General features: G+C 62.5%; 46 protein-coding genes and 4 tRNA genes (1 of these 50 cut by a window edge). 44 read left to right on the top strand and 6 right to left on the bottom strand.

Going from position 1 to position 57,671, the window contains the following annotated elements; translation table 11 throughout:
- From ACTQX9_RS05130 to ACTQX9_RS05200, 15 genes are all read left to right on the top strand, one after another.
- Positions 1-661, top strand: partial view of a molybdopterin molybdotransferase MoeA gene (locus tag ACTQX9_RS05130; RefSeq protein WP_441540658.1) — the 3' portion only. The gene continues 602 nt to the left of window position 1, outside the view; the window shows 661 of its 1,263 coding nt (coding positions 603-1,263); the start codon falls outside the window, past its left edge; the stop codon is at positions 659-661.
- A 10-nt stretch (positions 662-671) separates the two neighbouring features.
- Positions 672-1,151, top strand: a complete 480-nt coding sequence (locus tag ACTQX9_RS05135; RefSeq protein WP_427794485.1) for a MogA/MoaB family molybdenum cofactor biosynthesis protein — start codon at positions 672-674, stop codon at positions 1,149-1,151.
- 205 nt (positions 1,152-1,356) lie between these two features.
- A complete protein-coding gene (modA, locus tag ACTQX9_RS05140) occupies positions 1,357-2,229 on the top strand; it encodes a molybdate ABC transporter substrate-binding protein (RefSeq protein ID WP_441540659.1) in 873 nt (290 codons plus the stop codon).
- A gap of 68 nt (positions 2,230-2,297) precedes the next feature.
- Positions 2,298-3,740, top strand: a complete 1,443-nt coding sequence (gene modB, locus ACTQX9_RS05145; RefSeq protein WP_441540660.1) for a molybdate ABC transporter permease subunit — start codon at positions 2,298-2,300, stop codon at positions 3,738-3,740.
- Between the two features lie 3 nt (positions 3,741-3,743).
- The gene (locus tag ACTQX9_RS05150) at positions 3,744-4,814 is read left to right on the top strand and encodes a sulfate/molybdate ABC transporter ATP-binding protein (RefSeq protein ID WP_441540661.1); all 1,071 of its coding nucleotides are present in this window, start codon (positions 3,744-3,746) and stop codon (positions 4,812-4,814) included.
- 429 nt (positions 4,815-5,243) lie between these two features.
- Positions 5,244-6,527, top strand: coding sequence for a double-cubane-cluster-containing anaerobic reductase (locus ACTQX9_RS05155; protein WP_441540662.1), 1,284 nt, complete (start codon positions 5,244-5,246; stop codon positions 6,525-6,527).
- 148 nt (positions 6,528-6,675) lie between these two features.
- On the top strand, positions 6,676-7,839 hold the full coding sequence (locus ACTQX9_RS05160) for a double-cubane-cluster-containing anaerobic reductase (RefSeq protein WP_441540663.1): 1,164 nt from the start codon (positions 6,676-6,678) through the stop codon (positions 7,837-7,839).
- 155 nt (positions 7,840-7,994) lie between these two features.
- Positions 7,995-8,759 carry an acyl-CoA dehydratase activase gene (locus tag ACTQX9_RS05165; protein ID WP_441540664.1) on the top strand — a complete coding sequence of 255 codons (765 nt, stop codon included), beginning with the start codon at positions 7,995-7,997 and terminating at the stop codon, positions 8,757-8,759.
- 84 nt (positions 8,760-8,843) lie between these two features.
- Positions 8,844-9,893 (top strand): selenide, water dikinase SelD, encoded by a 1,050-nt coding sequence (selD, locus tag ACTQX9_RS05170; protein ID WP_441540665.1) that lies wholly within the window; start codon positions 8,844-8,846, stop codon positions 9,891-9,893.
- 60 nt (positions 9,894-9,953) lie between these two features.
- Positions 9,954-10,580 (top strand): sulfurtransferase-like selenium metabolism protein YedF, encoded by a 627-nt coding sequence (gene yedF, locus ACTQX9_RS05175; protein WP_441540666.1) that lies wholly within the window; start codon positions 9,954-9,956, stop codon positions 10,578-10,580.
- A 19-nt stretch (positions 10,581-10,599) separates the two neighbouring features.
- Complete coding sequence (locus ACTQX9_RS05180) at positions 10,600-10,851, top strand: DUF3343 domain-containing protein (RefSeq protein ID WP_427795782.1); 252 nt, start codon at positions 10,600-10,602, stop codon at positions 10,849-10,851.
- A complete protein-coding gene (locus ACTQX9_RS05185) occupies positions 10,848-11,987 on the top strand; it encodes an aminotransferase class V-fold PLP-dependent enzyme (RefSeq protein ID WP_441540667.1) in 1,140 nt (379 codons plus the stop codon). The genes ACTQX9_RS05180 and ACTQX9_RS05185 overlap by 4 nt, the downstream gene beginning before the upstream one ends.
- A 67-nt stretch (positions 11,988-12,054) precedes the next feature.
- Positions 12,055-13,413 carry a branched-chain amino acid transport system II carrier protein gene (gene brnQ / locus ACTQX9_RS05190; protein ID WP_441540668.1) on the top strand — a complete coding sequence of 453 codons (1,359 nt, stop codon included), beginning with the start codon at positions 12,055-12,057 and terminating at the stop codon, positions 13,411-13,413.
- 91 nt (positions 13,414-13,504) lie between these two features.
- Positions 13,505-13,581 (top strand) — tRNA-Pro (locus tag ACTQX9_RS05195).
- Positions 13,582-13,587: 6 nt separating this feature from the next.
- Positions 13,588-13,661: transfer RNA gene (locus tag ACTQX9_RS05200), tRNA-Gly, on the top strand.
- A gap of 726 nt (positions 13,662-14,387) precedes the next feature.
- On the opposite strand, the gene ACTQX9_RS05205 is transcribed toward ACTQX9_RS05200, so the two are convergent.
- A complete protein-coding gene (locus ACTQX9_RS05205) occupies positions 14,388-14,843 on the bottom strand; it encodes a PIN domain-containing protein (protein WP_441540669.1) in 456 nt (151 codons plus the stop codon).
- Positions 14,836-15,159, bottom strand: a complete 324-nt coding sequence (locus ACTQX9_RS05210; RefSeq protein ID WP_441540670.1) for a type II toxin-antitoxin system RelB/DinJ family antitoxin — start codon at positions 15,157-15,159, stop codon at positions 14,836-14,838. The genes ACTQX9_RS05205 and ACTQX9_RS05210 overlap by 8 nt, the downstream gene beginning before the upstream one ends.
- Before the next feature lie 426 nt (positions 15,160-15,585).
- Here ACTQX9_RS05210 and ACTQX9_RS05215 point away from each other — a divergent pair, with 426 nt between their 5' ends.
- The 29 genes from ACTQX9_RS05215 to ACTQX9_RS05355 all read left to right on the top strand — a co-directional run bounded on the left by ACTQX9_RS05215 (position 15,586) and on the right by ACTQX9_RS05355 (position 52,114).
- Positions 15,586-16,104, top strand: a complete 519-nt coding sequence (locus tag ACTQX9_RS05215) for a 4Fe-4S dicluster domain-containing protein (RefSeq protein ID WP_441540671.1) — start codon at positions 15,586-15,588, stop codon at positions 16,102-16,104.
- Positions 16,105-16,179: 75 nt separating this feature from the next.
- Positions 16,180-18,402 (top strand): formate dehydrogenase subunit alpha, encoded by a 2,223-nt coding sequence (gene fdhF / locus ACTQX9_RS05220; protein ID WP_195239652.1) that lies wholly within the window; start codon positions 16,180-16,182, stop codon positions 18,400-18,402.
- A gap of 78 nt (positions 18,403-18,480) precedes the next feature.
- On the top strand, positions 18,481-19,098 hold the full coding sequence (locus ACTQX9_RS05225) for a 4Fe-4S dicluster domain-containing protein (RefSeq protein ID WP_441540672.1): 618 nt from the start codon (positions 18,481-18,483) through the stop codon (positions 19,096-19,098).
- Positions 19,091-21,109: a hydrogenase 4 subunit B gene (gene hyfB / locus ACTQX9_RS05230; protein ID WP_441540673.1), complete on the top strand. Its 2,019-nt coding sequence runs from the start codon at positions 19,091-19,093 to the stop codon at positions 21,107-21,109. The genes ACTQX9_RS05225 and hyfB overlap by 8 nt, the downstream gene beginning before the upstream one ends.
- 12 nt (positions 21,110-21,121) lie before the next feature.
- On the top strand, positions 21,122-22,048 hold the full coding sequence (locus tag ACTQX9_RS05235) for a respiratory chain complex I subunit 1 family protein (protein WP_022095201.1): 927 nt from the start codon (positions 21,122-21,124) through the stop codon (positions 22,046-22,048).
- 15 nt (positions 22,049-22,063) lie between these two features.
- Positions 22,064-23,521, top strand: coding sequence for a hydrogenase 4 subunit D (locus ACTQX9_RS05240; RefSeq protein ID WP_441540674.1), 1,458 nt, complete (start codon positions 22,064-22,066; stop codon positions 23,519-23,521).
- A gap of 10 nt (positions 23,522-23,531) precedes the next feature.
- Positions 23,532-24,185 (top strand): hydrogenase 4 membrane subunit, encoded by a 654-nt coding sequence (gene hyfE, locus ACTQX9_RS05245; RefSeq protein WP_441540675.1) that lies wholly within the window; start codon positions 23,532-23,534, stop codon positions 24,183-24,185.
- A gap of 4 nt (positions 24,186-24,189) precedes the next feature.
- On the top strand, positions 24,190-25,767 hold the full coding sequence (locus ACTQX9_RS05250; protein ID WP_441540676.1) for a hydrogenase 4 subunit F: 1,578 nt from the start codon (positions 24,190-24,192) through the stop codon (positions 25,765-25,767).
- Positions 25,768-25,770: 3 nt separating this feature from the next.
- Positions 25,771-27,543: a hydrogenase large subunit gene (locus tag ACTQX9_RS05255; RefSeq protein ID WP_441540677.1), complete on the top strand. Its 1,773-nt coding sequence runs from the start codon at positions 25,771-25,773 to the stop codon at positions 27,541-27,543.
- A 1-nt stretch (position 27,544) separates the two neighbouring features.
- Positions 27,545-28,261, top strand: a complete 717-nt coding sequence (locus ACTQX9_RS05260; RefSeq protein WP_441540678.1) for a formate hydrogenlyase complex iron-sulfur subunit — start codon at positions 27,545-27,547, stop codon at positions 28,259-28,261.
- A 2-nt stretch (positions 28,262-28,263) separates the two neighbouring features.
- Positions 28,264-29,046, top strand: a complete 783-nt coding sequence (locus ACTQX9_RS05265) for an NADH-quinone oxidoreductase subunit B family protein (protein ID WP_006234107.1) — start codon at positions 28,264-28,266, stop codon at positions 29,044-29,046.
- On the top strand, positions 29,047-29,628 hold the full coding sequence (locus ACTQX9_RS05270) for a formate hydrogenlyase maturation HycH family protein (protein WP_099431578.1): 582 nt from the start codon (positions 29,047-29,049) through the stop codon (positions 29,626-29,628).
- A complete protein-coding gene (gene hycI / locus ACTQX9_RS05275) occupies positions 29,628-30,131 on the top strand; it encodes a hydrogenase maturation peptidase HycI (protein WP_117820333.1) in 504 nt (167 codons plus the stop codon). The genes ACTQX9_RS05270 and hycI overlap by 1 nt, the downstream gene beginning before the upstream one ends.
- A 39-nt stretch (positions 30,132-30,170) precedes the next feature.
- Entirely contained in the window at positions 30,171-31,010 is an 840-nt protein-coding gene (locus ACTQX9_RS05280) for a formate/nitrite transporter family protein (protein WP_441540679.1), read from the top strand.
- Between the two features lie 160 nt (positions 31,011-31,170).
- Entirely contained in the window at positions 31,171-33,288 is a 2,118-nt protein-coding gene (locus tag ACTQX9_RS05285) for a molybdopterin-containing oxidoreductase family protein (protein WP_441540680.1), read from the top strand.
- A gap of 52 nt (positions 33,289-33,340) precedes the next feature.
- Positions 33,341-34,798, top strand: a complete 1,458-nt coding sequence (gene selA / locus ACTQX9_RS05290; protein ID WP_441540681.1) for an L-seryl-tRNA(Sec) selenium transferase — start codon at positions 33,341-33,343, stop codon at positions 34,796-34,798.
- Positions 34,795-36,762 carry a selenocysteine-specific translation elongation factor gene (gene selB, locus ACTQX9_RS05295; protein WP_441540682.1) on the top strand — a complete coding sequence of 656 codons (1,968 nt, stop codon included), beginning with the start codon at positions 34,795-34,797 and terminating at the stop codon, positions 36,760-36,762. The genes selA and selB overlap by 4 nt, the downstream gene beginning before the upstream one ends.
- Positions 36,763-36,798: 36 nt before the next feature.
- Positions 36,799-36,895: transfer RNA gene (locus tag ACTQX9_RS05300), tRNA-Sec, on the top strand.
- A 155-nt stretch (positions 36,896-37,050) separates the two neighbouring features.
- The gene (gene mobA, locus ACTQX9_RS05305) at positions 37,051-37,683 is read left to right on the top strand and encodes a molybdenum cofactor guanylyltransferase (protein WP_441540683.1); all 633 of its coding nucleotides are present in this window, start codon (positions 37,051-37,053) and stop codon (positions 37,681-37,683) included.
- Between the two features lie 15 nt (positions 37,684-37,698).
- Positions 37,699-38,094 (top strand): DUF3343 domain-containing protein, encoded by a 396-nt coding sequence (locus ACTQX9_RS05310; RefSeq protein ID WP_441540684.1) that lies wholly within the window; start codon positions 37,699-37,701, stop codon positions 38,092-38,094.
- A 256-nt stretch (positions 38,095-38,350) separates the two neighbouring features.
- Entirely contained in the window at positions 38,351-39,706 is a 1,356-nt protein-coding gene (gdhA, locus tag ACTQX9_RS05315) for an NADP-specific glutamate dehydrogenase (RefSeq protein ID WP_154515369.1), read from the top strand.
- Positions 39,707-39,839: 133 nt separating this feature from the next.
- On the top strand, positions 39,840-40,742 hold the full coding sequence (locus tag ACTQX9_RS05320; protein WP_441540685.1) for an FAD binding domain-containing protein: 903 nt from the start codon (positions 39,840-39,842) through the stop codon (positions 40,740-40,742).
- A complete protein-coding gene (locus ACTQX9_RS05325) occupies positions 40,742-43,573 on the top strand; it encodes a molybdopterin-dependent oxidoreductase (protein ID WP_441540686.1) in 2,832 nt (943 codons plus the stop codon). Before ACTQX9_RS05320 ends, ACTQX9_RS05325 begins: the two co-directional genes overlap by 1 nt.
- Positions 43,574-43,844: 271 nt before the next feature.
- Positions 43,845-43,928, top strand: a tRNA-Leu gene (locus tag ACTQX9_RS05330).
- Positions 43,929-44,016: 88 nt separating this feature from the next.
- On the top strand, positions 44,017-45,318 hold the full coding sequence (tig, locus tag ACTQX9_RS05335; RefSeq protein WP_441068066.1) for a trigger factor: 1,302 nt from the start codon (positions 44,017-44,019) through the stop codon (positions 45,316-45,318).
- Positions 45,319-45,481: 163 nt separating this feature from the next.
- On the top strand, positions 45,482-46,102 hold the full coding sequence (locus ACTQX9_RS05340; protein WP_022095182.1) for an ATP-dependent Clp protease proteolytic subunit: 621 nt from the start codon (positions 45,482-45,484) through the stop codon (positions 46,100-46,102).
- A gap of 1 nt (position 46,103) precedes the next feature.
- On the top strand, positions 46,104-47,519 hold the full coding sequence (gene clpX, locus ACTQX9_RS05345; protein WP_427794736.1) for an ATP-dependent Clp protease ATP-binding subunit ClpX: 1,416 nt from the start codon (positions 46,104-46,106) through the stop codon (positions 47,517-47,519).
- A gap of 308 nt (positions 47,520-47,827) precedes the next feature.
- A complete protein-coding gene (locus tag ACTQX9_RS05350; RefSeq protein ID WP_441540687.1) occupies positions 47,828-50,524 on the top strand; it encodes a valine--tRNA ligase in 2,697 nt (898 codons plus the stop codon).
- 246 nt (positions 50,525-50,770) lie between these two features.
- Positions 50,771-52,114 (top strand): bifunctional folylpolyglutamate synthase/dihydrofolate synthase, encoded by a 1,344-nt coding sequence (locus tag ACTQX9_RS05355; RefSeq protein ID WP_441540688.1) that lies wholly within the window; start codon positions 50,771-50,773, stop codon positions 52,112-52,114.
- Positions 52,115-52,353: 239 nt separating this feature from the next.
- Here the strand turns inward: ACTQX9_RS05355 and ACTQX9_RS05360 are convergent, their stop codons facing one another.
- From ACTQX9_RS05360 to ACTQX9_RS05375, 4 genes are all read right to left on the bottom strand, one after another.
- Positions 52,354-53,442 (bottom strand): M24 family metallopeptidase, encoded by a 1,089-nt coding sequence (locus ACTQX9_RS05360; protein ID WP_441540689.1) that lies wholly within the window; start codon positions 53,440-53,442, stop codon positions 52,354-52,356.
- 466 nt (positions 53,443-53,908) lie between these two features.
- On the bottom strand, positions 53,909-54,307 hold the full coding sequence (locus tag ACTQX9_RS05365; protein ID WP_441540690.1) for a DUF1667 domain-containing protein: 399 nt from the start codon (positions 54,305-54,307) through the stop codon (positions 53,909-53,911).
- Between the two features lie 2 nt (positions 54,308-54,309).
- Entirely contained in the window at positions 54,310-55,731 is a 1,422-nt protein-coding gene (locus tag ACTQX9_RS05370; RefSeq protein WP_441540691.1) for an NAD(P)/FAD-dependent oxidoreductase, read from the bottom strand.
- Position 55,732: 1 nt separating this feature from the next.
- Positions 55,733-57,205, bottom strand: a complete 1,473-nt coding sequence (locus ACTQX9_RS05375) for an NAD(P)/FAD-dependent oxidoreductase (protein WP_441540692.1) — start codon at positions 57,203-57,205, stop codon at positions 55,733-55,735.
- Positions 57,206-57,671 lie beyond the last annotated feature (466 nt).

A 57,671-nucleotide genomic window follows, 5' to 3' on the forward strand; every position in this document is an offset into this window, starting at 1 on the left:
TAAGGTACCGGCGCGCGGTCAGATTCGCGATTCCAACTCCTCGGCGCTGATGGCCGAGGCACTCGATGCCGGCGCCGAGCCCGTGTTCTACGGCATTGCGCCCGATGATGAGCGGGCGATTGCCGAGTTGGTGCATCGTGCCGTGCAGGAGTGCGATTTTGTCATTACGAGTGGTGGCGCCTCGGCGGGCGATTACGATTTCGTGACGGCGCTCGTCCGGCGCGAGGGCGAGGTGCTGTTTGACCGCATCTCGATGCGTCCGGGCAAGGCCATTACGTTTGGCTTGCTCGCAGGTAAGCCCTACCTGGGACTTTCGGGCAATCCGGCCGCGGCGTATGTAGGCTTTGAGATGCTTGCCCGTCCGGCGATTCGCAAGATGCGCGGCTTTGCCGAGGGCGTGCGTCCCGTGCAGCGGGCGACGCTCACGCACGGCGTGAAAAAGCGACAGGATCGTCGCTTCTTCGATCGCGCTACGGTTTTGCGTGACCCCGAGACCGGTGAGTTGTTGGTGACCGAGGCCAAGACGCAGAATTCGGCGCTGCTCGGAACGATGCAGCGGGCCAACTGCCTGCTGCGTATTGACGAAGGCCCGTGTGACCTCAAGGCGGGCGACGTCGTTGATGTCGTGCGTGTCGACTTGCCTGAGGGCGCGGTGCTATAGGAGGAATGCTATGGAGCTGAAGATATCGATTGTGACGTGCTCGGATACGCGCGATCTTGCCCAGGACGAGGCGGGTGCTGCGCTCGAGGAACTCATCGCGGCGCAGGGCTGGACGGTCGCCTCGCATGTGGTCGTGCGCGACGATGTCAGCGAGATCGGTGATGCCATTGTGGAAGCGGCCGATGAGTGCCACGCCAATGTCGTGCTCACCTGCGGCGGCACGGGCCTTTCGATGCGCGACGTGACGCCCGAGGCGACGCGTGCCGTCTGCGACCGCGATGTACCGGGTATTGCAGAGGCAATCCGTGCGTACTCCATGACCAAGACGCGCCGCGCTATGCTTTCGCGCGCCGTGTGCATGCAGCGTGGGCATACGCTTGTCATCAACTTTCCGGGATCAACGAAAGCGGCCCGTGAAAGCTGGGAGGCTGTGAGCGACCAGCTGGAGCACGCAGCTCAAATGACGGCGGGCGGCGGGCACGCCAAATAAGCGCATTACCTGCGGCGGAGTGACCTTACGGGCTGCTCCGCCTTTTTTATGCAGCGACAGTGCGGGCTGTCTCGTGGTTATCGGTAAAGGAAAATTATTAGACGAGAAATATTTATCACAAACACTATTCGCGCAAAAGTATAATCTAGTAACAGAATAAAGCTTGCGGCGGGGTGCCCGGGCGTAGCGTTCGAAAGGGTTGAACATGTTCGATATGGTTTCTCGCCGCGGGTTCGTTTCACTTTCCGCTGTCGCCGCTGCCGGCCTTGGCCTTGCCGGCTGTTCCGGCAGCAAGACGTCTGGGCCGACTGGCTCCGATGCCGGTTCTGCTAAGGCATCTTCCAAGAAGGCTGTCGAGCTGCAAGTCTTTGCTGCCAACTCGCTCGAGAAGGCCCTGCCCGAGGTTCAGGTGCTCTACACAGAGCAGGCCGGCACCACGTTTGCCGACACGCAGTTTAAGGCGTCTGGCGACCTTGTCGAGCAGATGCGCGCCGGTGCCGCCGTCGACGTGCTCATCACGGCCTCCAAGGGCACCATGGACGACGCCGAGGCCGCCGAGCTCGTCGACGCCGACACGCGTGAGGACATGTTCGTCAACGACCTCGTGGTCATTCGTGCCGAGGGCTCCGACACCAAGGTCGAGGCCATCGCCGACGTCGCGAACCTGGACGGCAAGATCGCCATCGGCGATGCCAAGACCGTTCCGGCCGGCAAGTACGCCAACCAGGCGCTGGCTTCTGTGGGCCTTTATACCGGCACCGAGGGCGACGACGGCGAGTATGCGCCCGAGATCGCCGACAAGGTGGCCCTGGCCGACAAAGTTGGTACCGCCGCCGCCTATGTGTCCACGGGCGACTGCGTGGCTGGCTTTGTCTACAGCTCCGATATCTTCCGCTACGACGGCATCGAGGAGGCCTTCGTGTGCCCCAAGGATTCGCACAAGCCCATCGTGTATCCGGGCGCCGTTGCCGAGAGCTCCGAGCACGCCGACGAGGCCAAGGCGTTCATCGACTTCTGTCTGACCAACAAGAAGGCTCAGAAGATTTGGGCTAAGTACGGCTTTGAGCTTTCCGAGTAGCGCGGCTTGGCGCGATAATTCCATCGTTTTGTGTTTCACTCCGTCCTTGTATTCGCTTGGAGCTTTTTGTGCTTAATAGATTCCGCATGCTTGTCGCCTGTGCTTTGACCTTCGCGCTTTGCTGGGTGCCGGGATTTGCGTTTGCTGGGGACGCTGAGGACGGGGCCCAGGTTGCTGCGACCGCTCATGGGCTTTCCTATGGGATCGAGGGTTTTGAGCGGCTGGCCAAGGGGACCGCTCGTGCCATGGAGGGCCAGCCTGAGGGCTACCGGTTTCCCGTTGACGAGGACGTGGACCTTGTAGTGGTGCCTGCTGCCGATCGTGTTGTGGTGTGGATGTCGCCCAAGGCGGTCGAGAAGTATGGATTGGATCCGCAGGACAACGAGTGCGTATCGGGTCTCAAGGCCCTCGTCTGTGAGCTCGACAGCGCAAACTGCATGGGAGGTGCGCAGCTAGAGGACGTGGATCTTCCTTGGTATGTTACGGCGGAAACAACGTTTGAATCCGGCGGGTATACCTATGGCTTTGACGAGCGCGGTGCGGATGGGGACCGCTATGTGGTGATTGCATCAGCCTCGGGTGATGCCAAGGGCGGCGCGCGTTGGCTTGATAGCGCTCAAATGGTAGAAGCGTCGTCTGTCGTGTTGCGGGATGAGCGGGGGCCCTTGACCTCTCTGGCCTCCTTTTTGGGCGACATCGACTATCGCCCGTTTTGGGTGTCCATAAAAACGAGCGGCCTTGCCCTGCTGATCTCCTTTGCGCTGGGGCTGTTCGCCGCGTGGAAGACTATGGGTACCTCGAGTCGCATCAAGGGCCTGCTCGATTCGGTTTTTACGATTCCTATGGTGCTGCCGCCCACGGTCTGCGGCTTTCTGCTCCTCATGCTGTTTGGCCGCTCGACCGGGGTGGGCCAGTGGCTTATCGCGCACGGCATCTCGATCGTCTTTACGTGGCCGGCGGCGGTGATATCTGCCGTGGTGGTGTCGTTTCCCCTGGTCTACCGTACGGCACTCGGTGCCTTCGAGAGCCTCGACACGCAGATGCTCGACGCCGCGCGAACCTTGGGATGGTCCGAACGTCGCATCTTTGCCAAGCTCATGATGCCGCTTGGCTGGCCCTCCATCGCCGCCGGTACGGTCCTCGCCTTTGCCCGCGCAATGGGCGAGTTTGGCTGCACCCTGTTCTTTGCGGGCAACTACGCCGGTATTACGCAGACCATTCCCATCGCCATTTACTTTGAATGGATGGGCGGCAACACGTCGGTGGCCCTCTTTTGGGTCGTGGTCGTAATCATGTTCAGTTTCCTGGTCATTCTGTTTATCAACATGTACACCGCGCATTCGCAAAAGTATCGCGAGCGCGGCCTTTCCCGTGCGGAGCGCAAGCAGGCCAAAGATCTCGCCGGACGGGGCGATTCGCTCGACCCGGCGGGCGGCGATGCCTTGCGTATCGATCGCGAGGCGCTGGCCGAGCTCATGCGCGATGATGCCGCTTTGCAGGGAGGTCGATAGGCCATGTCGCTCGTTCTGGATATCAAAAAGCGCTATCCCGGGTTTACGCTCGACATGCAGCTTGAGGCCGGCGAGGAGCGCGTGGCGCTGCTGGGCGCCTCGGGTTGCGGCAAGAGCTGTACGTTGCGCTGCATTGCCGGCGTGGAGACGCCCGACGAGGGCAAGATCGTCGTCAACGGCGTGACCTTTTTTGACTCGGCGGCGGGCATCAACCTGTCGCCCCAGGAGCGCAAATGCGCCCTGCTGTTCCAAAACTATCAGCTGTTTCCCAACATGACGGTGGCCGATAACGTATGTGCTGGTGTAAAGGACGCGGGCGACGCCGCGGCGCGCAAAAGGTTGGCGGAGCGCTATCTGGGCATTTTCGGCCTGGCCGATTTTGCCGACCGCTATCCCGCGCGCCTTTCGGGCGGACAGCAGCAACGCGTGGCGCTCGCCCGCATGGTGGCGGCGCATCCGGGCATCTTTATGTTCGACGAGCCCATGAGCGCGCTCGATTCCTATCTTAAGAGCGCCCTCGAGCAGAACATGCTCGACCTGTTCGATGTGTGCAACCGCACCGTGCTCTACGTGAGCCACGACATCGACGAAGCGTGCCGCCTCTGCCAGTGCATCTGCGTGATGCATAACGGGCGCGTCGAGGAGATCGGTTCTGTCGAGGACGTGGTTCGCCGTCCGCAGACGCTGGCGGCGCTGCGCCTGACGGGCTGCAAGAACACAAGCCGCGCACGAAAGATCGGGCCCGAGGAAGTTGAGGCGCTCGACTGGGGCATGACCTTTAACGTGGGTCGCGAGGTTCCCGATAATGTGGTGTACCTGGGCATTCGCGCAAGTTACTTCCATGTTGACAACCGTGCCGAGCGGGGTCGCAACAGCTACGACCTGCATGTGGCCCGCGTGAGCGATTCGCGCTTTGAGCGGCTGGTGCTGCTGGACGTACCGCGCGTCGATGCGCCCACGCGCCTGCAGTGGAAGGTCAACAAGGTGGGCGTGCCTGTCGACGGGCTGCCGCAAGCGGGCGAGACGCTGCGCATGCATTTTGATGCCAGTAGGATCCATTTGGTCTGTCGATAGCGCCGGGTAATGCCGTCGGGGATATAAGCCTCGGCGGCTTTGCCTTGCCGTTCGCCGAATAAGGGATGACAAACTCTTATCAATCAAGATAATTATTTATTAAACGACGGCACACGATGCTGTCGTACGAATGTCAACGGTGTTCGCATGGTCGATGACCGTTGATATAGTTGACCTCAACTGGTTAAGGAGGGTGCGCACATGCCGCAGACGACATATATTCGCCGCGTTGCCGCGCGTGCCCTATATATGGCTCGGAGCCGCATATGAGCAGGTATGTTCACGGCTCCGGGAGAGACGACGCACAACTAAATAATCAGCTGCAAAGCAGGTTCCCCAAAATTCCGGGTTTGAGCACGGCCGGGCAATCGCCGTCCGTCGTGCATCGATACCGCTGTTATCCGTTTTTGGTTCGAGAGGGGAACCGTTATGGCTGAAGAATTCGATTTCCATCCGATGTGGGAGAGCCTCGGCATGAATCTTGCCGACCACGACATGCTGCTGGGCGCCGTGGGCCAGATGTACGGCGACATGTTCCTGACGCAGAACAACCGTCCCAAGTCCACGTCCTACCTGGACTTTGTCGCCACCAACATCCACAGCGGCCGCATTAAGGAGATGCTCGACAAGAAGGAGGCCGGCGAGGCCACCAAGATCGTCGGTTCGTTCTGCGTCTACGTGCCCGAGGAGATCGTACTTGCCTGCGACGGTATCCCCGTGGGTCTGTGCTCTGGTGCCGATTGGGCAACCGATAAGGTCGAGGAGCACCTGCCCCGCAACACCTGTCCGCTTATCAAGAGCTTTGCCGGCTTTAAGCTGGGCGAGGTCTGCCCCTATATTGAGTCGAGCGACCTGGTGGTGGGCGAGAACACCTGCGATGGCAAGAAGAAGGCCTACGAGTTTTTTGCCACGCAAAAGAACATGTACGTCATGGATATTCCCAACGTACACAACGAGTCGACGCTCGTGACCTGGAAGGCCGAGGTCAAGAAGCTCGCCGCCAAGATTGAGGAAGAGTGCGGCGTCAAGATTACGCCCGAGCGTCTGAAGGCCGCCATCCACGCCGTCAATGAGAAGCGTCGCGCCCTGCAGCGCCTCGCCGCCACACGCGCTGCCGACCCGGCGCCCATCAGCGGTCTCGACAGCCTGCTAACCGTCCAGGCCGCCTTTATGGACGACACGCCGCGTCTGACCGGAGCCATTAACGATATGGCGGATGAGTGCGAGCAGCGTGTCGAGGCCGGCGAGGGCGTGGCGCCCAAGGGGACCAAGCGCATCCTGTACACCGGTACGCCCATGGCCGTGCCCAACTGGAAGCTGTTCAACCTCATCGAGAAGGCCGGCGGCGTCGTGGTGGGCGAGGAGTCCTGCACGGGTTCGCGCTATTACAAGGACTTGGTCGACGAGTCCGGTGAGACGGTCGACGAGATGCTCGACGCCATCGCCGAGCGCTACTTTAAGATCAACTGTGCTGTCTTTACGCCCAACGACCAGCGTATGAAGGACATTGTCCAGATGGCCAAGGACCTGCATGCCGACGGTATCGTCGACGTGGCCCTGCAGTTCTGCACGCTCTACGAGATGGAGTCGTTTGCCGTGGAGAAGGCCGCCGAGGAGGCCGGCATTCCGTTTATGCACATCACGACCGACTACGCCGGCGAGGATGCAGGCCAACTGCAAACCAGGATTGAGGCTTTCTTGGAAACCATTTAGGGCTATCCGTCTCGGCGGTTTCCCCAGGCACCCGATCTTGCCGTTCAAACCGTCGCTTGCTACCAAAGTATGCGGCGCTCCTCTTTCACGGCAACCTCGGGCACCTGGGAAAGCCGTTTCCTTGGTTGGTAAAAAGTTTAGGAGTTATATGTCGGAAAAAATTGAGCAGCCGTTGCCGTCCACGTTTGAGGAGTTCAACGAGCAGCGCAAGGCGGCGTTTATTCGCGTCAAGGATTATAAGCAGGCGGGTAATCGCCTGGTCGGCTTTTTGTGCAGCTATACGCCGCTCGAGATTATCGATGCCGCGGGGGCTGCAAGCGTGGCTCTGTGCGGTACGTCCGACGAGGTGATTCCCGAGGCCGAGAAGGTGCTGCCGGCAAATCTATGTCCGCTCATCAAGTCGACGTACGGCTTTGCCTACTCGCAAAAGTGCCCGTTTACGTACTTTAGCGACATGATCATCGGCGAGACCACCTGCGACGGCAAGAAGAAGATGTACGAGCTGCTGGGGGAGCTCAAGCGCACGCACATTCTGCATCTTCCTCAGGGTCGCGACCGCGCCTACGAGCGTGAAGGCTGGTACGAGGAGTGCCGCCTGCTCAAGGAGGAGCTCGAGGGCTTCTACGGCATCACGATTACCGACGATGACCTGCGCGCTGCCGTCCGTCGTCGCAACCGCTTGCGTGCGGCCCAGCTCGACATGTTTGCGCTGCAGGCCAATCAGCCGGCGGCCATGAGCGGCGTCGACCTGATGAGCACCATGTTTGCCGGTACGTTCAGCTTTGATATCGAGGCCTATACGCAGCAGCTAGAGCAAAAGGTTGCCAAGCTGCGCGAGGCCTACAACGCGGGCGAGCGTCCGGTTGCGGCGGATGCCAAGCGCATTCTGATCACCGGCTGCCCGGTGGGCGGCGTGATCAACAAGATCGGTCGCACCATCGAGTCCAACGGCGGCGTGGTCGTGTGCATGGACGACTGCTCGGGTGAGCGCACGGCGGCCATGATGATCGACCCGGATGCACCCGACATTCTGCGCGCCATCGCCGACCGCTACCTGGACATCAACTGCTCGGTCATGACGCCCAACGACGGTCGTATGCAGAACACGCTGGCCATGTGCGAGAAGTACCACGTCGATGGCGTAGTGGAGAACGTGCTGCAGGCTTGTCACACCTTTAACGTGGAGAGTGCACGCATGCAGGAGGCCGTTGAGGGCGCAGGCATTCCGTATATGAAGATTGAGACCGATTACAGCAATGGCGACATGGGCCAGATTGAGACGCGCATCGCCGCCTTCATCGAAACCCTCTAGTTTCCTCAGGCACCGGATCTTGCCCCTCAAACCGTCGCTTGCGTACCCAAAGTACGCTGCGCTCCTCTTTCGGGGCAATCTCCGGCACCTGAGAAACCTAGAGCTAAGGCGCCTGAACGCGCCGCTACCTTTGATGTTTAGATTGGGAGAGAGCCATGATAGGGATCGGGATCGATATTGGGTCTACGGCGGCTAAGGCCGCTGTGGTCGATGGGGAGGGTTTGGTGGCGTGGACGTGCGTGCAGCCAACCGGGTTCTCCTCGGTCGATGCTTCCGAGCGTCTGCGTGGCGAGCTTGCCGCGGCTGGCTATGACGTGGCTGCCGATGATGTGCGCGTGGTCGCGACCGGATATGGTCGTGTCGCCGTGCCCTATGCACACAAGGTTGTGACCGAGATTACCTGCCACGGTACCGGTGCCGTGCGTCTGTTTGGCGACCATGGCACGGTGATTGACGTGGGCGGCCAGGATACCAAGGTCATTACGATCAAGGGCGGCCGCGTGGCAAAGTTCGCCATGAACGACAAGTGCGCCGCCGGTACGGGGCGCTTTTTGGAGATCATGGCCGACCGCCTGGGCATTACCCAGCAGCAGATGGCCGACCTGGCGCGTTCCGGCGAGCCCACCAAGATCAGCAGCATGTGCACGGTGTTTGCCGAGAGCGAGGTCATTAGTCTGATCGGCCGCGGCGAGCCGCGCGAGAACATTGCCCGCGGTGTGATCGAGAGCGTCGTGTCGCGTGTGGCGACCATGGCCTCGCAAGCCGCGGGCGCCCCGTACTATCTGACCGGTGGTCTGTGCGAAAACGCCTATGTCGTCGAGCGTCTTGGCGCATTGGTGGGCTCGCCGGTCACCACCTCGCCCCAGGCCCGCTTTGCCGGTGCCATCGGTGCGGCCATTCGCGCCCAGGCGCTCGCGTAGGGGGCCGGTGCGATAAATTGTCCGCTCTCGGCGCCGCCATGCGTATACTGGGAGGAACTGATTGACCGATGAGAGGAGGAATCGATGGCTGACGATCTCATGAAGCTCACGCAGATGACTGCCGCGAGCGGTTGAGCCGCTAAGTTGGCTCCTGGAGCCCTCGCCCAGGTCCTGGGCGACTTACCCAATGTACATAACGACAACCTGCTCGTGGGGTTCGATACCTCCGACGATGCGAGCGTCTTCCGCGTTGGCGATAACTTGGGCCTCGTGCAGTCCATCGACTTCTTCCCACCGATGGTCGACGACCCGTTCCTGTTTGGCCAGATCGCCGCGGCAAACTCGCTGTCGGACATATACGCCATGGGTGGGCGGCCGAGCCATGCCATGAACCTGCTTTGCATACCCAGTTGCCTGGGCGTTGAGGTTGCCGGCCAGATTCTGGCGGGCGGCGCCGACAAGTGCGTCGAGGCCTGCTGTGCCATCGCGGGCGGCCACACCATCAACGACGACGAGCCCAAGTACGGCCTGTCCGTGAGTGGCTTTGTCGCGCTTGACCGTATGCTCGCCAACAGCGGCGCACGCGTAGGCGATGTTCTGCTGCTGACCAAGGCGATCGGCTCGGGCATCATCACTACGGCCATTAAGGGCGAGCTCATCGAACAGGACGAGGCCGCAGCCATGTTTGACTCGATGCGGACCCTCAACGAGGCTCCGATTCGTCTGGCCGAGGACCTCGAGCTTCATGGCTGCACCGACATCACGGGCTTTGGCCTGATCGGACATGCGTGCGAGATGGCCGAGAGCTCGGGCGTGCAGATTGAGCTTGTGTCGGGGGCGGTGCCGCTCTTTGACCAGGTGCTCGACATGGCACGTCTGGGCATTATCCCTGCCGGCGCCTACCGCAACCAGGACTTCTTTGGCTCGCGCGTGGCGGTCGACGATGGTCTGGAGCCGGGGATGCTGGATGCGCTGTACGATCCGCAGACCTCGGGCGGCCTGCTTATCGCGGCACCTGCTGCCGATGTGGATGAGCTTGCGCGCCGTCTGCATGCCGAAGGACGTATCGCCTCCGTCGTCGGCCTCGTGTGCGAGCCGGTGCCGGGCGGTTCTGCCGTCCACGTTGTCCGCTAGCCCGCACGTTTATGTAACTGTTTACCGTTCTCTAGAACGGTTCTTTCGAAAGGAAATGCTATGTCTACCAAGATTGAAGTCAATGCCATGGGCGATGCCTGCCCGCTGCCCGTCGTCAAGACGCTTAAGGCGCTCAAGCAGCTCGATGGCGAGGGCGTTGTCGTGACCTCGGTCGATAACGAGACCGCCGTCAAGAACATCTCCAAGATGGCGCAGGAGAAGGGCTGCACGGCCTCGGTCGAGAAGGTTTCTGACGCCGAGTGGCACGTGACCGTGGCGACCGCCAGTGCCGTGGCCGTTGCGGACCCCGAGCAGGACGGTGCTGCCTTCTGTGATGCCAGCGCCGGCAAGGGCAAGCTCGTCATTTCCGTCTACACCGACTGCATGGGCCGCGGCGACGACGAGTTGGGCCACAAGCTCATGAAGGCGTTCATCTTTGCCGTGACTCAGCAGGAGGAGCTGCCCGCGACCATGCTGTTCTACAACGGCGGCGCTAAACTTACCGTCGAGGGCTCGCCGGTGCTCGATGACCTGAAGGGTCTGGCCGAGCAGGGCGTCGAGATTCTCACCTGCGGTACCTGCCTGGACCACTTTGGCATTAAAGACCAGCTTGCGGTGGGCGAGGTCACCAACATGTACGTGATCGTGGAGAAGATGGAGCAGGCCGTGCGCGTCGTGCGCCCGTAGCGTATTGGTTGGAGTTGCCATGAGGGAGAAGCGCCCGGCGCTTGTCATCACGTTTCCCACCACGGCGGCCGCCATGGGCTGCGAGACCCTATGCATCGAGCGCGGCCTTCCCGGGCGCACGATTCCCGTGCCCGGGGAGGTCGCTGCCGGCTGCGGCTTGGCGTGGAAGGCGTTGCCTGCCGATGAGGAGCTGCTGCGCGCCGAGCTTGCCGCAGCTGGTGTTCCCACCGAGGGCTTTACGGTGATTGACATGTGGGAGGTCGTGCGATGATCTATCTGGATAACGCGGCGACGACCATGCATAAGCCGCAGACGGTCATCGATGCCGTGACGCAGGCGATGTGCTCGCTCGGCAATGCCGGGCGCGGCGCCACGTCGGGTGCTCTCGATGCGGCTCGTACGATTCACGGTTGCCGTGCTAAGCTCGCGCGCCTTTTGGGTTGCCCGAGAGCGGACCATGTGTGCTTTACGCCCAACTCCACGGCTGCGCTCAACACCGCCATCTGTGGCGTGGTGCGCCCCGGCGACCGTGTGGTTGCGACGGTGCTCGAGCACAACTCGGTGCTGCGTCCGCTCAACCGCCTGGCGGCGGAACAGGGTGTGGCGGTTGAGCATGCGGGCTGCGACGCGAACGGCGTGCTCGACTACGACGAGCTCGAGCGGTTGGTCACGCCGGACACGCGCGCTGTGGTGGTGACGCACGCCTCCAACGTAACCGGCAACGCAGTCGACATTGCGCGCGTGGCGGCTATGGCCCATGCGGCAGGTGCGCTGGTGATCGTCGATGCCTCGCAGTCTGCCGGCACGGCGCATATCGATATGCACGCCATGGGGCTCGACGTGGTGTGTTTTACCGGCCACAAGGGGCTTATGGGTCCGCAGGGGACCGGCGGCCTAGCCGTGGCGGAAGGCATTGACGTGGCACCGTGGGCCATGGGCGGCACCGGTGTACACAGCTTCGATGCGCTGCAGCCGCTTGAGTGGCCCACGCGCCTTGAGGCGGGCACGCTCAACGGTCACGGTATCGCGGGCCTTTCTGCCAGCCTCGACTTTATCGAGGCCCAGGGCGGGATCGAGGCGATTGCGGCGCATGAGCGCTCGCTTGCAGAGCGCTTCCTTGCCGGCGTGCGCGAGATTCCGGGGATTAAGCTCTACGGTGCCTTTGACCAGCCCGTGCGCTCGGCGATCGTCTCACTCAACGTGGGCGATATCGACTCTGCCCAGATTTCGGACGCGCTCATGCAGGGGTGGGGGATTGCGACGCGCCCCGGCGCCCATTGTGCCCCGCTCATGCACCGCGCGCTCGGGACCGAGCGTCAGGGTGTCGTTCGTTTCTCGTTTGGGTATTTCAACACGGACGGGGAAGTCGACACCGCGATTGACGCGCTCCGCGATTTAGCCTGCTAGAGCGTATATACTTGCGGGACGGGTCTTTTGCCCGTCCCGTTTTTGTTTCGACCCGAAAGGTGGTCCCATGGCCTCATCCGCCCCGCGCGGCCTGCGCTCCGACCATGTCGTTACCGTCGGCATCGCCCTGTTCTCGATGCTCTTTGGCGCCGGCAACCTCATCATTCCGCCGCTGCTGGCGCTGCAGGCAGGCTCTGCCACGCCGCTCGCCATGCTCGGCTTTCTCATCGCCGCCATCGGTCTGCCCGTCATGGGCTTTATCGCCGTGGCGCTTGCCGGAACGGCGCGCGAGCTGGCCGGGCGTGTGCATCCTAAATTTGGAGAATTCTTCGTTGCGGCGGTGTATCTAGCCATCGGCCCGTGCCTGGCTATTCCGCGCACGAGCTCCACGGCCTTCGAGATGCTGGTACCGCTGCTGCCCGAGGGCGTCTCGCTCGGCACGGCTCGCCTGGTGTTTGCCGTTGGCTTCTTTGTCGTCGCGTTTGCGCTCACGCTGCGTCCGGGCGTTATCACGCGCGTGCTCGGCCGCATTACGGGCCCCGCGCTCATTGCGCTCATCGTGCTGGTCGTGGGTGCCGCCGTGGTCTCGCCGTTGGGTCCCGCTGGCGCGCCGCAGGCTCCCTACGACGCAGGCGCTGCCGTGCAGGGGTTTTTGACCGGCTACCAGACCATGGACCTGCTTGCGTCGCTCGCCTTTGGCATTATCATCGCCGAGACCATCCACGAGCTGGGCGTGACCGATGACAAGCGCGTGGCCTTCGAGATTTCGCGTTCCGGTGTGATCGCCGGTGTGCTCATGGCCATCATCTACTGCGGCCTGGCGCTTGCCGGCATGCAGCTCGGCACGGTTATACCCGACGCTACCAACGGCGCCGCCATCCTTGCCCGCTCTGCCTCCATACACTTTGGTCTTGCCGGCACGGTCGTGGTCTTTGCGATCTTTTTCCTCGCCTGCATGAACGTGTGCATCGGCCTCATCAGCTGCTGCTCGCGCTACTTCTGCGAGACGTATGTGGTCGAAGGGGGAGCGGGGGCTTCCGAGGAGGCTATGCGCCGTCCCTTCGCGGTTCTCGCCTTTGTGTTCGCGGCGTTTTCTTGCGTGCTCTCCAACGTGGGCCTCGACGCGATCCTCATGTTCTCGGTGCCCATGCTCAACGCCCTGTATCCCGTTGCCATCGTGCTGGTGCTTATGGGCCTGGTGCACGGTTTTTGCGATGCGCATCCGCAGGTGTGGGTCTGGGTCGGCGGCGTCGTCGCGGTGCAGAGCGTGATCACCTCGGTCCGCGACGCGTTCTTTGCGGGCGCGTGGCTGCCGTTCGATGCGCTGCCGCTGGCAGATATCGGCGCTGCTTGGGCGCCGGTCGCCGTGGTGGCGTTTGTGATCGGTCTGGTTCATAGCCAGTTTGTCGCACATTCGAGGAGCTAGGGTATCGTCGCTTGCACAGGCGGGAAGTCTCCCCTATAATTTCCTTCGCTTTGGGACACGCAAGGTTTAGACCTTAGCTGCTCAACACCTTCGGGACGTGGCGCAGTTTGGTAGCGCGCCTGCTTTGGGAGCAGGATGTCGCAGGTTCAAATCCTGTCGTCCCGACCATATCTTGCGGGCGTAGTTCAATGGTAGAACCCCAGCCTTCCAAGCTGATGACGCGGGTTCGATTCCCGTCGCCCGCTCCATAGGATAGTTTTAACGGCTTTGGCTCCATTTGCTGCCAGAGCCGTTTTCATAAGCGTGCCGGGCGACGGGGATCGAACCCGGCAGGGTGCGAAGCTGAGAAAATGCGTGAGCATTTTCCAGCGCAGCACGCAAGGGCCAATGGCCCGCAGCGAAACAAGGGTTTGCGAAGCAAACCCTTGGACTTCCCGTCGCCCGTTCCACAAGATAGATGAATGGCTCTGCTTCCTTTTGGAAGCAGAGCATTTTCATATACATGCCGTGAACCCCACATTCCCTCCTAAGTTGCGGTGAAATACGGACTGTCTATTGGCTTTTGTGAACCTATTGAAGGCTGGGGTAGCTAATTTGGGACGGGGCTTTTTGACTACTCTAGCGATCGGCTGGCAAATGTGGTCAAAAACCCCTGTTCCAAAATGACTGGTCTGGTGCTGAGCCACGAAAGCGGCCCATCTACTACGTTTGGCCCGCAGGGGTCGACCAAAGCAGCATTTTCGGAAAATCGGTAAGCCGTCTACCAGCGGTTTTGATATTTCGGATTTCGGTGTGGTCGAGGGTAATCGGTTAAACGTAGTAGATAGGCCCATGTCGTGGCGAACAGTAGGATTCACGGTCCAAGGTTGCCGGTTTCGGATGGACAACCTGGAAGTTGCGGTGGAATAGTTCCTAAAAGACCCGTGGAAGCTTGAAAACAGGAACTATTTCACAGCAACTTAAGGAGGATGGGGTTAGCTGCGGGGGCGGTGGCGGAGCTTGTCGATGGTGGAGTCGGTGCTTCGGCTGCGGGCGTCGGCGGCGGTTTGGCGCTGGCGGCGGTAGTCGATCATGCCTTGGATGATGGGCTTGCCAAAGCTCACGACGTCGTCGTTATAGATGGCGGTTCGGGCTGCGAGGAGGCAGTCGGTAAAGTCCATATGGGTCTTGCCAAAGAGTTTGATGGCAAGGGCGATAACGGTGGGCTCGTCGACCATGACGTCATCGAGCAGCTTGGTCATGGCCGTCGCAATCTCCACGCGCGGGACCTTGTAGACGTCGCGCAGCGTAACGGCGACGCGCGTGATGATTTCGGGGTAGACGCGAGCGGTGCGCGTGGCGATGACCTTGGCGGCGCGCGGTGACAGAACTTCGTCGTCGTCAAGCAGGTAGCGTAGGATGACGGTCTCGTCGATGATGGTGCTACTCATGGATATCTACTTCCTCGGGGCCCAAAACCGAATCGTCGCTTTCTGTGGCAAGGTATTCAATCCAGGCATTGCGCTCCTCGGCGCGGCGATTGGGGTCACCATATGCTTTGAGCGATCCATAGGCGGCGGTGCCGTTCTTTGAGCGCACGGCGACCGGCTGAAAGGGGAGCTTGCGCATCAAAATGCTTTGCGCGACAAATAAGCGGACAGCCTCGGCGAGCGATGTGCCCATGGCATCGTAGAGATGCTCGGCATGCTGTTTGTCCTCTTCGCGAATGCGCACCTGCAGGATGGCTCTTTTTTGAGTCGATGACATCACTGGCCCCCTTAATGAGCGTGCAATATAGTCGGTCATATGCGGCATGTGCCGATACTTGAGCATCTTATAACGATTGCTTTATTTCACTCAAGTTGATAACCATAAACACGAATACAAGCGTAGTACATCCAAAATGAGAGCGCATAAAAATCTCTGAGGCGTACGCATGTAATACACTCACCTTTATAGCTTCTAGAGAATAATTCCAACCTGCCAAAACCCCTGCAATACACCCGTATTGCAGGGCCTATGCTCAAGTTTGCCCCCTGCAACTGCGTATATTTAACCTGTATATCGTTGGAGAAACTCTACCGAGTGCATGTTTCGCCGCATGCATTCGATTCGTCGATGCCAGGCCACGGGCGGCTTGGGTCAATGTCGACAGGGTCTCTCCGGCAAGGGATTCAGGAGGGAGTGAACAACATGGGCAATAAGCGAGTCGTAGCCGATTCTTCGCGCTGCATTGGGTGTCAAACCTGCATGGCGGCGTGTATCGAGGCGCACGACATCCCCGGTAACATCGCCGCGCCGCGCCTGCGCGTGACGCGTACGTACGAGATCTCCGCACCGGTGGCTTGCCATCACTGCGAGGATGCCCCGTGCGCGAAGGCCTGCCCCACGGGCGCCTTGTTCTTTGATCCAAAGAACCATCGCATCGGTGTTAACGAGGACAACTGCATCGGCTGCAAGAGCTGCGTCATGGCCTGCCCCTTTGGCGCCGTGAGTGTGGCGACCACGCAGGTTCCGGTCTTGATGGGCGACGTTCGCGTGGGTTCGCAGATCAAGAGCTTCGTGCTCAAGTGCGACCTGTGCGTGGACCGTCCCGGCGGTCCGGCGTGTGCCGAGGCGTGCCCGACCAAGGGCCTCACCCTGGTAGACGAGGAGCGCCTGGCAGAACTGACTGCCGAGCGTGCCCGCGCCACCATCGAAAACGAGGCGTAAGCGTTGGGGCGACAGGCCCAATGATTGTCAAATTAGTACCGAGTAATCGGTAGCAGAAAAAGGAAGGAGGGTGTCATGGAGAAGCATAAAGTGATCTGCCCGTATTGCGGCGCCGGTTGCCAGTTTAACCTCCTGGTCCAAAACGGCCAGGTCGTGGGCACCGAACCGCTCAACGGCATCACCAACCAGAGCGAGCTGTGCCTTAAGGGCATGAGCGGCTATGACTTCATCAACGACACCAAGATCTTGACTCCTCGCGTACTGCACCCGATGATCCGCCGCACCAAGGGCGCGGATCTTGAGCGCGTAAGCTGGGACGAGGCACTGGATTTCACCGCATCTAAGATGCAGGCCATAATTGACGAATATGGTCCTAACGCTGTCATGACCACCGGCTCTTCGCGAGGCGGCGGCAATGAGGCGAACTACGTCATGCAGAAGTTTACGCGCGCGTGCATCGGCACCCACAGCGTGGACAACTGCGCCCGTACTTGACACGGCCCTACTGTCCTCGGTCTGATGGACACGGTTGGTTCAGGTTGCATGTCATGCTCCATCCCCGGTATGGAGGATGCGGGCTGCATTTTCCTCTTCGGCTATAACCCTGCCGATTCGCACCCCATCGTCGCAAGGCGTATCGTGCGAGCCAAAGAAAAGGGTTGCAAGATCATCGTTGCCGACCCGCGCCATATCGAAACCGCGCGTATCGCCGATCTCTACCTTCCGATCAAGAACGGTTGCAACGTTGCGTTCCTCAACGCCTTTGCCAACTGCTTGGTCAACGATGGCCTCTACGACAAGGAATTCGTCGCCGAGCACACGAACGGCTTTGACGAGTGGTGGGAGACCATCAAGAACTACACTCCCGAATCCGTACAGGACATCACGGGTGTCGAGCCCGCGTTGATCCACCAAGCTGCCGAGATGTACGCCACGGCGAAGCCCTCTGCCATCATTGGCTGGGGTATGGGCGTATGCCAGCAGAAGCAGAACCTGAAGACGGTGCACACCATCGCCTCCATCGCCTGCGTTGCCGGCCAGATCGGCAAACCCAATTCCGGCCTCGCGCCCGTGCGCGGTCAGAATAACGTCCAGGGCTCCTGCGATATGGGCATGCTGCCCAACCTGTACCCTGGCTACCAGAAGGTCACCGACCCGGCAGTGCGTGCCAAGTTTGCCAAGGCATGGGGCGTGCCCGAGGAAAAGCTCCCGCTCGAGGAGGGCTACAAGCTCACCGACCTGGGCCACCTGGTCGACGAGGGCAAGGTGCACTGCTTCTACAACTACGGCGAGGACCCGGTGCAGACCGAGCCCGATTCGGCCGGTATGCGCAAGACGCTCTCCGAGCTGGATCTGTTCATTTGCCAGGACATCTTTATGACGCAGACGACCATGCTCGCCGACGTCATCCTGCCCGCTACCTCTTGGGGCGAGCACGAGGGTGTCTTTACCGCATCCGACCGTAGCTTCCAGCACTTTGACGCGGCCGTTCCGCCCAAGGGCGAGTGCCGTCACGACTGGGAGATCTTCGCGGACCTGTCCACGCGTATGGGTTACCCCATGCACTACGACAACACCGAGCAGATCTGGAACGAGTGCATTAGCCTGTGCCCCAACTTTGTGGGCGCGACCTACGAGAAGATGGCTCCCGAGGGCGGCTACGCCCAGTGGCCCGTCAAGAGCACCGATGTGAACGACCACGGTACGCCCGACATGTTCGCTGGTGGCAAGTTCACCACCAAGGACGGCCGCGCCAACCTGATGGCGCACGATTGGGAGGCGCCCTCCGAGCTTCCCGACGATGAGTACCCGCTCATCCTGTGCACCGTCCGCGAGGTCGGCCACTACAGCTGCCGCTCGATGACCGGCAACTGCAAGACGCTGGCGCTGCTTGCCGACGAGCCCGGCTTTGTCCGCATGAATCCCGCGGACGCCGAGGCACGCGGCATCAAGAATGGCGACATCGTCTCGATTCACAGCCGCCGCGGCCAGGTATACAGCCGTGCCGACGTGAGCGATCGCATCAACAAGGGCACGGTCTACATGACCTACCAGTGGTGGATCGGCAAATGCAACGAGCTGACCATTCACAAGGTCGACCCGGTCTCGCACACGCCCGAGGACAAGTTCTCCGCCTGCCAGGTCGACGCTATCGCCGACCAGGTCTGGGCCGAGGGCGAAGTCGAGCGTCAGTACACCGAGCTCAAGCAGGCTCTGGTGGACGCCGCCGCTCCCCAGGACGTTGAGCCCGGCGCCGCCAAGTTCGACGACGAGACGCACGTGAACCAAATCGTGTAGTCCCGTTCTCGTTGGCTTATTGGGCCGGGCGTCCCGTACGTTCGGGAGCCCGGCCCGTTATTTTGAAAGGAAGTGGGGATGAACCGCTTCATCGACATCAACCCGGAGAGGTGCATCGGCTGCGGAACATGCCAGTCCGCCTGTGCCGACGCCCACCGGATGCAGGGTCTTCAGGATACGCCGCGTCTGGCGCTCGTGAAGACCGGCGGTATTTCGGCCGCCCTTGCCTGCCACCATTGCGAGGGTGCCCCCTGCGCCGAGGTCTGCCCGGTGAATGCCATCGAGCACGATGGCGATCGCATCCACGTCAAGGAGCAGGAGTGCATCGGGTGCAGGCTGTGCGCCATCGCGTGCCCCTTCGGAGCCATCCATCCCGATGGCACGTCTATCGCCGGTGTCGCAGGCATGTGCGACCCGACGCCTTCGTATCCTAAGTCCCTGAGCAGCCTGCTTACGTGGGCTCCCGGCCAGTACACCTGCGCCGTCAAGTGCGACCTGTGCGCCTTCGATCCGGACGGCCCGCATTGTGTGGCGGCGTGCCCCACCAAGGCACTGACCGTCATGGGCGGCGCGGTCGATCGCGAGCTCGACGAGGCCAAGCGCCTGCGCTCGATCGAAAACGGTCCGGCCGTCGACGTTACCGCCGTGGCCCAGGGTCTGTCCGAGAAAGCAGAAGGGAGCGTAAACAATGGATAGCATGACGCTGTTTATCGCATCGCTTGCCGTCTCGTGCATCGGTGCGCTCGCCTCGGTTCTGCTGATCAAGGCCGATAACGCCGCCAAGACCGCCGGATGCCTTATCGGCGCCGCCGCCGCGGTGCTTTCGTTTGTGGCCGGTATCCAGGCCGTGCTGGGCGATGTCACGTCGGTCGACACCATCGTGTTCTTCCCGTTTGCCCATTTCCAGCTGCTGCTCAATCAGCTGTCCGGCCTGTTCATGGCGCTCATCTCGGTGCTCGCGTTTGCCGGTTCGATCTACGGTCTCAACTACTTTGATGAGTACCCGGGCAAAAAGGGCCGCGCCGGCTTCTTTTTTAACACCTTCGTGGCGTCCATGATGCTCGTCATCACCGCCGACAACGTGTTTTGGTTCCTGGTTGCCTTTGAGCTCATGTCGCTGACCTCGTACTTCCTGGTCGTGATCGAGGAGAACGAGAACTCCATCCATGGCGGTTGGCTCTACTTTGTAATCGCGCACGTGGGCTTTGTGCTCATCATGGCGAGCTTCCTCACCATGACCAACTTCGCCGGTGGCTCGTTTGCCTTTGCGGATTTCCGCGCCACGCAGTTTAGCCCCGCGGTCGCATCCGTGTGCTTCGTGCTCGCCTTCTTTGGCTTTGGCGCCAAGGCCGGTATCATCCCGTTGCACGGCTGGCTGCCCAAGGCACATCCCGAGGCGCCGTCCAACGTGTCGGCCCTCATGTCCGGCGGCATGATCAAGATCGGTATCTTCGGCATCCTCAAGGTGGGCCTCGACCTGCTCTCCGCCTCGGGCGTTCAGGTCTGGTGGGGCCTGATGGTCATGGTGTTCGGTGCGATCTCGTCGGTTCTCGGCGTGGCCTTCGCCCTGCAGGAGCATGACATCAAGCGCCTGCTGGCCTATCACTCTGTCGAGAACATCGGCATCATTCTGCTCGGCGTCGGCGCCTCCATGGCCGCCATGGCGCTCGACTCGGTCGGCATCGCCGTCCTGGCCCTGATGGCCGCCCTCTACCACACGTTTAACCACGCGATGTTTAAGGGCGAGCTGTTCCTGGGCGCTGGTGCGCTGCTGTACTCTACGGGTACGCGCAATATGGAGAAGATGGGCGGCTTGTTCCGTCGTATGCCGGCAACGGCCATCTGCTTTCTCGTTGGCGCGCTTGCCATCTCGGCCATCCCGCCCTTCAACGGCTTTGTGTCCGAGTGGTTTACCTACCAGTCGCTGTTTAACGCCGCCATGCAGGGCGACAAGGCCGTCATAATCGTGGCCGTGTTCGCTGCCGTCGCGCTTGCCGTTACCGGCGCGCTGGCTGTCACGTGCTTCGTCAAGGCCTATGGCGTCTCCTTTGCCTCCGCGCCCCGCTCCGAGGCCGCGGCCAATGCCAAGGAGGTTCCCGCCCCCATGGTGTTTGCGCAGGGCCTGCTCGCGGCCATCTGCGTCGTGCTGGGCATTGGCGCTCCCGTGATCGCGCCCGTGCTGGTCGATGTCGCCGCGTCCGTGCTGCATCCGTACGGTGGCGTGTTTGCCGCCGAGGGCATGGAGCTCATGAACCAGTACTCCGGCGCTGCCACCTCCACGCCCGCGATCGCCATTGCGCTCGTGGTGCTCGTCGGCCTTGCCTGCGGTTATCGCAAGCTCAAGACCGTCGGCAAGGTGCAGAAGTCCCAGCCGTGGGCATGCGGCTATGCTCCCAACGAGCATATGCCCGTCGTGGCCACGACCTTTGCCTCCGAGGTGTCCTGGTTTATGCAGCCGCTCTATACGCTGCGTGACCGCTGCACGGCCGTCTGCTGGTCCATCGCGCACTTCTTCCAGAAGCTCACCGGTGTGGCCGAGGCTGTGGAGCCCGTACCCGACAAGGTTCTCGTCGATGCCCCGCATAAGGGTGTCGAGAAGCTCGCCGACCTCGCGACTAAGCTCGAGGGCGGCAACTACAGCATCTATATCTGCTACATCGTCGCGGCACTCGTGGTGTTCCTCGTGCTCGCCGTGCAAATGGGTTAAGGAGGGGAGAGCATGAACAACATCGTACTTGCCGTTCTGCAGGGCGTGGTCGTCATGGCCGTCGCACCGTTCTTCTCCGGTCTCGGCCGCGTGATCCGCGCCAAGATGCACAACCGTCGCGGCCCCAGCATCATGCAGGACTACCGCGACCTGGCCAAGCTCTTTGCGCGCCCCGAGTCCCAGAGCGAGGATGCGAGCTTTGCGCTGCGCATCATGCCGCCGCTGTTCTTCGCCGTCGCCTTTATGCTCGCGATGGGCCTGCCGCTCTTTACGGCACAAAGCCCCATCCCGGTCTTTGGTGACGCCATCACCATTATGTACAGCCTGGCGCTCGCCCGCTTCTTCTTCGCCCTCTGCGGTGTGGATTCGTCCAACGCCTACGCCGGCATCGGCGGCGTCCGCGAGCTGCTCATGAGCGTGCTCATCGAGCCGTCCATGCTGCTGGCGCTGTTTGCCGCCGCCCTGGTGTGCGGTTCCACCGACATCGCCACCATGGGTCAGCACATCATGACGGGCGCTATCGACGCGCCGGTCGCCGTGATCCTCGCCGGCATCGCCTTTGCGATTGCCTGCTACATGGAGCTCGGCAAGCTGCCGTTTGACCAGGCCGAGGCCGAGCAGGAGCTTCAGGAAGGCCCGCTTGCCGAGCTTTCCGGCCCGTCGCTCGCCATGGCCAAACTTGCCATGTCCATGAAGCAGGTCCTGGTCGTTGCTTGGTTCTGCGCGATCTTCGTCCCCTGGGGCGAGCCCGCGACCGTGGGCGCCGCCGCCGTTCTGGGTGCAGTCATCTTCCTGGTGAAGTGCCTGATCGACTTTGTCGTGTGCGGCGTGATCGAGAACTCCTGCTCGCGCTCGCGTTTTAAGGTGCTCGGCAATCAGACCTGGGCCGTCGTGGGCATCGCCGTTCTGGCGTTTGTCTTCGTGGTCGTCGGCGTGTAGGAGAAGGGAGAAACAATGTCATTTGCAGTCAGTCTGTCCCTTCTCGGCTTGGTCGCTATCGCGGCCCCGATGGTGGCCTCGGTGCTCGTCGCCCTGTTCCCCCGTCCGTACGCCAAGTGGTTCAGCGTTTTGGGTGCCGCCGTCTCGACGGTCTGCACCATCGCCCTCGCCGCGAATTTCGCTGGCGCCGGCATGCCCGACACGCAGGTCCCCCTGATCTCGTTTGGGCAGACCCTCGTCATGGGATTCACCTTCGATCGCATGAGCACGCTGCTCGCGCCCGCCTTTGTGGGTATCGGCCTGCTTGTCGTGATCTATTCGATTCCCTATATGAGCGAGAATAACCGTGAGCATCCCGACGCACCGCGTCGTCGCTTCTACGCGTACCTCGCGACCTTCATCGGCGCCATGGCCGGCCTTGTGTACAGCTCGACCCTTTTGGGCCAGCTCGTGTTCTTTGAGATCACGGGTGCGTGCTCTTGGGGCCTCATTAGCTACTACATGTCGCCTACGGCCAAGAAGGCCGGCATGAAGGCCCTGATCATTACGCATATCGGTGCGCTCGGCCTGTATCTGGGCGCCGCCATCGTGTTTGCCCACACCGGCACCTTCGCCATCACCGCGATTGCCGGCCTCGACGCCAAGCTCAAGGCTATCGTCCTTTTGCTCGTGCTGTTTGCGGCCTGGGCCAAGTCCGCACAGGTTCCCATGTACATGTGGCTGCCTTCGGCCATGGAGGCACCGACGCCTGTTTCGGCCTATCTGCATGGCGCCTCGATGGTTAAGGTCGGCGTGTGCGTGTTCGCGCGTGCGCTCGTCTCTGCCGGCGAGGTTCCCGAGATCGTGGGCTGGGTCGCCATTATCGACGCCATGGTCACCATGCTCTTTGGTTTCCTTATGTACCTGCCTCAAAAGGACATGAAGCGCCTGCTGGCTTTCTCCACGATCGCCCAGCTCTCCTATGTGTTCTTTGGTCTGGGCCTTTCGGTCTTTGGCAGCCAGCTGGCCTTTGACGGTGCCGTGTGCCACATCTTTAACCACGCCTTCGCTAAGACCCTGTTCTTCCTGATCGCCGGTTCGTTCTCCTTTACACTCGGTACGCGTATGCTGCCCAAGCTTCGCGGCATCGTGAAGAAGTACCCGATCTCGGGCGTGGGCTTTGGTGTCGCCGCGCTCGCCATTGCCGGCGTGCCGCCCATGAACACGTTCTTCTCGAAGTTCCAGATTATCGCCGGCGGCTTTTCCGTGGGTGCCGGCAACGTCGCGATCCTGGTGCTCGTGTGCATCATGGTTGCCGAGACCGTCGCCACCTTCGCCTGGTTCCTCAAGTGGATGGGCTATTGCCTGCCCGGCGAGCCGAGCGAAGAGGTCGCTGCGGGAGCCCCGCTTCCCCGCGCGATGGCGTTCGTGTTCATCGTGCTCGTCATCATGGTCATCGTCAGCGGCCCGCTTTCGGCCAGCTGGATCGGTTAGGAGGTAGAACATGGGTTACCAACTTGTCAACCTGCTGGGCGGCCTTTTGATCGTTACCTCGACCATGGTCGTCATCAGCAAGTCAATTAAAGTCGCCATCCGCTGGTATGCGGTGCAGTCGCTGATTCTGGTGGGCCTGCTTGCCACCCTCGGCAACGTCACCGGCGCCTCCGAGCTGCTCATGTGGGCCGTGTCGGCATTTGTGACCAAGGTCGTCCTGGTGCCGCTCATCCTCTCGTATGCCTATCGTAAGATGGGCGAGCCGAGCGATCTGGGGCTTTCGCACAGCACCAAGCCGGCGTGGACCATCTGCCTCATTGCCGTCGAGGTGGCCGTCTGCTTTGCCGTCGTGACGCAGATCAAGCTTCCCACGGCCGAGGTCGCCACTCCTGCCCTGGCCATCAGCTTTGCCCACTTCTTTGTGGGCCTATCCTGCATCATCACGCAGCGCAACATCATGAAGCAGATCTTTGGATACTGCCTTATGGAAAACGGCAGCCACGTGACGCTCGCCCTGCTGGCGCCCACGGCTCCCGAGATCGTCGAGACCGGTATCGCAACCGATGCCATCTTCGCGGTCATCATCATGTCCGTCGTCGTGCTCAAGATTTGGCGTACCTACCAGTCGCTCGATTCGCACGACCTTTCCGATCTGAGGGGCTAGGCACATGGATACTTCCACAATGCTATTGGCACTCGTTGTGTGCCCCCTGGCCCTGTCCGCCATCATGGCCATCGTTCCCAAGACCGCGGCGCGTGGTGTCTTTGAGCTCTGCCATGCCGTTTCGGCGGTTGTCGTGCTTGCCGGCTCGATCGCCATCGCACTGCCCGTCTTTACGGACGGCGGCGAGATCTGGGCACTCGACCCCTGGTTCCATGTCGACGCCCTGGGTGCCCTGTTCGTGCTTATCATCGGCGTCATCGGTTTTTGCATCGCCGTGTACTCGGTTGGCCTTGTTCGTCAGCTCGTCGCCGAAGGCACCTATGGTCCCTCGCAGGTAAAGCAGTACTACGCGTTCTACAGCCTGTTCCTGTTCACGATGCTTTTGGCCGCGACGACCAACAACATCATCATTATGTGGGCGGCCATCGAAGCCACCACGTTGGCTTCGGCGCTGCTCGTGGCGCTCAAGAACACGCGCCATGCCCTCGAGGCCACGTGGAAATACATCATGGTCTGCACCGCGGGCGTGGCCTTTGGCCTGTTCGGCACGCTGTTGATCTACGCCAACGCCGCCGACGTGATCTCGAACCCGCACATGGCCGCGTTCCTCTCGGGCATTCTTCCCGAGGCCGACAAGCTCGACCCGGCGATCGTGCGCCTGGCGTTCGCGTTTATTGTGATTGGCTTTGGCACCAAGGCCGAGGTCTTCCCGATGCACACTTGGATGCCCGATACGCTCTCCCAGGCACCGGGTTCCATTTCGGCCCTGCTGTCGGGCGTGGTGCTCAAGTGCTCCATGCTCATCATCATCCGCTTTGACATGCTCGCCTCCCATGCTATCGGCAACGACTTCCCGAGCCTGCTCTTGCTGGTGATCGGCGTGCTGTCGATCGTGTTCTCGAGCTTTGCACTCTTTGCGCAGACCGATATCAAGCGCAAGCTGGCCTATTCTTCGTGCGAGAACGCTGGCGTCATCATGCTCTGCCTGGGTATCGGCGGTCCGCTTGGTATCGCCGCGGCTCTGTTGCACAGCATGTTCCACGGCCTTGCCAAGTCCCTGTGCTTCTGCCTGACTGAGAACGTCGAGCATGCCTTTGGCACGCGCGACCTTACCCAGATCCGCGGCATCGTCGAGCGTGCGCCCATTACGGCCGCCCTTATGGTCATCGGCTTTTTGGCGCTGGCCGGTTTTCCGCCCTTTGCCATGTTCATCTCGGAGTTCGGCACCTTTGTGGCGGCCTTTGCCGCCGGTAGCCCCTGGTGGCTTGTCGTGATCGTGGCGCTCGCCCTGACCGTTGCCATCAGCGGCCTGACGCGCGTCGTCATCTCGTCGGTCTTTGGTAAGACCCTGCATGAGCCCGTCGATACCGAGCGTCGCGAGTCGAGCGTCTGGATGCTCGTCCCCGAGGCCCTGCTTGCCGTGTGCCTGATCTGGTTTGGTCTTGCCACGCCTCTGCCCGTTGTGCGCGGTGTTGAGAACGCCGTCGCTATCGTGCTCGATCAGGATACCGATGCCCTGCATACGGCCCCGATGTTCCGCGAATTCTTTGGCTCCGAGACCGCTCAGAGCGAGGTGGAGTAACGAATGATTGAAACTGAGAACAAGGTGTATGCCCGTCGCTGCGAGAGCCATGTCGAGGCCCTGCGCCGCGCCGTTCCGGGCTGCATCGAGAAGGTCGAGTGGCAGTGCGAGGACCAGCTGACGATTACCGTCAAGCAGGACAATCTGCCCGAGGCCGTCCACTACCTGTACTACGAGCGCTACGGCTGGATTCCCGTGATCATCGGCAACGATGAGCGCAGCCTGTGCGGCCGTTACGCCGTGTACTATGTCATCTCCATGGAGGGGGAGGACCCCGGTTGGGTGACCGTGCGCACCGAGGTCGATCCCGCCAAGATGACGTTCCCGTCCGTGACACCGTTCGTCCCCGCCTGTGTGTGGGGCGAGCGCGAGCTTCGCGACATGTTCGGCCTGATCCCCGAGGGTCTGCCCGACCGTCGTCGCCTGGTGCTGCCCGACGATTGGCCCAGCGGCCTGTACCCGCTGCGCAAGGACTCCATGGACTACCGCTTCCGTCCCGCTCCCGCGAGTGACATGGAAAACTACGAGTTCTTGGCCGATACCAAGGGCAAGGAGACGACGCTTGTCCCCATGGGCCCGTTGCACATTACCTCCGACGAGCCTGGCCACTTCCGCCTGTTCGTCGAGGGTGAGACGATCGTCGACGCCGACTACCGTCTGTTCTACGTGCACCGTGGCATGGAGAAGGTCGCCGAGACGCGCCTGAACTATGACGCCGTGACGTTCCTCGCCGACCGCATCTGCGGCATCTGCGGCTGCGCCCACTCGGTGGCCTATGCCGAGGCCGTCGAGCGCGCCCAGGGCATCCATGTCCCGCCGCGCGCCCAGTACATCCGCGCCATCATGCTCGAGGTCGAGCGCCTGCACTCGCATCTGCTCAACATTGGCCTTGCGTCGCACTACACGGGCTTCGACTCCGGCTTCCAGCAGTTCTTCCGCGTCCGCGAGAAGTCCATGGATCTGGCCGAGAAGCTCTCCGGTCACCGCAAGACCTACGGCCTCAACGTGATCGGCGGCGTGCGTCGCGACATTTTGGCCGAGCAGAAGCTTTCCACGCTCACGACCATCCACCAGCTGCGCTCCGAGGTTCAGGAACTCGTCGACGTCTTGCTCTCCACGCCCAACTTTATTGAGCGTACGAGCGGTATCGGCATCTTGGACCGCAAGATTGCACGCGACTTCTCGCCGGTCGGCCCGCTCATGCGTGGCTCGGGCTATGCCCGCGACGTGCGCTTTGACCATCCCTTCGACGGCTACGCCGATCCGGACGTTCAAAAGATGCACGCCGCCACGGCCGACACCTGCGATGCCTTCGGCCGTACCGCCGTTCGCATCCAGGAGGTCTACGATTCGATCGACATGATCGAGACCATGCTCGAGAACTGCCCGTCGGGCCCCATCCTCACCACGGATTGGGAGTACACCCCGCACAAGTACGCCATCGGCGCCACCGAGGCGCCGCGCGGCGAGGACGTGCACTGGGCCATGCTCGGCAACAACCAGAAGTGCTACCGCTGGCGCGCCAAGGCCGCCACGTACAGCAACTGGCCGGTCCTGCGCTACATGTTCCGCGGCAACACCGTGGGTGACGCTGCGTTGATCGTCGGCTCGCTCGACCCGTGCTACTCCTGCACCGACCGCGTGACGGTGACCGATATCGCCGCCAAGCGCGACCACGTGCTCGACAAGGAGCAGTTCGAGAACGTCTGGCGCGACAAGTCGCCGCTTGCGGGCGAGGGCACCATGGCCGCTCCGCTCGATGAGGAGGCGCTCTAATATGCTGCAGCTTTGGAAGGTTAACGCCAAGGCCGGCGACGCGACGGTCAAGTACCCGTTTGCGCCGTTCCCCACCAACAAGGACATGCGCGGCAAGCCCGAGCACAATGCCGAGCTCTGCATCGCCTGCGGAGCCTGCGGCGTGGCGTGCCCGGCCGATGCCATTCGCATGGACACCGACCTTGCGGCCGACACCATCACCTGGTCGATCGACTACGGCCGCTGCATCTTTTGCGGCCGCTGCGAGGAAGCCTGCCCCATGGAGGCCATCAAGCTCACCGAGGAGTTTGAGCTGGCCGTCATGAGCAAGGACGACCTCACCAGCAAGAGCGTCTACACGCTCGAGCACTGCTCGCGCTGCGGCAAGCCGTTTGCCCCGCACAAGGAGATCGACTACGCCAAGCGCCTGCTGCAAAAGGCCGGCGGCATGGAGGCCGAGCAGGCCGCTCGTACCGTCGGTATGTGCCAGGAGTGCAAGCGCGAGCTCGACGCCCTGCGCGCCGCCTCGGCCGTAAAGACCGGCAACGCTGCCGGCATGGCCGCCAACGAGACGCTTGCGTCCGGCGAGCCCCAGGGCCCCGGCATGGAGTATCTGGGCGGCCACGGCGTGAACCCGGAGTATATCGACCGCGAGCTCAACCCCGATGCGCCCGAGATTCCCGCCGGTCCGGCGCCGGTCGAGGGCATCATCATGGATTTTGATACGAAGGAGGAGTAACCATGGCCGAACCCACGCTTTTGCCCGAGCGGCTTCAGTACCGCCCGACCAAGATCGAGCTCGACGAGAGCATCGAGAAGGCCAAGGCGACCCTTCTTAAGAAGATCAAGCGCTCGGTGTACGTCTACCGCGTTGACTGCGGCGGCTGCAACGGCTGCGAGATCGAGATCTTCGGTTCCATCACGCCCGTCTTCGACGTCGAGCGCTTTGGCATCAAGGTCGTGCCTTCGCCCCGTCACGCCGATGTGCTGCTGTACACCGGTGCCGTGACGCGTGCCATGCGCATGCCGGCCCTGCGCGCCTTTGAGGCTGCACCCGATCCCAAGATCGTGGTGTCCTATGGCGCGTGCGGCTGCACCGGCGGCATCTTCTACGACAACTACTGCGTCTGGGGCGGCACGGATAAGATTCTGCCGGTCGATGTCTACATCCCCGGCTGCCCGCCCAGCCCCGCGCAGACCGTCTACGGCTTTGCCATGGCGCTCGGTCTGCTGGACCAAAAGCTCCATGCCGAGACCACGGTGGAGGCCGCCGGCGAGCAGGCCGATATCCTGCACCCCGGCGTGCCGTACAAGCTGCGCGTTGCCATCGAGCGCGAAGCTCGCGCCATGAGCGGCTACCGTTACGGCCGCGACCTGGCCAACGAGTTTATGGATACGCTCGAGGGCGCGCCCAAGGGCGATATCCGCGGTGCCATGGCGCTGCTCATCGACAAGCAGGATGATCCTCGCCGTGTTGAGGTGTACTCGGCGCTGCAGGATCTGGTGCTGGCCGGAGGTCGCTAGATGGAGCTCACGGACCGCTCTGGTTACTTTGCGGGCCCCGGCATGCTCGGCGGCTCTTTTGGCGATGCCTCGCGCGCAAGCGACGAGGCCGCCGAGGGCGTCGCCGACCCCTGCCTGGGCCATGCGCCCGACCAGGTGGTCTTCTACGAGCTCACGCGTAAGTTTGTGGAGACCGAGGAAGACGTTCCCCAGGAGGCCTGCGACGTGCTTTACTACACGCTCGCCGTGGGCCACCACACCGGCGTGCTCGACTGCTTTGAGCCGCGTCTGTCGGTGCCGGTGGATGTGTTTTATTCGCTCGTCGACGCGCTGCCGGAGGGGGAGGCCAAAACCAAGTTCGAGGCCATCCGCTCCTTTGGTGAGTGCCAGCTCGACAAGGCGGCGGTGCCGTCGCTGCTCGAGGCCTGCGATGCGCTGCTCGACGAGCGCGGTTTTCGCGGGTCGGCCAAGGCCGGCATCTCGGTGTTCGACGACGACTTTGGCCTGCATGCCCAGCAGGTCGCGTTCTTAATGAAGTTTCGCGATCTGGTGGAACGCGTGCGCGATGTTTCGGGTGTGTATCTGACGGGAAGGTTGCAGTAATGGGTCGCGTTGTGGATGGTCGTGTGAACGGCGCCCCGTTTGCGGGTATCGTGCTCACGGCGGGAAGCGTGCTGCGTGCCGACGATGCTGCCGGCCCCGTGCTCTCCAAAAAGATGGAGGACGCGCCGCTTGCTGGCTGGTACACCATCGATGGCGGTCAGACGCCCGAGGACGACATCATCGAGGTCAAGCGCGAGCGTCCGCCGCGTCTGGTCTTGGTCGATGCTGCCGATATGGCGCTGCCCGTCGGCGCCATCCGCCTGCTCGACAAACGTGATGTGGCCCGCAAGTCGATGTTCACCACGCATTCGCTCCCTTTGTCGATTCTGATCGAGGAAATCGAGCAATCGTGCGAAGATATCGTCTTCATAGGGATTCAGCCGGGCGACACGGAGTTCTACAACCCCATGTCCCCGGAAGTCTTTGACGCCGTCGACGCCGTGTACGACGCCGTGGCAGCCAACGACTTTTCCCACTTTGTCCGCTTGGGGCAAGAGCAATAGGAGCGCTTGTCCCTGCTGATTAGGAAAGAAGTGATTGACATGGCAGATTCCAAGGTGGAGTACCCCGCTCCCGATTGCCTGGCGCCCGCCGCGATCGAGGTCAAGACCGAGGCCGCCGGCGTGACCAAGGCCAACCTGCCGGTCGCAAAGGCCTTTCTGTTGGCAATGTTCGCCGGCGCGTTCATTGCCTTCGGCGGCCTGTTCTTTACCGTGTTCTTGAGCGATAGCACGCTGGGCTGGGGCGCCCAGCGCGTCGTGGGCGGCCTGTGCTTTTGCCTGGGCCTGGTGCTGGTGCTGGTGTGCGGCGCCGAGCTGTTTACCGGCAATTCGCTTATGGTCTGCGCACTCAAGAGCAAAAAGATCACCCTGGTCCAGATGCTCAAGGCTTGGGTCGTCGTATGGGTCGGTAACTTTGTCGGTGCCCTGTTCATCGTCTTTTTGGTGTACATGGCCGGCATTTACAAGCTCAACGGCGAGGCGGTCGCTAATTCCATGGTGAGCGTCGCCGCCGGCAAGGTGACGATCGACTGGGTGACGATCTTCTTCCGCGGCATCCTGTGCAACATCTTTGTGTGCCTGGCCGTGTGGATCGGTACCGCCGGCAAGACCGTGGTCGATAAGGTTGTGGGCATTCTGCTGCCCATCGCCGCCTTTGTGGCCTGCGGTTTTGAGCACTGCGTCGCCAACATGTACTTTTTGCCCATGGGTGCCGTGATGCACGCGTGCGGCTATGGTGCCGACGTCGCCGGCGCCGATGCGCTCAACGCCGCGGGCATTGCGTTTAACCTGTCCGCCGCCACGCTGGGCAACATCGTGGGCGGCGCGGTTCTGGTCGCGCTCGGCTACTCGTTTATCTACGCCAAGAAGTCCGAGGCGTAATAAACCGGAATGACGTACGGGCCTCCCGAGGGGCGTCTGCCTTTTGGGAGGCTCTTCGTGTCTTGCTGCGGTAGATGCTGCGGGTTTTGCGTCGCGGCAGCTGGTGGCAGAACTGTGGTGTGGTGGGGCCTGAACCCCTGAGCTGGAAGGAATAATCGAGATGGCATCGAGAGCTATGCATGACGGTCGCTCCGTGGTGACGACATGCGGGGGATGCTATGCCGATTGCGCCTTTGCGGCCCATGTTGAGGATGGGCGTGTGGTGGCCGAGTTGCCAGTGCCGGGACATCCGTGCGCGGCGCGTGCCCTGTGCGCCCGCGGACGGCATCGCCTGGCAATGCCGTTTGACGAGCGCGACCGCATCGTGCACCCCATGCGACGCCGCCGGGATGGCTCGGGGTTTGATGCGATTACCTGGGACGAGGCGTTCGCGCAGATTGCCGAGCGCCTTTTGGGGATTGTTGACGAGCGCGGGCCCCGTGCGCTGGGCATGACACTTGGTGTGCCCTCGTTCGACCGCTACTGGGCGTATCGTTTTATGCATGCGCTGGGTTCGCCCAACGTGTACGGTGCCGATGGCGCCTGCGAGGTGAGCCGACTTACCGGTTGGGAGCACAGCCTGGGCTATAGTCCCGCCTCCGACCTGGCGCATACCGACTGCATCATGTACCTGGGGCGTTCCATTGTCGATTCGTCGACGATGGGGGCCGTCGATGCGCTCAACGATGCGCGCCGGCGCGGGGCGAAGATCATCGTGGTTGACCCCCGGCGCAGCGGCTCGGCCGCGCTTGCCGATCGCTGGCTCCGCGTGCGCCCGGGCTGTGACTTGGCGCTACTGTTGGGTATTGTCCACGTGTTGATTGCCGAGGGCCTGTACGATCACGAGTTCGTGGACCGCTATACCACGGGTTTTGACGAGCTGGCGCAGGCGGCCAGTGCTTGGACGCCCGAGTGGGCCGAGTCGATGTGCGACGTGCCAGCCGCAGAGATTGTCGCCACGGCGCGCGATCTCGCTGCCGCAGCGCCTGCCACTGTGGTGGATGCGGGCTTTCATGGCGGCATCGGTATCGCGTATGCCAATAGCACCCAGACCGCGCGCGCAATTTGCTTGGTCGATGTGCTGCTGGGCTGCATCGGGCATGAGGGCGGTGCGCTCAATCCGCCCACGCCGCTTGTGTTGGGCGATCTCGATCCCGCACGCTTTGCGACGCCGCCGGTGCCGTGCAGGCCCAAGCTGGGGTCCGAGCGTTATCCACTGGTCGATCCGGTGCGCGGCCTGTGCACGACCATCGGTCAGTCGATTCTTGCCGGCGATTTGCGTGGGCTCATCGTCTATGCCAGTAACCCCGGTGCGGGCTATGGCAATGCACAGGCTTGGTTGGGTATTTTGCAGCAGCTCGACTTGCTCGTGACGATTGATATTCGCTGGTCCGAGACGGCGCGTGCTTCTGACTTCGTGCTGCCCGACGTGACGTATCTGGAGGCCGACCGCGGCGTGGGCACGGTCGTGGGCGTCAACGATTCGCGCGTGTTCTACCGCAACGCCGTGCTGCCCATTTTGCATGACGACACGAGACCGGGGCGGGAGATTTTTGCCGGGTTGGCTGCGGCCTGCGGCGTTGGCGAGTGCTTCGACTTTACGTTCGACGATCTGGCCGCTGCTCAGGTGGCTCCGTTTGGGATTGATCTTGCCACACTCAAGGAGCGCGGCTGGGCCGACACGGGTGTTGCGTTGCCGTCGCGTACGGGCGAGCCGGCGATTCCCTTGGATGGCGGCAAAATTGCGCTGGCAAGTGACGTATGGGAACGAGCCGGCCTGGGTCGTGTACCCAACTGGATCGCTCCCATGGTGGAGCCTGGCCCGGGGATGTTTCGCCTCATTAGCGGCAATCGACCCTTTGAGTCGCATACCTCGCGCAGGCTCGCGGCGGCCGGTGCCACCGAGGCGGGGTCGGACTTGGACGCCGTGCAGATGAACGCGGATGTCGCCGCTCACATGGGTATCGCCGATGGCGAGGTCGTCGAGCTTGTGAGCGACATGGGCCGCGATCGCGTGCGCGTGGAGACGACGCCGTATCTGCATCCGGCGTGCATCTTCACCTCGGCCGCTCCCGGCGGACGCGCATTGGGTGCTGAGGGTGGTGGCCGGCAGGCCCTGGGTGTCGGGCCGCTCGACCACACGCCGCTGCGCTGGGACCCGTTGACGGGTGCAGCGCTCACCCAGGAAAACGCCGTTCGCGTGGAAAAGATTGTCGCGCGCGGGGATAATGACGAGTAATTGACTCAGCTGATGTATTTGACTGATCCACGTTTCTTTTGAAAGGCCGCACATGAGCGATAGCCAGAACATGTCCGATGAGGTGCGCGTCCGCCTGCGCGCCATTCCTTCCGTCAACGAGCTGCTTGCCGAGTGGCCGGTGGTGAAGGCGGCGGGGGAGACCTGCGACGCGGTGGTGCATGCCGCCGTCACGGCCGAGCTCGACGAGGAGCGCGCCGCCATTCGCGCCGGTGCCGCCCCGCGCTCTAAGCGCGAGCTGGCATCGGCTATCGAGTGGCGTGCGCATCGCTCCGCGCTGCCGAGCCTGCGTCCCGCCGTCAACGCCACGGGTGTTGTTATCCATACAAATCTGGGTCGAGCCCCGCTCGCGGAGTCGGCCGCCAAGGCCGTGGCCGAGGTCGCACGCGGCTACAGCACGCTCGAGTACAGCGTGGACACCTGCTCGCGCGGGTCGCGCAAAGAGCATGCCGCGCAACTCATCCGCTCGCTTACCGGTGCCGAGGATGCGCTGGTCGTCAACAATAACGCGGCCGCCGTGCTGTTGGTGTTGGCAACCCATGCCGCGGGCAAGGAGGTCATCGTCAGCCGCGGCGAGCTTGTCGAGATTGGCGGCAGCTTCCGCATTCCCGATGTCATGGTGGCCTCGGGCGCCAAACTCGTCGAGGTCGGGGCCACCAACCGCACGCATTTGAGCGACTACGAGCGCGCCATCACGCCCGATACGGCGATGATCCTTAAGGTTCATCCTTCCAACTATCGCATCGAGGGTTTTCACGAGGAGGTGGGTTCTCGGGAGCTTGCGGCGCTTGCTCACAAGCATGGCCTGCTGTTCTACGAGGACCAGGGCTCGGGCGCGCTGTTGCCCGATGATATCCTGGTGCGCGGCGGTGAGGAGCCCACGCCGGCTTCGGTCGCGGCGGGGCTCGATATCGTGTCGTGCTCGGGCGATAAGCTGCTCGGTGCCGCACAGGCGGGCATTATCATGGGCCGTCGCGATCTGGTCCAGGCCTGCGGGTCGCATCCGCTCATGCGTGCCCTGCGCCCGGGCAAGCTCGCGCTGGCAGCGCTCGAGGCTACACTGCGCATTTACATGGATGGGGCGGATGTGGCCCATCGTGAGGTGCCGGTGCTCAACATGCTCACGCTTCCGCAGGCTCATCTGGAGCGTCGCGCACGCAAACTGCGCGAGCTGATGGTGGCGGGCCTCGATAAGGCTGGCTGTCCGTGCGCCGTGCAGGTGGAAATCGTCGAGGAGTCGTCGACTCCCGGCGGCGGCTCGCTGCCTACCGTGGAGCTACCCACGATGTGCGTGGCCGTCTGCCCGGTCGACGGGCGCCTGTCCCTCGACGCGCTCAAGCGCTCGCTCGTCCAAGACTTCGATACGCCGGTCGTCACGCGCGCCTCGCACGACCGCATTCTGTTTGATGTGCGCACGCTCGTGGGCGACCGCGATGTCGAGACGGCGGCATCGACGCTCGTCGCGTGCGTTGAGAAGGCGGTTGCACGATGAGTGAGGTTCAAGCGCTGGTGGAGTGTCCCGTTATCGTTGGCACGGCGGGCCACGTCGACCACGGTAAGTCGGCACTGATCGAGGCTCTGACCGGCAAGAATCCCGACCGTCTGGAGGTTGAGCGCCGTCGCGGTATGACCGTGGAGCTCGGCTTTGGCGAGCTGGCGTTGCCGAGCGGCAAGATCGTGGGCCTGGTCGACGTGCCGGGCCACGCGCATTACTTGCGCGCCATGGTGCAGGGCGCCACGGGTATCGACGTGGCCGTGCTGGTGGTCTCGGCCGTCGAGGGCGTTATGCCGCAGACCCGCGAGCACGTGCATGTGCTGGAGCTGCTGGGCGTCACACACATGGTGGTGGCGCTGACGATGTGCGACCTGGCCGATAACGAAATGATTGAGCTGGCCGAGCTCGACGTCGATGATTTTTTGTCGGACACCGTGTTTGCCGGCGCGTCGATTATCCCCGTGTCATCCAAGACCGGCGCGGGAATCGATGACCTGCTGGCTGCGCTCGACGAGCAGGTTGCCGCTTGCTGGGATGCCTGCCGTGCCCGTGCCGAGCTTACCGATGCCGCACCGCGTCTGCCCATCGACCGTTGCTTTACGATCAAGGGCGCCGGTACCGTGGTGACGGGAACGTTGCACGATGCGCCCGTCGCGGTGGGCGATGAGCTCGTCGCGCTGCCGTCGCGTACGGTCTGTCGCGTGCGCGGGATTCAGGTTCATGGCGACACACAGCGGGCGTTGCCCGGTCAGCGTGTGGCGCTCAACCTGGTGGGCGATGGCGTCGCCGCGCTCGATCGCGGCGAGATGCTCGGTGTGGCGGGCCGTTTTGGCCAGACGATGCGCTTTATGATGGCGTTTACGTATTTGGGCCGCGAGGGCGTCAAACCGCGCGCGCTCGAGTCGGGTGCGCGCGTGCACGTGATGGCGGGTACGGCCGAGGTCGTCGGTCGCATCATGTTCATGGAGGGCGAGGCCCCCATGGCGGTGGGCGAAACCCGTATTGTTCAGGTGCGCTTAGAAAACTCGCTGCCGCTACGTGCCGGGGACCATGTCGTGGTGCTGTCCTATTCACCCGTGATGCTTATTGGCGGCGGGCGTGTGCTGCTTTCGCGCTGCCGTCGCTCGCGCGAGCTTTCCGAAGTGGAGCGTTCGCTGTATGCGGCGCTCGAGTCCGGCGATATCGCGGGCGGTGTGGGCGCTTGGCTGGCGCTGCAGACGCTGCCGGTTACGGCGGTTGATGCTGCCGAGGCTTTGGACCTTGGTGTCGATGAGGTCGATGCCGCACTGCGTGGGTTGGTGGCGCAGGGCTCCGTTCGCAAGCTTGCCGCGGGTGACGCGGACCTCTTGGCGGACGCTGCGGTGCTCGACGCCGCGATGGATGCACTGGCGGCGACCCTGTCAGCCATGCATGCGGCGGCTCCCAAGGAGACGGGCTTTACGCCCGGCGCCGTTGCCCATGTTGCGTGGCCTGCCGCTGATGAAGGCGTTGCCGCGGCTCTGATTGCCGAGGGCTGTTCGCGCGGCGTGTGCGCCGCCGAGGGCGCCGAGGTATTCGATCCACACTCGGCCGCCGCAGCCGCACGCGTGGTGCGAGAGGCTTGCGATCGGATCGTTGCCTTGCTGGACGAAGCCGGCCTCGATGCGCCGACGTTGCCCGAGGTGGGCGAGCAGCTGCAGCTCGATCGCGACACCATGACGCGTGCCCTGCGCGAGCTTTCGCTCAACCGCTCAATCGTGAAGGTCGAGCGCGATGTGGCCCTGTCCGCTGCTGCCGAGGCCCATGCGCGTGAGCTTGTTGCCGCTGTCATTGAGGCAGCCGGCGGCGCTGCCACCACGAGCGTCCTGCGCGAGGCTCTGGGGGTGTCGCGCAAACGTGCTATCAGCATCCTGGAACATCTAGACGCCGTGCGCTTTACGGTGCTCGACAAGGATGCCGGCGGCCTGAGGTCCCTGCGCTAGATTGGCTGCACGGTTTGGTAAAATACCTCCGCACTCGGGAACGGATGGGCTCCGGTGGGCTCCGCGGTCCTCAAAACCGTTGCGAGGCGTGCAAAACGTCTTGGATGTGTTCGATTCACATACGTTCCCGCCATACGCTACCAGCGCTTTTGTGCTCGCGGTCTTGCTGCGTGCCGCAAAGGCGCTGTTTTGTTTTTGCATGGGTTTGCCGTGCCGCCGGCTTTATCGGCGACGGCATTTGGCTTCGTGTGCCGGGTTTTGAGCATGCCGATGGGGGTGGTTTGCCGTATGACTACCGTAAGACGGGCCGATCTTTCTTGTGTCGTCCAGGCGGGCGGGTTGTCGTCGCGCATGGGCTGCGATAAGGCGCGCATGGCGTTTTGCGGCGAGCCGCTCATCGAGCGCGTGCTGGGTCGGCTGGCGCCAGTTGCCGGCGAGTTGGTCGTGACAACTTCGCGTCCCAGCGAGCTTGCCTATCTTGAGGAGCACGCGTTTGGCGGCCTGGTGCCGCGTGTGGTGGCGGACCTTGAAGGGCCGGCGGGTGCCATGCGCGGCATCGCGAGCTCGTTGGCCGCGACCCGATTGCCGCTCGTGGCGATCGTCGCCTGCGATATGCCGTTTGTCTCGCCGGAGCTCATCGGCACGCTTGCCGATCGTGTTGAGGCCGAGGCGCTCGACGTGTGCGTACCGCGCGAGGAGCGGGGGATTGAGCCGCTTTGCGCCGTCTGGCGCCGTGACGCGTGTGCGCCGGTTGCCCAAGAGTTGCTCGCCTGCGACCGCCAGCGGATTCGCTGCCTGATCAATCGCGTTCAGGCTGGTTATATGGATGAGCCGCAGATTGTTAAGTCCGCGGGTTCGACGCTCTGCTTCGAGAACGTCAATACGCCCGAGGAGTTTGCGGCGGCCGAGTTACTCGCCTAGACGATTGGAGTTGCCATGTCTCACGATATTTGCCCCGACACGGGAGAGCCTTGTACTTGCGATGGTTCCGAGCCCTGTACCTGTGGTTGCGGTGGCTGTGGACATACTGCGGAAGAGGAAGCGGCCGCCGCGGCGTATCGTGAGGCACACCGCGAAGGCCCGTCCGGTGATGCCCTCGACCACGAACGCAAGATCATCGTTTCGTTCGATAGCACCTTCGATGTGATGGAATGCGAGCGGCTGTGCCTGGATGCCGGCGTGCCCGGGCGCATTATGCCTTTGCCCGGCTCCATTACCGCAGGTTGCGGTCTGTGCTGGGCCATGCCGTTCTCGGGCGATGCGCTCGCCGCCTTCCGCGCTGCTACCGAAGGCCGCGTAACCCCCGCCGACTACCATCAACTCGTCCTCTAACCACCCACACCACCACATTGGGGACAGGCACCTTTGTTGTGGTTTGGAACATGTGGACGAAACAGCTTCGAAACACGCGATTTGTACGTCGGGCGCTCAAAAACGCTTCTACCTGCATCGTAATCAAAACGAAACATCTGCTCGTCGGCTTATGCGAAACTTTGCTGCAACAGTGCGATATTATCCATACACGATAAAGTTCGCGGCGCATAGGGTGCCGTGACCGACATTTTCGTTTCCCATCATTGGAGGAAGCATGAGCTACACGCAGAAAGTTCTCGAAGAGCTCAAGGCCCGCTATCCCGAGCAGCCTGAGTTCATCCAGGCCGCGACCGAGATCCTCGGCACCATCCAGCCGGCGCTCGACGCCCACCCCGAGTACGAGGAGGCCGCCCTGCTGGAGCGCCTCGTCGAGCCCGAGCGCATCGTCATGTTCCGTGTTCCCTGGGTCGACGATCAGGGCAAGGTTCAGGTCAACCGCGGTTACCGCGTCGAGTTCAACTCTGCCATTGGACCCTACAAGGGCGGCCTGCGCTTTAACCCGACGGTCACCCTGGGTATGCTCAAGTTCCTGGGTCTGGAGCAGATCCTCAAGAACAGCCTGACCACCCTTCCCATGGGCGGCGGCAAGGGCGGCTCCGACTTTGACCCCAAGGGCAAGTCCAACAACGAGATCATGCACTTCTGCCAGTCCTTCATGACCGAGCTCTATCGCCACATTGGCCCCAACACCGACGTTCCCGCCGGCGACCTGGGCGTTGGCGGCCGCGAGGTTGCCTACATGTTCGGTCAGTACAAGCGCCTGACCAACGAGTGGACCGGCGTCCTTACCGGCAAGGGCCTCTCCTTTGGCGGCTCGCTCGCCCGTACCGAGGCCACCGGTTACGGTCTGGTCTACTTTGTGGACGAGTACCTCAAGAGCCGCGGCGACTCCTTCGAGGGCAAGAACGTTGTCGTTCACGGCTCCGGTAACGTCGCTATCTACGCGGTCCAGAAGGTCGCTCAGCTCGGCGGCAAGGTGCTCGCCTGCTCCGATACCCACGGCTGGGTCGAGGATCCCGACGGCATCGACTACACCGTGCTCGAGCACGTCTACAACAAGAAGCGCTCCGGCCACGACAAGGGCGTCACGCTCGCCATGTATGTTGACGAGAAGCCCAACGCCGTGTGGCACGAGGGCGACGGCCGCGGCGTGTGGCAGCTGCCCTGCGACATCGCGCTGCCCTGCGCTCGCGAGAACACGCTGCTGCTCGAGGACGCCCAGGCGCTCGTCGCCAACGGCTGCAAGGTGGTCGGCGAGGGCGCGAACATGCCCACGACCATCGAGGCCACGACTTACTTCCAGGAGAACGGCGTCGCCTTTATGCCCGGTAAGGCTGCCAACGCCGGCGGCGTGCTCGTGTCCGGCCTGGAGATGAGCCAGAACGCCGAGCACCTGTCCTGGACCTTCGAGGAGGTCGACGGCAAGCTCGAGCAGCTCATGCGCGGCATGTTCCACAACGTGGACGACACCGCCAAGGAGTACGGCCAGGAGGGCAACTTTGTCATGGGCGCTAACATCGCCGGCTTCCTGAAGGTCGCCGACGCCATGCTCGCCCAGGGCGTCTGCTAAATCTTCGCTTGACATAGCATGTGATGAGGCTCCCAGCCATCCGGCTGGGAGCCTTTTTCTATGGTGGCGAGGGCTGTGCGCCCTCGTTTGGTACACTTAGAGGTACTGGACAAGTGAAGAGATGGGGGAGAACGTGCTCAAGTTCGGTACCTACGTTCGCGTTGGAAACGCGGCCGAAGCCTATGAGCTCTTACAGAAGAACCGCAACAACAAGATTGTGGGCGGCGGCATCTGGATGCGCCTGGGTTCGCGTCGCGTGGCGACGGCGATTGACCTTTCGGCCTGCGGACTCGATCAGATCGAGGAGACCGAGACCGAGTTTCGCATCGGTGCCATGTGCACCCTGCGCCAGCTCGAGCGCCATGCCGAGCTCAACGCGCTTGTCAACCATGTCTTTGAGTTCGCCGTCCACGATATCGTGGGCGTGCAGCTGCGCAACACCGCCACGGTGGGCGGCAGCATCTACGGTCGCTTTGGTTTCTCGGACGTGCTCTCGGCCTTTTTGGCGCTCGATTCATACGTTGAGCTGACGGGGGCCGGTCGCGTGCCGCTCGCCGAGTTCGTGGATATGGGTTACGTGCGCGACGTGATTGAGCGCGTCGTGGTCGTTAAGCACGATTACCGTGCAAGCTACGAGGCCGTGCGCAAGGCCGCGACCGACTTCCCCTCCTTAAACGTCACCGCCGCCTGGTGGGACAACAGATGGCATGTCACTGTGGGCGCCCGCCCGCTGCGCGCGACCCTGCTGCAGGGCGAGGCATGTGGCCTGGTGAGCGAGCAGCCTTCCGAGGACGAGCTGCGCGCCCTGGCCGCGTCCGTACGCGCACTGAGCTACGGCACCAACCTGTGGGGCTCGGCCGAGTACCGTCGTCGTATCTCGGCGCCGCTTGCCGTGCAGGCCGTGCGCCGCGCCGCCGGCATCGAGCTTTCGGCCTCGCTTGCCCGCGAGCTCGAGGGCGTGCAAGTGCCTAAGTTTGCCACGGACGAGTATTCCTGCCGCCGCGTGCCCGGCGTCGATTCTAGCGAGGTGCGCTAATGGCTGCCAAACTCATCGATCTTTCCTTTACGCTCAACGGCCGCAAGGTCAAGGTTCAGATTGACCCCGACACCATGCTCTTTGCGCTGCTGCGCGAGCAGGGCTGCGCGTCGGTGCGCTGCGCCTGCGAAACCACCAACTGCGGCCTGTGCACGGTGTGGCTCGACGGCGACCCGGTGCTGAGCTGCTCGGTTCCCGCTGCGCGCGTTGAGGGCCGCTCCGTCACCACACTCGAGGGCCTCAAGGCCGAGTCCGAGGCGCTCGCCTACGCAATGGCTGCCGAAGGCGCCGAGCAGTGCGGTTTTTGCGCCCCCGGCCTCATCATGAACGTGCTGGCGCTTGCCCGCGCCGCCAAGGAGGACCCGAGCCTCGTCGCCACGCGCGAGGAGTTGTCGCGCCAGCTGGCCGGCAACCTCTGCCGTTGCAGCGGCTACGAGAGCCAGCTGCGCGCCATCGTCCGCTTCCTTAACGAGTCCGGCGTGCAGGTGGGCTTTGAGATGCCCGAGCTTCCGGTCAACGACACCAGCTGCGATGGCGTCTCGTACAAGCAGATCACCCATAAGCAGCCCAAGAAGGACTCGAAGGCCCTGCTCGAGGGGCGTCCCGTCTACACAGGAGACCTGGTGCCCGCCGGCGCCCTTATCGTCAAGCTCAAGCGCAGCCCGTATGCCCGTGCCAAGATCCGCTCCATCGATACGTCGCGCGCCCTGAAGGTGCCCGGCGTGGTGGGCGTCTACACCTACGAGGATGTGCCCAAGCGCCGCTTTACCATCGCCGGCCAGAGCTATCCGCAGCCGAGCCCCTACGACCGCCTGATCCTCGAGAACCTGGTGCGCTACCAAAACGAGGAGGTGGCGATCGTCGCCGCCGAGACCGAGGAAGCCGCCGACAAGGCACTCAAGCTCATCAAGGTCGACTACGAGGTGCTCGAGCCTCTGCTCGACTTTACCCAGGCGCTCGATAACGACATCGTGGTCCACCCCGAGGGCGACGTGACCTTTATGTTCCCGCAGGGCGGCGACGTTGCTCGCAACCTGGTGTGCAGCGGTACCAGCGATTTTGGCGACCTGGACGAGGCCTTCGCCCAGAGCGACATCGTCTTTGAGCGCACTTACACCAGCCAGGCCACGCAGACCGCGCCCATGGAGACCTTCCGTGCCTTCGCGACGACCGACGCGTTCGGCCGCATCTCGGTGACCACCTCCACGCAGGTGCCCTTTCATGTGCGCCGCATGGTCGCGCAGTCGCTCGACATTCCGCAGTCGCAGGTGCAGGTTATTAAGCCGCGCATCGGCGGCGGCTTTGGCTCCAAGCAGACGGGCTGCTGCGAGATCTTCGTGGCGTTCGTGACGCAGCAGACTGGCCGTCCGAGCTATTGCTGCTACACCCGCGAGGAGACCATCACTGCGGGCAACTCGCGTCACCAGATGCAGATGACCGTCAAGCTGGGCGCCATGAAAGACGGCACCATCACGGCCATCGACCTGCACACGTTGTCCAACGCCGGCGCGTATGGCGAACATGCCACCACGACGATCGGCCTCTCGGGTCACAAGAGCCTGCCCATCTACAACCATGTGAAGGCGAGCCGCTTTAGGTGGGACGCCGTCTACACCAACACCAACCGTGGCGGTGCGTATCGCGGCTACGGCGCCACCCAGGGCCAGTTTGCCGTGGAGAGCGCCGTCAACGAGCTCGCCGACATGCTGCACATGGATCCCGCCGACCTGCGTCTTAAGAACATCGTGCGCGAGGGCGAGATTATGCCGCAGTACTACAACGAAAAGCTCAACGCCTGCGCGCTCGACCGCTGCCTGCTGCGTGCGATGGACATGATCGGCTGGCGCGACAAGCCGCTGGCCGTGGACCTGGGCGACCGCGTGCGTGCTCTGGGCTGCGCGCTCACCATGCAGGGCTCGGGCATCTCCAACGTGGATATCGGCGGCATCGACATGCGCCTGGAGGAGGACGGCTTCATTACCATCGGCACCGGCGCCACCGATAACGGCATGGGTGTCGACACGATCCTGGCGCAGATTGCCGCCGAGGAGCTGGGCGTGGAGAGCTCGCTTATCGTGGTGCGCGGCGTGGACACCGACGTCTCGCCGTTCGATGCCGGCTCGTACGCGAGCTCGGGCACGTACGTGACGGGCCTGGCAGCCAAGAATGCCGCGACCGAGCTGCGCGAGAAGATCTGCGCCAAGGCCGCCCAGATGTGGGACGTGGACGCCGCCGACGTGGTCTTCGACGGCCAGTACGTGCGTCTGTCTGACGAGCGCGCCGCTCGCGAGTGCGGCCGCTACCTCACGCTGCGCGACTTTGCCAACCTGTGCGTCAAGAACATCGCGGGCGGCGACGCACTCACCTCGCATGCTTCTGCCTGCCTGCCCGTTTCGCCTCCGCCGTTTATGGCCGGCATTGCCGAGGTCGAGGTCGACAAGGCCACCGGCAAGGTGACTGTGGTGGACTATGCGGCGGCTGTGGACTGCGGCACCGTGATCAACGAGGCACTCGCGCGCGTCCAGGCCGAGGGCGGCATTGCCCAGGGCATCGGTCACGCACTCTACGAGATTGTCGAGCACGACGACCGCGGCCGCCTGCGCACCGGCAACTTTATGAGCTACAAGCTGCCCACGCGCCTGGATATCGGCAGCATTCGCGTGGCCTTTGAGCCGAGCTACGAGCCGACGGGCCCGTTTGGCGCCAAGTCGATCGGCGAGGTCGTCATCAACACACCGCTCGCCGCCGTTGCCTCGGCCGTGGCGCACGCCACCGGCCACCAGGTTCGCTCGCTGCCGATCACGCCCGAGAAGGCCCTGCTGGGGGAGTAGGCGAGGAGTCGCTGTCGACGCCCTTTGCCTAGCCCGGGGAAACCGCAGCCCACTTTTCAACCGAATTGTGGGCTGCGGGAGATAGCCGATGGGGGTAGCTAATTTGGGACGGGGCTTTTTTTAGCAACCCCCACAAGCGGGGTAGCTAAAAAAGCCCCGTCCCAAATTAGCTACCCTGTTCCGCTGTAACTCGTGGTGAGGTCGTGGGCCTAAAAAGGTGTGCGTGCGCTTGCCGTTCGTATCTGCTATCATTCCTAGTCTGTGCGCTCATGCGGGCGTGGCGGAATTGGTAGACGCGCCAGATTTAGGTTCTGGTGGGATTCCCGTGAAGGTTCGAGTCCTTTCGCCCGCACCAACGCACCTGCGTCGGCCTCGGCCGTCGCGACACTTTGTTGCATAAAGGTACCAGCACCTCAGATAAGCTGGGCAGTATGAGGAGGAACGTGTTGAACATCACCGCTTCTGACGTCAAGGACGCCAAGCTCACCGCTACGGTCACCATCCCGGCCGCCGACGTCGACGCCGCGATCAAGAAGGCCTACAAGGACACCGCCAAGAAGTACCGCTTCCCGGGCTTCCGTGCCGGCAAGGCTCCCCGTCCGGTCATCGACGCTGCTCTTGGCGCCGAGGCCACCCTCGCCCAGGCCACCAACGATCTGATCGCCGCCAACGAGCCCGCCGTCCTCAACGAGCTGGACATCGTCCCCACCAAGAACGGTGACTACAAGGAGCTCGACCTCGCCAAGGATCACGAGGACTACACCTACACCGTCGAGTTCTCTCTGCGTCCTGCCGCCGAGCTCTCCTCCTACGACGCCGTCGAGATCGAGATGCCTCCCGCGGAGGTCACCGAGTCCGAGATCAACAACCAGGTCGAGATGCTCCTCAACTACCGCGCTACCTTCGAGGACGTCGAGGATCGTGCCGTCGAGGCCGAGGACTACGTTACCGTCGACCTCAAGGCTGTCGAGAACGCCGACAACTTCGCTGCCGAGGGCCGCATGCTCATCGCCGGTAGCGACAGCAACCCCAAGGAGTTCAACGAGGCTCTGATCGGTGCTAACGTCGACGACGTCAAGACCGTCACCTGGACCGACGAGGTCGAGGAGGGCGAGGAGGCCGAGACTCACACCGTCGAGGTCACCGTCAAGGGCATCAAGGTCCGCAACACCCCCGAGCTCACCGACGAGCTCGTCAAGTCCGACTTTGGCTTCGACAGCATCGACGCTATGCGCGACGCCATCAAGCTCGAGATCGAGCAGGACAAGGCTTCCCGCCTTCCGGCCGAGAAGGAGAACCGTTGCGTCGCCGCTCTCGCCGAGCGCCTGCAGCTCGAGGAGATGGACGCCGACTACGAGCAGTCTGTCTTTGAGGAGCTTGGCCAGAACTTCCTGTCCAACCTCGCTGCCCGCGGCATGACGCTGGACACCTGGCTGCCCGCTTCCGGCCTGACCATGGAGCAGTTCATCGGCGACCTGCACAAGCAGGCCAACGACGTTGCCCGCGAGTCCCTGGCGCTCGACGCCCTCGCCCGTGAGCTCAAGATCGAGGTCACCGAGGACGACGTCAACGCCGAGTTCGAGAAGGCTGGCGTCAAGGACGTCGAGGCTTCCAAGGCCGAGTTCATCGCCGATGGACGCATGCCTGCCGTCCGCGAGTCCATCCGTCGCTCCAAGGCCGTCGACCACCTGGTCGAGAACGCCAAGGTGACCGAGGTCGACGAGACCGCCAAGGACGCCGAGTAATTCTCGCCACCTTTCCCGCGAGCGCATGCAGGCGCCCGTGATGGGGTAAAGTTATAAACCGGTTATTCGGTTGCTTCGTACGGTGCCAGCCAATGCATAGCATGCGGGCACCGTACGTTTATCTAGAACCAATTTGGTCCGCAAGAGAGAAATGGAGATGCGTATGATCGCTAAGTTCGATTCCGCCCTCGTGCCATACGTTATCGAGCAGACGCCGCGCGGCGAGCGCAGCTACGATATCTATTCGCGCCTGCTCAACGACCGCATCATCTTCTTGGGCGAGGAGATCAACTCCGTCAGCGCCAACCTGGTCGTTGCCCAGCTGCTGCATCTTGAGAGCCAGGATGCCGAGAAGGATATCTCGCTCTACATCAATTCGCCCGGTGGCGAGGTCTACTCCGGCCTGGCGATTCTGGACACCATGAACTTTATCAAGCCGCAGGTCTCCACCATTTGCGTCGGTATGGCCGCGTCTATGGCCGCCGTGCTGCTTTCGGCCGGCGCCAAGGGCAAGCGCTTCTGCCTGCCGCACTCCAAGGTCATGATTCACCAGCCCAGTGGCGGTGCCCAGGGTCAGCAGACCGAGATCGAGATCGTGGCCGAGGAGATCAAGAAGACCCGTCGCGAGCTCAACCAGATCTTGTCCGACGCCTCGGGCCAGCCGATCGAGAAGGTCCAGGCCGATACCGAGCGCGACAACTACCTGACCGCTGCCGAGGCGCTTGACTACGGCCTGATCGACCGTATCGTCACCTCGCGCGATCTTGCCGCGAAGGACGCCTAGGATGGCCGGTAACATGCAGGACAACTTTGACGAGAACGGCAACCCCATCCGCTGCTCCTTCTGCGGAAAAGAGCAGGGTCAGGTGCGCCGCCTTGTAAAGGGCCCTACCAACATCTTTATCTGCGACGAGTGCGTTGCCGCCTGCTCCGAGATCTTGGAGGAGTCGCTGGCTTCGGACTTTATGGATGCCGCCTGCAACGGCAAGCTGCCGGGCTTCCTCAACGACCACGGTCAGGCTGCCGGGCAGCCTGCCATGGATCCCGAGCCCGAGGGCTTTGAGCTCGAGGACGACGTACGTCAGGTCATCACGCACGTGCCGACCCCGCACGAGATCTATGACGAGCTTTCGGCCTATGTCATGGGTCAGGAAGACGCCAAGCGCGCCATGTCGGTTGCCGTGTACAACCACTACCGTCGCGTGATCGAGGGCGGCGCCGCGCTTTCGGCCTTTGACGAGGCCTCGGGTGCGGGTTCGCGGCTCGACGACGATATGGACGAGGTGGAGCTCGCCAAGTCCAACATCTTGCTGCTCGGTCCCACCGGTACCGGTAAGACCTTGCTCGCCCAGACGCTCGCGCGCATCCTCGAGGTACCGTTTGCCATCGCCGACGCCACCGCACTCACCGAGGCTGGTTACGTGGGCGAGGACGTGGAGAATATCCTGCTCAAGCTCATCAATGCTGCCGATGGCGATATCGAGCGTGCGCAGGTCGGCATCATCTACGTGGACGAGATCGACAAGATCGCCCGCAAGGCCGAGAACCTCTCCATCACCCGCGACGTTTCGGGCGAGGGCGTTCAGCAGGCGCTGCTTAAGATCCTTGAGGGCACGGTGGCAAGCGTTCCGCCCACCGGCGGCCGCAAGCACCCCCAGCAGGAGCTGCTGCAGATCGACACGACCAATATCTTGTTTATCTGCGGCGGTGCCTTTGTGGGTCTGGACAAGATTATCGCCGATCGCGTGGGCAACAAGGGCGTGGGCTTTAACTCCGAGATCGCCGGCCCCACCTCGGTCGACGAGAACGACCTGCTGCGTCAGGTGCTCCCGCAGGACCTCAACGCCTTTGGTATGATTCCCGAGTTTGTGGGACGTACGCCCGTCGTCACCCAGACACAGGCGCTCGACGAGGACGACCTGGTGTCGATCCTGACCGAGCCAAAGAACGCCGTTGTGCGTCAGTACCGCAAGATGTTCCAGCTCGAGGACGTTGAACTTGAGTTTGAGGACGCCGCCCTGCACGAGATTGCCCGCATGGCGCTTGCCCGCAAGACCGGCGCCCGCGGCCTGCGCTCCATCTGCGAGGACGTGCTGCAGCAGACGATGTTCGACCTGCCGAGCGAGGAAGGAGTCGCCAAGGTCATCGTGACCGAAGCCTCCGTAAAGGGCACCGAGCAGCCCCAGCGCATCTACGGCTAACCTGCCAAAAAGGGACAGGTTTATTTTGGCAGGTTTTATCAGGGAGAATGATGTTTGCCCATATAAAACCGACCAAAATAAACCTGTCCCTAAATGGTAGGTTTCGCAAATGTGAATTTGAATAGCCTCCGACCACCCGCGGTCGGAGGCTATTTTATATATACGCAATAACCCCAACTACCTGTGTTATTCTGTGTGTTTGTTTAAGCCTCAGCGAAGTCGTATCAGACTGAAGTAATTGATACCTAGGGGGAGGAATGCAGACCCTGGCGGGCCTACATTCCTCCCCGGTGGGACGGGAGAGATATATGGAAGAGATGCCCAAAAACTACGATCCGTCGACCAACGAGCCGGCGATCCTGCAGAAGTGGCTCGACGGCGGCTACTACAAGCGCCGTGAGGGCGTGGGCGACTGCACTGTCACCATTCCGCCTCCCAACGTGACCGGCAAGCTCCACATGGGTCACGCCACCGACGATTCCATCCAGGATGCCATCATCCGCATGGCCCGCATGCGCGGTAGGTCCACCCGCTGGGTGCTCGGTACCGACCACGCCGGTATCGCCACGCAGACCAAGGTCGACAAGAAGCTCAAGAGCGAGGGCATCAGCCGCCTGGAGATCGGCCGCGATAAGTTTGTCGACGCCTGCTGGGATTGGACCCACGAGTACGGCGGCATCATCGTCGAGCAGATCAAGCGTATGGGCTGCTCCGTCGACTTTGATAACGAGCGCTTTACCATGGACGAGGACTACGCCCAGGCCGTGCGCAAGGTGTTCTGCGACTGGTACCACGACGGCCTGATCTACCGCGGCAAGCGCATCGTCAACTGGTGCCCCAACTGCACCACCGCCATCTCGGACGACGAGGCCGAGTACAAGGACGAGAAAGGTCACCTGTGGCACCTGCGCTACCCGCTGACCGAGCCGGTCAACGGCCAGGACTACATCGTCGTCGCCACTACGCGCCCCGAGACCATGCTCGGCGACACGGGCGTGGCCGTCTCCCCGAAGGACCCCGAGAAGGCCGCCTTTGTGGGTAAGACCGTCAAGCTCCCCATCGTCGACCGCGAGATCCCCATCTTTGAGGATTGGCATGTCGACGCCAACTTTGGCTCCGGCTTTGTCAAGGTCACCCCGGCCCACGACCCCAACGACTACGCCATGGGTCAGGCCCACGACTTGCCGCAGATCAACATCTTTGACGAGCATGCGGTGGTCGTCGAGGGCTACGGCGAGTTTACCGGCATGACCCGCGAGGAGTGCCGCGAGGCCGTCATCAAGTGGTTTGAGGAGCACGACCTGCTCGATCACGTCGAGGATCACGATCACTCCGTCATGCACTGCTACCGTTGCGATGCCGCACTGGAGCCGTGGCTGTCCGAGCAGTGGTTTGTGGCCGTCGACAAGCTCAAGGGGCCGGCGCTCGATGCCGTCAACTCCGGCAAGGTGACCTTCCACCCCGCGCGTTGGACGCAGACCTATACCACCTGGATGGAGAACCTCAAGGACTGGTGCATCAGCCGCCAGCTGTGGTGGGGCCACCGTATTCCCGTGTTCTACTGCGAGGACTGCGGCTGGGAGGATGCCCTTACCGAGGACACCGACGTGTGCCCTAAGTGCGGCGGTCATCACGTGCATCAGGACGAGAACGTGCTGGACACCTGGTTCAGCTCGCAGCTGTGGACTTTCGCCACGCAGGGCTGGCCGCAAAAGCCGGAGCTGCTCGAGGGACATCACCCCACGACGGCGCTCGTCACCGCGCGCGACATCATCGCGCTGTGGGTCGCCCGCATGGTCATGAGCTCGCTGTACTTCCTGGACGAGGTGCCGTTTAAGGACGTCGTCATCTACCCGACGATTCTTGCCAAGGACGGCAGCCGCATGTCCAAGTCCAAGGGCAACGGCGTTGACCCCATGGACCTCATTGGCATGTACGGTGCCGACGCCATGCGTTACAACCTGCTGACGCTCTGCACCAACAACCAGGACGTCAAGTTTGACGCGAACATCGATAAGAAGACCAAGAAGCTTATCGACAGCCCGCGTACCGAGCAGGCCAAGTCGTTTGTGACCAAGATCTGGAACGCCAGCCGCTTCCTGCTTATGAACATGGAGGGCTACACGCCCGGCGAGCCCGTCGTGGAGACGCCGGCCGACGCCTGGATGTTCAGCCGTCTGGCCAAGGCCGTCAAGATGGTCACCGAGGGCATCGAGAATTACACCTTTGGCGACATGGCCCGCGGCGTTCAGCAGTTCTTCTGGAACGAGGTCTGCGACTGGTACGTCGAAGTCACCAAGGCGCGCCTGAAGGGCGAGGGCCGTCTGCAGGCGCAGCGAAACCTGATCTTTGTGCTCGATACCTCTATTCGCCTGATGCACCCGCTCATGCCGTTTGTCACCGAGGAGATCTGGGACAACATGCCGGCGAGCGTGCTCGACCTGGACGCCGAGGGCAACGTGGACCGCGCCGAGGCGCTCATGATCGCCAAGTGGCCCGAGCCTGCCGACTATGTCAAGTATGTCGACGAGGACGCCGAGCGCGCGTTTGAGCTGTGTCGCACCGTCGTTTCTGCCGCCCGTGCCACGCGTTCGCGTTATCGCTTGAGCCCCAAGGCCGAGCTCGACGTGGTCGTGCGTGCCGGTGCCGAGGACATCGAGAAGCTCGAGAGCCTGCGCTCGACCATCGAGCCGCTGGCCAATACCGCCTCGCTGGTCATGGGTACCGATGTTGAGAAGCCGGCCGCGAGCATCGCCGTGGTCGACAGCGGCGTCGAGGTCTTTGTGGTGCTCGAGGGAAAGGTTGACCTTTCGGCCGAGAAGGCACGTCTGGAGAAGGAGATTGCCGCGGCCCAGAAGGAGCTCGCCGGCTGCGAGAAGACGCTCGCCAACGAGGGCTTTGTGGCCAAGGCCGCGCCCGCGGTGGTCCAGAAGAAGAGGGACCGTGCAGCTGAGCTCAAGGAGATCCTGGAGGCGCTGACTGCTCAGGTTGCTGACTTCTCGTAGGCGTTACTGGGGGACGTGGTTTGGGGCATTGCTCGCTACTGCGGACACCTATTCCGCCGTTCTAACGAACGGCGGCTGACTCGACGCTGCAAACGCCTCTGATGGCCAATCTGCCGTTCAACTTCGGGCGCATGGGCATAAGCCCTATGCGCCCTTGTTTCACGGCACCTTGGCTCATCAGAGGCGTTTTCGCTGACTATCCTCAACCTATACTGTTTTATTTTTCTATGAATGGCGGTTCTGAAAATGCCTAAGCGTTCTGGCTTGTATACCGTTCCTTTTGAGTTTGATTTGCTTTCGTTTGGTGAGGCTGTGGGGCTTGCTGCCGATACGGGGCGGATTTCTGGGGATGCTGGTCCTCTGCTCGAGACAGTTGTCGATATGCTCGATGAGCTGGGGCGGCCGGACGAGTACTTTGATTGCATTCAGGTTGCCGGTACCAATGGCAAAACTTCGACGGCGCGTTTTTCGGCTGCTATCCTTCGCGGCGAGGGGCTCAAGGCTGCGCTTTATACGTCGCCGCAGCTTGTTCGCTATCCCGAGCGCATGGAGGTCGATGGGCACGTCGTGAGCGATGAGGCGTTTGCCCGTGGCGTTTCTGCTGCTGTTGAGGCGGGGCATCGAGTGAATGCGCGCCGCGTGGTGGCGGGGGAGCGTGCCTATACCATCACGCCGTTTGACCTGCTGACGGCCGCCGCGCTTGTGGTGTTTGCCGAGGCTCGCGTGGATGCCGCCGTGCTGGAGGTCGGCATGGGCGGTCGCTGGGACGCCACGAGCGCGACCGATCCCGTTGCCGTTGCCATCACGGGCATCGGACTCGATCACACGCGCATTCTGGGCGATACGCTCGAGGCCATTGCGGGGGAGAAGGCCGCCGTCATTAAGCCCGGACGCCTGGTTGTGCTGGGCGAGGGCACGCATGAGCCGAGCGTTCAGCGCGTTATGGATGCCCGTTGTCGCGAGTGTGGTGTGGTGCCGCTGGTGGTGAGCCACGCCACGACCAAGGTGCCGGCGCATGTGGGCGATACGGTTGAGTTTAGCTGTACCACGCCGCGTGCGATTTATACGTCGAGCATGGTTAAGCCGGCGTATCAGCCGCAGAATGCCGCGTGCGCGATTATGCTCTGCGAGGGGTATCTGGGTCGCGAGCTCGACCACGAGGCGCTTGATGCTTCGCTTATGGGCTGTGCCACGCCGGGCCGTTTTGATGTGCTGGGAACCGATCCGCTCAAGCTGATCGACGCCTGCCATAACCCCCAGAGCTGCGAGAACTTTGTGAGCGCCTTGGACGAGATCGATCCGTGCGTAGAGAATCGCCCCACGTTGCTGTGCGCCGCGCTGGCAGACAAGGACGTGGCGGGTATCGTCGACGTGCTGATCCCGGCCTTCCCGCGCGTGGTCGTCACACAGACCGATTCCGATCGCGCCCTGCCGGCGGAGGAGCTTGCTGCCCTGGTGGACTCCGATAAGCTCGCAGGCGTGTACCCCAGCGTGTCCGAGGCCCTCGCAGCCTTTGAGGCTGCAGGCGAGCCCTTCGTAGCAGCAGGTACCATCACCCTGGCCGGCGAAGTTGCCGGTCTGCTACGCTAGATCCCTTCCGTAGGGTAGCTAGTTTGCCTGCTCGCCACGAAATGGGCCTATCTACTACGTTTGACCGGCTACCCTCAACCATGCCGAGAATCGCAAAATCAAAACCGCAGGTAGAAGGCTTGCCAATTTTCAAAAAATACCCGCATGGTCGCCCCATGCGGGTTAAACGTAGTAGATAGGCCCATTTCGTGGCGGCATTCATGTGATGCGGCAAAGGGGCTGTCCCTTTGCCGCATTGCCTAGTCTAGGCGGACCGGATCGTGGGGGTAGGCGTTGAGGATCTCGACGCCGCTCTCGGTGACCAGGGCAAGGTCCTCGATGCGGACGCCGGTGCGGCCGGGGAGGTAGATGCCCGGCTCGATGGAAAACGTCATGCCCGGCTCCACGACCTGCTCGTTGACGAGCGAGACGTCACCCGGCTCGTGGTCTTGCAGGCCGATCGAGTGTCCCAGACGGTGCGTAAAGTACTTGCCATAACCCGCGTCCTCAATCACGTCGCGCGCGGCACGGTCCAGGTCGCACATGCGCACGCCCGGGGCGATGAGCGCCTCGGCGGCCTCGTTGGCGCGGCGCACGATGTCGTAGATGCGTGCCGTTTCCTCGTCCGGCTCGCCCCAAAAGAACGTGCGCGTCATGTCCGAGCAATAGTTGCGGCGACGTCCGCCAATATCGAACAGCACCACGTCGCCACGCTTGAGTACCGTATCGTCTGGCTCGTGGTGCGGGTCGCCGGCGTTGGCGCCAAAGCTCACGATGGGCGGAAAGCTAAAGCCCCCGCAATCGTGCTTGCGATACAGGCCAAGCATCTGGTCGGCGATCTCGCGCTCTGTTACGCCTTCGTGGACGAGCTCGATCGCGTCGGCCATCACGGCGTCGTTAGCGGCCGAGGACACGCGCATAAGCTCCTGCTCGCCGGCGTCTTTGTAGGTTCGCGCGGCGGTCACGGCAAAATCGCCTAGGAAGAATTCGCTCGCGGCATGGCGCTCCATGAGGGGCATCAAGAAGCCGGAGCGCATGACGGTGTCGATGCCGAGCGGTTTGGTCGGATCAACCTCGCGAGCGATGGCGTCGGCCACGACGTCGGTATCGGTGTGGTACGCGACGCGGGCATTGTCATACTCGGGCAGCTGATGCAGCGCGTTGACCAAGATCACGGGCTCGCTACCGCGTGCGAGCAGTACGCCGCAAAAACGCTCGAACATATCGGCATAAAAGCCGGTCAGGTAATAAATCGACCACGGGTCGTTTACGAGCAGCTGCGCGCCGGGGTGCTGTGCCTCGAGCGCATTGAGCACGCGTGCCACGCGCTGGTCATCGACATGTGCCATACATCGTCCTTTCGTTAGGCTGCCACCATGGTATCCCCAATGCCAGGGTAGTCAATTTGGGACGGGGCTATTTTAGCTGCGTCAAACATGCGAGCTGATAGGTAAAAGTAGTCAATATGGTCCCGTCCCAAATGGGCTGGTTTCAAAACTATGGCGGATTACGGGGCTGGACCTGTATTACTTGACCATGGGAAAAATCGCGAAATTAAAACCGCAGGTAGAAGGCTTATCAAAAATCGAAAATTGCCGGTATGGGTGGGGGTCTCCGAATCAGCCCCGTAATCCGGCATAGTTTTGAAATGGCACTAAAGTAGGCACAAGCTAAATACCGATCCCAAGGCAAGTTGCGGTGGAATAGTTCCTTGATGCCGGGGTTTTGGCGGAAATCGGGAATTATTTCACCGCAATTGAGGAGGGGCGGGGCGGATGTGGGGTAGCTAAAAGAGCACCGTCCCAAACGAGCTGCTTAGGCCGGGTCGATGTCCATGCTGGCGATGAGGTCGGTACCGGTGTCTAGGAGGTTGGGGAGGACTACATCGCCCATGTGGATGGGGACTTTGACCACTAGGCCGCGGATGAGGTCCATGGTCTGGGCATGGAGTTCGAGCGGGATGGCTTCGGCCGTGCGAACGGGCAGCAGTGCCTCGTCGCCGCCTGATACTGCCACGGTGGTAGTGAGGACGCGCATGGGGCAGGTGAGCTCCTGATGTGCGAACTTATCGCCGCGCGGGCAGCTGTTGCCGGTCACGGCGCGCACCGTCGCCACGCGGTCGTCGGCCCCGCGCTCCACTTCCACCGTAAGGAGGCACTCGGATGGGCAGGTGGTGCAGTTGAACTGTAGCGTCTCGATCGCATTTGTGATCATGGCTATGCCTCCTCGACGGGCTCGACGGAAAGGATAATCTCGCTGGCACCCAGGTCGAGCGCTCGCTGTATCACCTTTGCCGGCAGCGGGAAGCTTTCCATAACGCTCGGTTTAAACGCGCGGACCTTGCCCGTAAGCAGTTCCTCGTCGTCCGCCAGAATGCGCACGCGGGCGGCATCGACCGGCCGGCGCACGCGGAAGTTGAGCCTGGTGAGTGCCACGGCCGTAATGCGTCCCGGCAGCGCGTAGCCGGCGATGCCGGCAGGGGAGACCGTGAGCTGGCAGCCAGCGCCCGTTTCGACATCCGCGCCGGTCCCCAGCGCGTACGCCGCTGCAGCCGCACCGGCACGCTCGGACTCGGCCGTCACGTTATCGGCCAGGTCGTGCACGTGCAGCACGTTGCCGCAGGCAAAGATGCCTGGCACGCCCGTCTGCAGGATCTGGTCCACCACGGCGCCGCGCGTGCGCGGGTCAAGCTCAACACCCGCGCCTACCGAAAGCTCGTTCTCGGGAATCAAACCTACCGAAAGCAGCAGTGTGTCGCACGAAACGATGTGCTCGGTCCCCGGAATGGGCGCCAGATTTTCGTCGACCTGGCTCACCTCGACGGCCTCCACGCGGTCATGCCCAATCACGCGCGTGACGGTGGTGGACAGGTGCAGCGGAATGCCAAAATCGTCCAGGCAGTTCTTCACATTGCGGCGCAGGCCGTTGGCGTATGGCATAAGCTCGTACACGCCCTCGACCGAAATCCCCTCGAGCGTGCAGCGACGCGCCATGATGAGCCCAATGTCGCCCGAGCCTAAAATGACGGCGCGCGAGCCGGGCTTGAGGTTGTCGATGTTGATGTATCGCTGCGCCAGGCCGGCGGTAAACACGCCGGCGGGGCGGCTGCCGGGAATCTTGATCTCGCTGCGCGTGCGCTCGCGACACCCCATGGCAAGGACGACGGCGCGCCCGGTGAGCTGCAACATGCCGGCGGGGCTCATGAGCGTGACGGTGTGTGCCGAGGCTTCGCTCGCCGCGCCACTTGCGCCCGCGCCTGCGACTTTGTCCTCGCTTGAGTCGATCCCAATCACCATACTGTCCAGGAACAGTGCGATATCGGTTTTGCGCACCTGGTCGATAAAGCGCTGTGCGTACTCGGGACCGGTCAGTTCCTGCTTAAAGTGTGAGAGGCCAAAGCCCGGGTGGATGCACTGGCGCAGGATGCCGCCCAGGTGCTGTTCGCGCTCAACGATGGCCACGCGCGCTCCGGCCTTGTGTGCGGCAAGTGCGGCCGCCATGCCGGCAGGTCCGCCGCCGATAACGACTACGTCGAACGCCTGCGTCTGCACGGCGCCGGCAGCAATTGATGCCCTGTCGGCATCTGCGCAAGTGCACTCGACGCCCGATACCGCACCCATATCGATACTCGTCGCCATCCTAGCGCACCCCCTTCAAAGGTCCCTCAACGAGCCACGAGCCAGTGTCCTCCAGCAGCACCTCGCTGGGATCGCAGCCCAGCTCGCGGGCCAGAATCCGCACCACGCGGCTCTGGCAAAAGCCGCTCTGGCACCGACCCATGCCGGCGCGGCAACGGCGTTTGACGCCCTCGACCGAGACCGCACCCGGGCGGCGTCGAATCGCGGCCACGATCTCGGCCTCGGGCACCGTCTCGCAGCGGCAGACAATCTGCCCCCACGCGGGGTCGGACTCGATCAGCTCTTCCTTGCGCGCAAGCGGCGCACGGTCGAAGTCGTCCGGCGCACGGCGAATCGGATCCCAATCGGCCCGCTCGCGCAAAGCAACACCCGTCTCGCGCAGCACTTGCTCCATTCGCTCGGCAATGGCCGGAGCGCTCGCTACGCCCGGCGACTGAATGCCCGCGGCCTGGAACAGCCCCGGCACCACGGCGGACTGTCCAATAAAAAAGTCGTTCGTTCCCTTAATGACCGGACGCCCGCCGGCAAACGTTCGCACCACGCGGCGCGTATCCAGATCGGGCACCAGCTTGCGCGCGCCGCTCAACAGCGCGTTTACGTCGCCCGCATAGGTCTGCGTGTCGCCCGCCTCGCGCACAGCGGCCGTCGCGGTGATCACCGTGTTGCCGTGGACGGTGCCCGTAACGATGACGCCCTTGGAAACCGGCGTGGGAACGGGGTAGAGCGGCATGAGTGCGCGCGGCTCCTTGTCCAGCACCACAATGTTGCCCTGGCGCCAGACCATCTGGAACTCCTCGGCGCCCGCCATATGCGAGATGTCTGCGGCGCCGTTGCCCGCCGCGTTAATCAAATAGCGGCAGCGCACATCACCGGCCGGTGTCACCAGCGTAAAACGAGCGGTCCCGTCACCGCTCTTGTCGCCAGCGCCGGGAGCTACCTCGATCGTCTCCACCGGTGCGGAGCGCACAAACGTCACGCCGTTGGCTACGGCGTTTTCCATCGCGGCGATGGCGACCTCAAACGGATCGACATAGCCGGTCGAGGGACACCACAGCGCGCACGTGGCCTGGGCGCTGGCGCGCGGCTCCAGCTCGTGGATGCGCTCGGCCCCGATGATCGCCAACTCGGGTACGCCGTTTGCCAGCCCGTTGCTTTGCAGCTGCTCCAGCTGCGCGCGGTCTTGGTCGCTAAATCCCAGCACCATGGACCCGGTGCGGCAAAACAAAAAGCCCAGCTCCTGGGCCCACGTGCCATATAGCTCGCAGCCGCGGGCGTTGACCTGGGCCTTAACCGTGCCCGGCGCCGGATCGTAGCCGGCGTGCACCAGGCCGCCGTTGGCCTTCGACGCGCCCAGGGCAATGTCGTTGGCCGCCTCGACTACGCAGATGGACAGGTCATACCGTGCGAGCTGCCGCGCGATGGCGCATCCGGTGATGCCCGCGCCCACAATCGCGATATCAAACGTTTCTGTCACAGTGCCTCCAAGACAAGTTGACAGGCTGTCAATAAGGCTATCCTACGGTGTGCGCATCCCCCGCGCGGCGGCAATGCGGCGAACAGCCCCGCTGCATCCGCCAACGGCAGGCGAGGGGAGACTCAGGTCAATCGGTGACCTCGTCTGGCACCCCTGTTGTCAAAGGTTTGTCTCGTTCTGTAACGGTAAGCAGAAGAGTTGGGTTCCAGATGTTACAGATCGAGACGTTTGCCAGGTGGCCCCTCTGTTTGTCTTGATTTGTAACAGTAAGAGTAGAAAATCGGTCCTATGTGTTACAGATTGAGATTTAAAGTCAGGGAGAGGTCATCTGTCTCGATCTGTAACATCTCGGGACCGTTTTGGGGTCTAGATGTTACAGATTTAGATGAACCCATCAGTCGGTTTTGAATGTCTAAATCTGTAACAGTTAGACCTGTTTTTGCCGAGTTGATGTTACAGATTGAGA

Source organism: Collinsella sp. LCP19S3_F2 (assembly GCF_052121015.1).
In the GTDB taxonomy this organism is placed as follows: Bacteria; Actinomycetota; Coriobacteriia; order Coriobacteriales; family Coriobacteriaceae; genus Collinsella.

Coding starts and splice junctions, on each gene's coding strand:
- ACTQX9_RS05135 (WP_427794485.1), top strand. CDS start 672: ATGGAGCTGAAGATATCGATTGTGACGTGCTCGGATACGCGCGATCTT.
- modA (WP_441540659.1), top strand. CDS start 1,357: ATGTTCGATATGGTTTCTCGCCGCGGGTTCGTTTCACTTTCCGCTGTC.
- ACTQX9_RS05150 (WP_441540661.1), top strand. CDS start 3,744: ATGTCGCTCGTTCTGGATATCAAAAAGCGCTATCCCGGGTTTACGCTC.
- ACTQX9_RS05155 (WP_441540662.1), top strand. CDS start 5,244: ATGGCTGAAGAATTCGATTTCCATCCGATGTGGGAGAGCCTCGGCATG.
- ACTQX9_RS05160 (WP_441540663.1), top strand. CDS start 6,676: ATGTCGGAAAAAATTGAGCAGCCGTTGCCGTCCACGTTTGAGGAGTTC.
- ACTQX9_RS05165 (WP_441540664.1), top strand. CDS start 7,995: ATGATAGGGATCGGGATCGATATTGGGTCTACGGCGGCTAAGGCCGCT.
- yedF (WP_441540666.1), top strand. CDS start 9,954: ATGTCTACCAAGATTGAAGTCAATGCCATGGGCGATGCCTGCCCGCTG.
- ACTQX9_RS05180 (WP_427795782.1), top strand. CDS start 10,600: ATGAGGGAGAAGCGCCCGGCGCTTGTCATCACGTTTCCCACCACGGCG.
- ACTQX9_RS05185 (WP_441540667.1), top strand. CDS start 10,848: ATGATCTATCTGGATAACGCGGCGACGACCATGCATAAGCCGCAGACG.
- brnQ (WP_441540668.1), top strand. CDS start 12,055: ATGGCCTCATCCGCCCCGCGCGGCCTGCGCTCCGACCATGTCGTTACC.
- ACTQX9_RS05205 (WP_441540669.1), bottom strand. CDS start 14,843: ATGAGTAGCACCATCATCGACGAGACCGTCATCCTACGCTACCTGCTT.
- ACTQX9_RS05210 (WP_441540670.1), bottom strand. CDS start 15,159: ATGTCATCGACTCAAAAAAGAGCCATCCTGCAGGTGCGCATTCGCGAA.
- ACTQX9_RS05215 (WP_441540671.1), top strand. CDS start 15,586: ATGGGCAATAAGCGAGTCGTAGCCGATTCTTCGCGCTGCATTGGGTGT.
- ACTQX9_RS05225 (WP_441540672.1), top strand. CDS start 18,481: ATGAACCGCTTCATCGACATCAACCCGGAGAGGTGCATCGGCTGCGGA.
- hyfB (WP_441540673.1), top strand. CDS start 19,091: ATGGATAGCATGACGCTGTTTATCGCATCGCTTGCCGTCTCGTGCATC.
- ACTQX9_RS05235 (WP_022095201.1), top strand. CDS start 21,122: ATGAACAACATCGTACTTGCCGTTCTGCAGGGCGTGGTCGTCATGGCC.
- ACTQX9_RS05240 (WP_441540674.1), top strand. CDS start 22,064: ATGTCATTTGCAGTCAGTCTGTCCCTTCTCGGCTTGGTCGCTATCGCG.
- hyfE (WP_441540675.1), top strand. CDS start 23,532: ATGGGTTACCAACTTGTCAACCTGCTGGGCGGCCTTTTGATCGTTACC.
- ACTQX9_RS05250 (WP_441540676.1), top strand. CDS start 24,190: ATGGATACTTCCACAATGCTATTGGCACTCGTTGTGTGCCCCCTGGCC.
- ACTQX9_RS05255 (WP_441540677.1), top strand. CDS start 25,771: ATGATTGAAACTGAGAACAAGGTGTATGCCCGTCGCTGCGAGAGCCAT.
- ACTQX9_RS05260 (WP_441540678.1), top strand. CDS start 27,545: ATGCTGCAGCTTTGGAAGGTTAACGCCAAGGCCGGCGACGCGACGGTC.
- ACTQX9_RS05265 (WP_006234107.1), top strand. CDS start 28,264: ATGGCCGAACCCACGCTTTTGCCCGAGCGGCTTCAGTACCGCCCGACC.
- ACTQX9_RS05270 (WP_099431578.1), top strand. CDS start 29,047: ATGGAGCTCACGGACCGCTCTGGTTACTTTGCGGGCCCCGGCATGCTC.
- hycI (WP_117820333.1), top strand. CDS start 29,628: ATGGGTCGCGTTGTGGATGGTCGTGTGAACGGCGCCCCGTTTGCGGGT.
- ACTQX9_RS05280 (WP_441540679.1), top strand. CDS start 30,171: ATGGCAGATTCCAAGGTGGAGTACCCCGCTCCCGATTGCCTGGCGCCC.
- ACTQX9_RS05285 (WP_441540680.1), top strand. CDS start 31,171: ATGGCATCGAGAGCTATGCATGACGGTCGCTCCGTGGTGACGACATGC.
- selA (WP_441540681.1), top strand. CDS start 33,341: ATGAGCGATAGCCAGAACATGTCCGATGAGGTGCGCGTCCGCCTGCGC.
- selB (WP_441540682.1), top strand. CDS start 34,795: ATGAGTGAGGTTCAAGCGCTGGTGGAGTGTCCCGTTATCGTTGGCACG.
- mobA (WP_441540683.1), top strand. CDS start 37,051: ATGACTACCGTAAGACGGGCCGATCTTTCTTGTGTCGTCCAGGCGGGC.
- ACTQX9_RS05310 (WP_441540684.1), top strand. CDS start 37,699: ATGTCTCACGATATTTGCCCCGACACGGGAGAGCCTTGTACTTGCGAT.
- gdhA (WP_154515369.1), top strand. CDS start 38,351: ATGAGCTACACGCAGAAAGTTCTCGAAGAGCTCAAGGCCCGCTATCCC.
- ACTQX9_RS05325 (WP_441540686.1), top strand. CDS start 40,742: ATGGCTGCCAAACTCATCGATCTTTCCTTTACGCTCAACGGCCGCAAG.
- ACTQX9_RS05340 (WP_022095182.1), top strand. CDS start 45,482: ATGATCGCTAAGTTCGATTCCGCCCTCGTGCCATACGTTATCGAGCAG.
- clpX (WP_427794736.1), top strand. CDS start 46,104: ATGGCCGGTAACATGCAGGACAACTTTGACGAGAACGGCAACCCCATC.
- ACTQX9_RS05350 (WP_441540687.1), top strand. CDS start 47,828: ATGGAAGAGATGCCCAAAAACTACGATCCGTCGACCAACGAGCCGGCG.
- ACTQX9_RS05355 (WP_441540688.1), top strand. CDS start 50,771: ATGCCTAAGCGTTCTGGCTTGTATACCGTTCCTTTTGAGTTTGATTTG.
- ACTQX9_RS05360 (WP_441540689.1), bottom strand. CDS start 53,442: ATGGCACATGTCGATGACCAGCGCGTGGCACGCGTGCTCAATGCGCTC.
- ACTQX9_RS05365 (WP_441540690.1), bottom strand. CDS start 54,307: ATGATCACAAATGCGATCGAGACGCTACAGTTCAACTGCACCACCTGC.
- ACTQX9_RS05370 (WP_441540691.1), bottom strand. CDS start 55,731: ATGGCGACGAGTATCGATATGGGTGCGGTATCGGGCGTCGAGTGCACT.